The following is a 54,776-nucleotide window of genomic DNA, read 5'->3' as shown; positions in this document are numbered from 1 at the left end:
GCCTGCCGGGCCAGCCGTTGTTGCTCCTGCGCCAGCCACTCAAGGTGGCGGGAGAGCGCCGCGACGGGGTCGGCCTGGCGCTGGAAGACTTCGGCGATGGCCTGCAGCCCCAGGCCCAGCTCCCGCAGCAAAAGGATCCGCTGCAGCTGAAGGAGGGCGGCACCGTCGTAATAGCGGTAGCCGTTCCCGCCCACCCGGCTGGGCTTCAAGAGCCCGATGTCGTCGTAATGCCTGAGCGTGCGGCTGGTCGTGCCGGCCATCCTGGCCACATCCTGGATGGGCCAATCCCTCAAGCCGTTGCCACGGATTTCTTCCATGCCCTTGAGCCTAGGGGTTGACGCTGCGTCAAGGTCAAGGGTGCTTGTCGGCTTACTTGGCCTGACCGTTTCGCGGTGTCCGGTGCCGCGCCTGGGCGACGAGCCGCGTGAAGGCAAAGACAAAGATGGACTCGAACATCAGCATGAGCCCCACCAGCAGCCACTGCTGCCGGGCGATGAACACGATGCAACCCGTCAGGGCCAGGATGGTGCCCAGGGCCAGGGCGTAGACGGCAAAGCCGACGGCGACCCGGGCGCTGCGTACGCCGGTGCGGAATCCGAAGCCGTGGGGTTCGCCGCCGGGCTGGCCCGGGACGCGGTCGGGTGCGGCTGGCCCGAGTGCGTCGAACTCGACCCACGGATCCTGGTCCTGGTCCTTTCCGGTCATGGCTCAATTATCCCCAACCCGCAATGCCGTGAAACACAGCGCCGGCGAAAACAAGCGCCGGTGAAAACAAAGGCCGGCGAAAACAAGCGCCGACGAAACAGCGCCGGCAAAAAACAGCGGCCCCTCCAACGTTCGTTGGAGGGGCCGCTGTACGGGGGGCCCGGCAGTTGCCGGAGCCGCCGAAGACTTAGAGCGGGCGGATGTTCTCTGCCTGCGGACCCTTGGGGCCCTGGGTCACATCGAATTCGACCTTCTGGTTTTCGTCCAGTGAGCGGTAGCCGCTGGTGGCGATTGCCGAGTAGTGGGCGAATACGTCAGCGGACCCGTCATCGGGGGCAATGAAGCCAAAACCCTTTTCGGCGTTGAACCATTTAACTGTGCCTGTTGCCATGGCTGCATTCCTTCATGTGACTCTGATTCTCTCCCCGGAACCGTCCCGGGGTGCGCGGGAGTTAGTCCCCCACAGTCCCCAACGTACGGGGCGCGGGCCCCGGGTGCAAGGGTAGCGGCCATAATGTGCGGTTAACGCATGCCTTCGCGGCGGATGGCGGTGGCAATAGCGGCCGCCCGGGTATCCACTCCGAGCTTGGCATAGATGTGTGCCAGGTGGGTTTTCACCGTGGCTTCGGAAATGAACAGCCGCCGGCCGAGCTCGCGGTTGCTGAGGCCCTCAGTGAGCAGGCTGAGCAGCTCCGCCTCGCGGGGAGTGAGGACCTCGTCGGGGTTGCGCATCTGCTGGAACAACCTGGAGGCCACCGGCGGGCTCATCACGCTCCTGCCCTGCACCGCGCCCCGGATGGCGGCGAAGATCTCCTCCGGTGCCGCATCTTTCAACAGGTAGCCCATGGCCCCGGAATCAACAGCGCGGACAATATCCGCGTCGGAGTCGTACGTGGTGAAAACCAGGACCGCTTGCCCGGTGCCGAGGTTTCGAATCTGCCTGATGGCTTCAATACCATCCATGCCCGGGCCCATGGCAAGGTCCATCACCACCACCGCCGGGGCGTGCGAACGGACCAGCTGCAACGCCTCTTCACCCGACGACGCCTCCGCGACGACATCCATATCAGGCTGGGTCGCAAGCAACGCACGCAGGCCGCTGCGAACCACCAGGTGGTCGTCCACCAGAAGGACCGTAATGCCGCCCATCTATGGCCCCTCCAAAGGAACTTGCGCGGCCACGATGGTGCCCTCGCCCGGGGTGCTTTGCACCGAGAAGCTCCCGCCCAGCTGCTCCACCCGTTGCCGCATTGCCCGCAGGCCGTACCCACCCGAGGCCGACGGCGGGGCTGCCGCCGCCGGGTCAAAGCCCGCACCGTCGTCGTAAATGTCCAAGGTGACGGTGTCCTGCAGGAAACCCAACGTCAGCGCGGCCATCGAAGCCGAAGCATGCAGCGCGATGTTGGAGGAGGCACTCTGCACAACCCGCAGCAGGGCGTGCCGCACCTCCGGGGGAACGGGGCCCGGTTCGCCCGTCACCGCCAGGGTGGCCGCCGGCATGTACCGCCGGGCGGCAAGCAGCAGCGAGTCCGGCAACGGCGTCGATTCCAACCCGGGGGAGGCGAGCTCGTGGACCAGGCTCCGGGTGTCCGCCAGGTTCGCGCGGAGCAGGTCGGTGGCCTGGCGCAGACCGTCCCGGGCTGTCGCATCCGGCCACCCGCGGCCCGCTGCTTCGAGCAGGAGCAGGCTGCTGGCGAGCCCTTGGGTGACGGTGTCGTGGATTTCCCGGGATACCCGGTCCCGTTCGGCGACGGTGCCGGCCCGGCGCTCACTGGCCGCGAGCTGCCCTTGGGCCAGGGAAACCTGCGCGTTCAGGCGGCGCTGCTCTGCGGCGTCGTTCTGGATCCTGTCATAGATGAGCGTCAGCATGGTCCCGACAGCCAGTGGACCCAGCAGCATGGCGATGTCGGTGCCGTTACCGAGCCGGAACAGGCCGGCGGCTGTTGCCAGGGTGATGACGGCCGCCAGGATGTAGGCGGCAGCGCCCCGCAAAGCACTCCTGCACAGGAAGAACAGGGCAAAGGAACACCACGCGAAGCTTGGCGCCGCCACCACAAGGACCGCCCACACGCCAACCAGCGCCACCACCCAGGCGACGCTGTGCCGGTCCCGAGCCGACAGCAGGGCTACGACGGCGTACAGCAGGCTGGCGGCGGCAGCGAGTCCCAGCACCAGCATGTTGTCGGCCGGTGAGTGCCGCAGAACGTACCGCACCACGGAGGCCACGAGGAGCACCGCGAAGCCAAGATGGACCGCGGCCTCGATCCCGCCGAGGCGGCCGTTCGCCGCCGGCGCAGGAAGCGACCGGCGGGCTTCGGGACCCTGGGCGGCGCCGGCCGCCGGACCTGTGGCTGGTAGGGCATCTCTGGTGGGCATGCGGGATCCGGTTCTGATGGGTGGCTCTGCACTCCATGCTAGGCGTCCCTGCCCTGGCTGCCCTCAGCCTTTTGGCTGATATGGCCGGCCTTTCGGGGTAGCCAGGAACAGCCCATCAACCGATGCCGCCCCAGGACGCGGCCGGAAGGATGGAACCCGGAAGCAGCACCCCAACCGAAGGAAGCATTATGAAGACGTCGCACAAAGCACTCACCGCCGCAGCAGCCGCAGCGATCCTGGCCACGGCCGGAGCGACGGTGGCCGCGAACGCCGGTACCGGCCGGGCGAACGGCGCGGAAGCTCCCGCCGTCGTACCGGCCGTTGATGTCCGGCCGGCTCCGGAAACAGTGGTGCAGCAGAACCGGATCACTGCCGGAGCGTCGGCCCAGGCCGTGACTGCGGCGCTCGCCAAATGCCAGGCAGACAAGCTGCCCTTCGTCACGGTGGCCGTCGTTGACCGCTTCGGCACGGTCCAGGCTGTGCTCCGGGGGGACAACGCCGCCGCCCACACCATTGAGGCCGCCAAGCAGAAGGCCTACACGGCCGCAGCCTTCGGTGCACCCACCAGCGAACTCGCCAAGCGCGTCAATGGCAATGGTCCCTCGATCGCCGACCTGCCGGGCACGCTGTTCCTGGCAGGCGGTGTCCCGTTGAAGGTCAATGGCGTTTCTGTTGCCGGCATCGGCGTGGGCGGGGCACCTGATGGCGCCCTGGATGAAGCTTGTGCCACCGCCGGCGCCGATGCTGTTGCGGGTGCCGCGAAGTAAGCAGGACGGGGCTGCCCCCGTGCGCTATGTCAGGTAGCCTCAAGGATGCTGACGTAGTTGGCGATGCCGACGCCGCCCATGTTCTGCACCGCAGCCCTGCGCGGGGCCGCCAGCTGCATATCGCCGGCGGTCCCGGTGAGCTGCATCGCAGCAAGCACATGCTGCGAGACTCCCGTGGCGCCCACCGGATGGCCCTTGGCCTTGAGTCCGCCGGAGACGTTGACCGGCAGCTTGCCGTCCTTGTACACCCAGCCTTCCTCAAGAGCCCGGGCGCCTTCGCCGGGGGCGGTCAGGCCCATGGCTTCGTACATGAGCAGTTCCGCGATGGTGAAGCAGTCATGGACTTCGGCCAGGTCCAGGTCTTCGAGCCCGACGCCGGCCATCGCCAGGGCGCGCTGCCAGGAGGCCCGGGTCGCCTCGAACGCCGTGGGGTCGCGGCGCTCGGTGGGGAAGAAGTCGTTGGCTTGGCCGAAGCCGGCAAGCCGTACCGGAGCCGTGGCACCGCCGGTGGGGGAGACAGACAGCACGACGGCGGCTGCACCGTCCGAGACGGGGGAGCAGTCGGTGCGGCGCAGCGGGTCGGCCACCATCGGGTTCTTGTCTGAGACGGTCCGGCAGAACTCCTCGCCAAGGTCCTTGCGGAGCTGGGCGTAGGGGTTGTCCACGCCGTTGCGGTGGTTCTTCGCTGCGATGCTGCCCAGTATGTCTCCCAGGCTGCCGGCGGCGTCGTAGCGCTTGGCGTAGTGTTTTGCCACCTCGGCGAAGAGCCCGGTGAAACCTGTGGTGGACTGTTTCCCGGCCATGTCGTAGTCCGCCCCGAGAAGCGCGGCGCCCACCACGTCTGCCCCGGCGTGGGTCATCTTTTCCGCGCCGATCACCAGGACCGTTTTTGCGGTACCGGCCAGCAGCGACTTGGTGCCCTGCTGGAAGGCGGCCGAGCCGGAAGCGCACGCGTTCTCCACACGGGTGGCCGGGACGTTGGCCAGGTCCGGGGAAACCTGCAGGGCCAGTGACGAGGGGAAGGCCAGCGGCATCATGCCGGCGTTGAACTGGCCCACGTAGACCTCGTCGATCTGCGACGGTTCGACGCCTGCGGTGCTGATGGCGTCCGTGGCCACCTGGACAATCAGCGATTCGAGGGTCTCGTCCGCCAGCTTGCCAAACCTGCTGTGCCCCCAGCCGGTGATCAGGACATCCTTGCCGAACTGGTCTTCCAGGCTCACGCTGCCACTTCCTCGTTCTCAAGCCGGACATCGAAGCCGGCGTCGGTCTTTTCCCGGATCTCCTCTTCGGTGACGCCTGGCGCCAGCCGGGTCAGCGTGAGCTGCCGTCCGCCGTCGCCCGTTTTGTAAAGGTCAAACACGGCGAGGTCGCTGATGATCCGGTCCACGCAGCTGAGCCCCGTCAGCGGGAGGGTGCATTGGCTGACGATCTTGGCGCTGCCGTCCTTGGCGTTGTGTTCGGTCAGGACCACCACGCGCGGTGTTCCGGCCACCAGGTCCATGGCGCCGCCCATGCCTTTGACCATCTTGCCCGGGATGGTCCAGTTGGCCAGGTCACCATCGCCGGAGACCTGCATGGCGCCCAGGATCGCCACCTTGACATGGCCCCCGCGGATCATGCCGAACGAAGTGGCGGAATCGAAGATGCTGCCGCCGGGCAACACCGTGACGGTCTGCTTGCCGGCGTTGATCAGGTCCGCGTCCTCTTCGCCCTCAAGCGGGAACGGCCCCATGCCCAGCAGCCCGTTCTCGCTCTGCAGCACCACCCGCACGCCCTCGGGCAGGTTGTTGGCCACCAGTGTGGGGATGCCGATCCCCAGGTTGACGTAGTCGCCGTCATTCAGTTCCCCGGCCGCAATCGCAGCCATCTCATCCCTGGTCCAGGCCATGGCGAAACTCCTTTTTCCTTCTCGCAGTATTCGGGTGTCTGTAGTCAGTTGGGTATTACCGGCGGCACGAATTCGAATGTCATTCCCAGCAGCCAGGCCAACAGCAGCACAACCGGCAGGTGGAACAGGAACTGCTGGAACGTGAAGCCCACCAGGTCCCGGGCGCGCAGGCCCAAGACGGCCAGCAGCGGCAGCATGAAGAACGGGTTGATGAGGTTGGGCAGGGCCTCGGCCATGTTGTAGATCTGCACGGTCCAGCCAAGGTTCATGTTTACGTCCGTCGCGGATTGCATGACGTAGGGTGCCTCGACCAGCCACTTGCCTCCGCCGGAAGGGACGAACATCCCCAGGAAGGCCGTGTAAAGGGCGATGATGACCGCGAACGCCCCGTTGCCGCCGATGCTGGTGAAGAAATGGGCCAGATGCTCGGACACCGAGAGGCCGCCCGCGCCCGTCGCCTTGGTGAGGATGGCCGCCATCGCCGCATAGAGCGGGAACTGGACCAAAATGCCTGCGGTTGCGGGCACGGCTTTGGTCACGGACTGGAGGAATTTGCGCGGGGTTCCGTGCAGCACAAGCCCCAGCATCAGGAAGACCAGCAGGTAGCCGTTCAGTGAACTGACCACGCTCAGGATGGGCAGGGTCAGGAGCTGGGACACCAGCCAGCCGAGGGTGAGCACCCCCGCCAGGATGGGCAGGACCCTGCTGTATTCGAGCCACTCGCCGGGGCGCGACTTTTCGGCCGGCGGTTCGGGCTGGTCATCAAGGTCGACGCCGAGGTCGGCCGCGGTTTTGACGGCGCCGCCCGTGGGGGCGGAGAAGTGGGCAATGACGGTGGTCAGCAGCATCAGGATGACCAGGGTCAGCAGGGACTGCCAGGTGAAGATGGTGGCGCCGAAGTCCAGGATGCCGGTGATCTTCAGGAGCGCTGGCGGAATGGAAGCCTTGGTTGCCTGGAGCTGGGCCGCGGAGGAGGACATCCCCAGCGCCCAGACTGCGCCCAGCCCCATGAACGCCGCCGCGCCGAGGGCCCGGTAGTCGACGTGCAGATCCCCCCGGCGGGCCACGGCACGCGCCAGGAGGCCGCCGAAGATCAGGCTCAAACCCCAGTTCACGAACGACACCGACATGGACATCACGGCAACAAAGCTGACGGCGGTCCGCGCGGAGCCGGGAACCTGGGCCAGGCGTTCAATCAGCCGGGCCACAGGGGGCGAGGTTGCCACGACGTAACCGGTCAGGACAACCATTGACATCTGGAGGGTGAAAGCGGTGAGGTCCCAGAATCCGTTGCCGAAGGAATCCACCACGGCTTTGGGCGAAGCGCCTGCCGCCAACGCTGCGACGGCGACGAGCAGCACCCCTGCCAAGGCGAAGATGTACGCGTCAGGGAACCATTTCTGTGTCCATCCGGCCAGCCTCTCCGCCATCCGGGCCAGGCCTTTCTGGCGGATATCGAGGTCATCGGGTTGCGTGGTGGTCATAAGGTGGTGCTCTCCCTTGAGTTCCCGGCCACGGCTCAGACGGCCAGCGTTTCGGCGCCGGCAGCCACAGTGCGCTGGCGTGCCGTCCGCTGCTCGATGTCCTTTACCCGGGCCGTGGCCTGGACCAACCGCTGGACAAAGACCCCGGGGGTGACGATGTGGTTCGGGTCCAGTTCGCCGGGGGAGACGATGACCTCCGCTTCGGCGATGGTGAGGACCGCTGCGGTGGCCACCACCGGGTTGAAGTTCCGGGCAGTGAAACGGTAGGTGAGGTTGCCGTCCGTGTCCGCGGTGTGCGCGTGGACCAGTGCGACGTCGGCCTTGATGGCGCGCTCCTGGACGAAAGTCTCGCCGTCGAACACCTCATGCGGCTTGCCCTCGGCCACCAGGGTGCCCACACCTGTTTTGGTGTAGAACGCCGGAATGCCGGCGCCGGCGGCGCGGAGGCGTTCCGCCAGTGTTCCCTGCGGGGTGAACTCAACCTCGAGTTTCCCTGCGAGGTACTGCTCCGCGAAGAGCTTGTTCTCGCCAACGTAGGAGGCGATGACCTTGCGGACCTGGCCGGCTTCGATCAGGATGCCCAGGCCCTTGCCGTCCACGCCCATGTTGTTCGAGACGACGGTGAGGTCCTTGACGCCGGAGCCGCGCACGGCTTCGATCAGGTCAGCGGGGATGCCGCTGAGGCCAAAGCCGCCCACGGCGAGGGTCATCCCGTCCCGCAGCGCGCCCGCCAGGGCTGCGATGGCAGAAGGCTGGAGTTTGTTCATGACGTCTCCTCGTTGAGAGCAGTAAACGTCCACTTAGTGGACGCAGGATCTGCTTCCGGAGACTACGGGCGGCTCATTGAACCTGTCAAGGAAACAATGCCAGGGAATTACAGTGTGGACGATATGCTCGAACGTATCCATATTGTGGACATTAGGAGGTTTGTGGCCATGACGCCGGTGCAGGGCGCCCAGGTGGTGACGCGGATTGCCGGGCTGCTGCGGCTGGTAGGTCGAAGCGCGGAGGGCATGCCGCTGGCCGGGCTGGTGCGCGAATCAGGACTCACCCGCCCCACGGTCCACCGACTCCTTTCCTCCCTTGCCGCTGAAGGCCTGCTGGACCACGATCCCACCACCGGCAACTGGGTGCTCGGCCCGGAGGTGCTGCTCATGGGGTCCGTGGCCGCGGCACGCTTTCCGATGGAAGACATTGCCCGCCCCAGCCTTCGACGTCTTGCCGAGGCCACGGGGGAGAGCGCCTTCTTTTCGATCCGGCGTGGCGCTGAGACGGTCTGCCTGCTGCGCGAGGAAGGAAGTTTCCCCGTGCGTTCCTTCGTCCTGCACGAGGGCGTGCGGTTCCCGCTGGGTGTTGCGTCGGCCGGCACGGCCATCCTGGCCTTCCTGCCGGAAAGCGAGCAGGAGGAACTGCTGGACCGGTGGACTGACCACGCGGGGGCATTCGCGGCAAACCACACCGCCGCCTTGGTCCGGAAAAACCTTGCCCGCACGCGGCTGGCCGGCTACTCGGTAAACCCCGGGCTGGTCCTGGAGGGAAGCTGGGGGATGGGTGCGGCGGTGTTCGACCGATCCGGCAAGCCGGCCTGGGCCTTGTCGTTGACCGGCATCGAGCCGCGCTTCAAACCCGAACGGCAGGAGGAACTTGGTGGCCTGCTGATGGCGGAGGCGCACCGGATTACGCAGCAGCTGGGCGGCGCGGACAGGCGGCGTACCCGCTAGAGTCCGGCGCGGGGCTCCTCCGGGCCCTGGTCCTTCCACCAGGTGTCAAAGATGGTCACCGGAACCGTGCGCTTGTGCCGGGTGCGGAGGAACTTCTGTTCGATCGATTCGGCCACTGTTTCCGGAACGTCGCGGCCTTCGAGGTAGTCGTCGATCTGGTCGTAGCTGATGCCGAGTTCGTCTTCGTCAGTACGGCCAGGACGGTCATCGAGGAGGTCGGCGGTGGGCACCTTCTCCCAGATGCGGGCCGGCGCTCCCAGCTCGGCCAGCAGGGCCCTGTTCTGCCGCTTGTTGAGGCCGAACAGGGGCAGGATGTCCGCGCCGCCGTCGCCGTACTTGGTGAAGAAGCCGGTCACGGATTCGGCGCCGTGGTCTGTGCCGATCACCAGGTAGTTGAATTCCCCAGCCAGTGCGTACTGGGCGATCATGCGGGTGCGGGCCTTCGTGTTGCCCTTGTGGAAATCGGAAATCTCCGAGCCCACCGTTTTTTCGAACTCGTCCTCGAAACCGTCAACCGCTGCGGAGATGTTGAAGGTCCACTCGGTCTTGGCCTTGATGAAGTCCAGGGCTGCCTGCGCGTCATCCTCATCATGCTGCACGCCGTACGGCAGCCGTACAGCCACGAAGTTCGCTTCCACGCCCTCGGCCTGGAGTTCCTCCACCGCCAGCTGCGCAAGGCGCCCGGCCAAGGAGGAATCCAGCCCGCCGGAAATGCCCAGGACGAAGCCCTTGGTATGCGTTGCCTTCAGGTATTCCTTCAGGAATGTGACGCGCTTGCGCACCTCCCCTGCGGGGTCGATCCGGGGCAGAACGCCCATTTCTTCAATGATCTTGGCCTGGAGTTCGCGCATGTGGTCCAGCCTAGCCAGCGCTGTCAACAACCCTCAACTGTTCCGGACGCGCGGCGCCCGGCGTAGCGTAACTGCATGGAACGGACGGGGTGTGCAGTGGTAGGCGGTGGCCCGGCGGGAATGATGCTCGGCCTGTTGCTGGCCAGGGCCGGGGTGGACGTGGTTGTCCTGGAAAAACACGGCGACTTCCTGCGGGATTTCCGCGGCGACACGGTGCATGCTTCCACGATCCGGCTGATGGACGAGCTGGGCCTTGGCCCCGGATTCCGTGCCCTGCCGCAGAGCCGCCTGCAAAATGTGGCATTCCCGGTGCCGGGCGCCGGCCTGGTTACCCTGGCTGACTTCGACTCCTTGAAACCCCCGTACAACTATGTGGCCATGATGCCGCAGTGGGACTTCCTGGATTTCCTTGCATCCGCCGCCAAGGCTGAACCGACATTCACGCTCCTGATGGAATGCGAAGCCACAGGATTGGAGTTCGACGACCGCGGACGCGTCACCGGGGTGCGCTACCGGTCCGCCGGCGATACCGCGGCCGGCGGGGAGCAGGTGCTTCACGCCGACGTGGTGGTGGCGGCTGATGGCCGGCAGTCGGTGCTGCGCCGGGCCGCGGGGTTGTCCCCGAAGGAGTATCCGGTGCCGTTTGATGTGTGGTGGTTCAAACTTCCGCGCCGGACGCCAGGAAGGACTGGGGCGGCCGGGGTGGTCCCGGCCATAGGTGACCGGGAAGCCATGATTGCACTGAACCGCACTGACTATTACCAGATGGGCTACCTCGCCCCGAAGGGCGCGGACGCCAGGATCCGGGCCGAAGGCGTGGAGCGGTTCCGCCGACGGGTGGCCGCACTCCGACCCGACCTGGCGGACACCGTCGGTTCGATCAGCGGTGTGGAAGACCTGCACTGGCTCGATGTCAGGCTGAACCGCCTGCGCCGGTGGTATGCCGGCGGTTTCCTCTGCATCGGGGATGCCGCGCATGCCATGTCCCCCGCCGGGGGCGTAGGAATCAACCTGGCCATCCAGGACGCGGTGGCAGCGGCGAAGCGGCTGGCGCCGGACCTGCGCCGCGGACAGGTGCGCACCGCCACCCTTGCTGCGGTCCAGCGCCGCCGCTGGATGCCCACCGTGGTGGTGCAAACCGTGCAGCGGATCATGCACCGGGCCGTGTTCGTTCCGTTGTTCGCCGGGAAATTTCCTTCAGCCGATGCAGCCGGAAACACGTCCAGGCTCCGCCAGGCGCTGCTGTTCGCTATCAGGCACAACCCGGTCTTGAGGCGGATCCTGCCCCGGGTCATCGCTTTCGGTCCGCTTCCGGAGCACGCGCCAGGCTTTGCCCGCCCGCTCACCCACTAAACTGGAGCCCATGACTTCGCCCACTCACGCTGCGCCTGACGCTGCCGCTGCCCGCGCCCGACTGCTCGAACTGATCAAGGAACTCGCCGTTGTCCGCGGCAAGGTGATCCTTTCCAGCGGGGCCGAGGCCGACTACTACATCGACCTGCGCAGGATCACCCTGCACCACGAAGCCTCCAAGCTGGTGGGCCAGGTGATGTTGGCCCTGGCTGACGACGCCGGGATCGACTTTGAGTGCGCAGGCGGGCTCACCATGGGCGCAGACCCGGTCGGTACCGCGGTGATGCACGCCGCGGTTGACGCAGGCCGGTCCGTCGACGCTTTCGTGGTCCGCAAAGCCCAGAAGTCTTACGGCATGGGCCGCCAGGTGGAGGGCCCGTCCGTCGAAGGTCGGAAGGTGCTGGTCCTGGAGGATACGTCCACCACCGGAGGGTCGGCGCTGACGGCAGTGGAAGGCGTGCGGAAGGCTAGGGGGAACGTTGTGGCCGTTGCCGTGATCGTTGACCGCGACACCGGCGCCAAGGAGAAGATCGAGGCTGAAACGGGTGTTCCCTACCTGTTCGCGTTTGGCAAGGACGAGCTTGGCCTTGCCTAGTACCCGGTAAGGGCGGCCGCAGGGCGCTGCCCTGGACGTCCGGCCGGCTCCGGCAGCCGCTGCTCCGCCCTGGTGTTGGATCCAAAGTGGTGGCCCTGCCCGAAATAGTGGCGGAACGTATAGAACAGCGGTTGCCATGCGCCGACGTCCACATGTCGTGCGTCGAGGGCAAGGTCCTCCCTGACGTGGACTTTGCGCACCCGGACGTGCACGGCCTCCATATCCGTGTCCAGGGCCAGACTGTTTTCCAGCGTTGCCTCAATGTGGACGGGGCATTCGGCGATCCGGAGCGGCGAAACTTCCATGCTCGGAAGGCTCGTCCAGCCGGTAAGGGCCCATTTGTCGGGTACGTACCGGTACAGCCGCTTCTTCTGGGGCGGTACCGGGTCCATTCCAGTAGTCATGGCAATCTTCTCTATTTTCCCGGCCAGACGCGCCTCCGGAAGGTTGAGTACAACTTCGCGGCTCCGCATCAAATTCGCGTGGCCCTGGTTGGCGGTGCCGAGCCCCAGGACGTAGTGGTCCCCCAGGGACCATGCAGAGGATATGGGTGTGATGTTCGTGCTGCCATCGGGGTTCGCGGTGGTCAAAAGGACAACGAGGGAGCCAAAGTAGTGGGCGCCCGGGGTGATGGCGGTGAACATGCCCCAATAGTCGCCCCTCAACAGTTTGGTGCCGGTCAAACCATCTCCGTGGAAGTATTGGAGCATGGCACCACTCTGGGCAGATGACTTGGCTTTGACGGCACGGGCCATGGCTGAGGAGTCGAGGGCCAGGATGCTGATCTCCCTCATGGACGCGCGGGCATGGACCGCGGCGGAACTGGCGGAGAGCGCTGGCATCACCCGCGGGACCGCCACGGTGCACCTTAACAAACTCACTGACGCGGGGTTAGTCGAGGACGTCCGCCAGGGGCGGCACAGGTATGTGAGGCTGAAAAACCGGAACGTGGCCGACGCGGTGGAGGCGCTGGTCCGGCTGAGCCCGCATGCAGAACCCGTGGTGCCCCGGTCCTTCCGGGCTCAGAAACATAACCATGAACTGCAACAGGGCCGGACCTGTTACCGCCACCTGGCCGGGGCCCTCGGAGTTGCAGTGACCCGGACTTGGCTGGACAAAGGGCTCCTCTCATCCGACTGGACGGTTACTGGCAACGGCCGGGCCTGGGCCCGGGACGTTGGGATGCCGTTACCGGAGAACCCCACCCGTGCGCTGGCACGGCCATGCCTGGACTGGACCGAACGGGTAGACCACGCGGCCGGACTTTTTGCCGAACTGTTCGCAGCAGGCGCGCTGGACCGGGGCTGGTTGATCCGTGGCTCGCACCCGCGGTCCGTCCGACTGACCGCCTTCGGCTCCGAAGAATTGCGTCGGTTCGGACTGGGGTCCGCACTTGGTCAGGGCCAGCGGGTGACCTAATATTTGCCTTATCACCCTTCAGTTGCTTGGAGACCATACACTTGCCCACCCAAGAACAACCTTTGAGCGCTACCGACAAGGTCCAGAACCTGATTCTGGACAGCGCTGACTTTGAGGACTTCCTCAACGAGCTTGCGCGGTTTTCCGCGCACCAGATGGCAGGCGACGGCGACGACGCCCTGTGCGGAATCACACTGCTCCGTGACCGGAAGGCAGCCACGATCGGCTGGAGCAGTGACTCGGCCCGGGAAGTGGATGAAATCCAGTACTCCCTGTCCCAAGGGCCGTGCCTTACCGCGGCAAAGGACGAACGTGAGGTCTATGTTCCGGACCTTTTCGAGGAGGACCGGTGGGGGCCGGACTACGCCAACGCTGTTGCGTCCCACGGGCTGCGTTCGGTGCTTTCCCTGCCCTTCAACCTGCAGGGCGAGGCCAAGGCTGCCTTGAACCTCTATTCCGACGTCCCGCACAAGTTCGATGGCGGGGCGGCTGCCCGTGCGCGGGACTTCACCAGGGAGATTTCGCAGGCACTGCGCCTCGCGGTCAGGTTCTCACTGCATGCGGACAGCGCCTCAAATCTCCGCGCCACCCTGGAATCGCGGACCATCATCGACATCGCCATTGGCATTGTCATGGCGCAAAACCGCTGCAGCCAGGCGGCCGCCGTCGAAATCCTCACGGAGGCGTCCAGCAACAGCAACACCAAGTTGCGCGACATCGCCAGGTCGCTGGTGGATTCCGTCGGCGGGGCAGGCGCGCACACCCACTACCAGGAGCCGGGAAGCGTCAGGCCGGGCCAGAGCGCCTGAGGGACGGCTTGTGCGGGGCTCCCGCTGGAGGTTACGCTTGCGGAGGTTGAGCCGTCGGCCATAGAACCTCTTTTGGAGTACCTATGGACCGCGCGCTTGACGCACTAGTTGACCTCGATGTCTCAGCTGACATCGTCCGGATTGAAGTCCGGGGAACCCTTCGCCACGACACCCGTGCGGAACTCGTCCACATCATTCGACGCGTCCGGCGGATGGGCCTGCGTTGCCGCATTTGTGTTGATCTTTCGCAGGCTGCCCTCATCGAATCATCGGCGCTCGCCGGGTTGCGCGCCGACCTGAACGCCATGGACACCAACTCCCTGCCGGGCCTTCCCTCCGCCGGGGTGACCCTCCAGCTTGTCACCGCCAGTTACGACCGCAATGCCGACGGCCCGTCGACCACCCAACCGCTCCTCATGGACGACGATGTCACGGAGTTGTTCACCGGCGGCGGTGATTTTGCCGAGGGACTCCCTCAGTTGCCGGTGATTTTCTTCGAAGTACTCTACGGCCGCCCGCTGACGGAGTACTCGGACGAAGAACTGCTCCACGCCAGCGATTCCGTCTTCGCCCTGCTGGATAACCCGCAGGCGTTCGACGGCGCGGACCTGCTGGGCCGCTACAACGACATCGGCCTGGAAATCGCCCGCCGGCAGCAAAAACCCCAGGCTCCGTTCCCCGCCACGGAGGGCCAGGCGGCCAGCTGACCGCCGCGTCGCGGAATGGTTACATACCGGTCCTTGCGGCGTTTACTTCAGGTGTGCTTACGGTAGGGGTGTGCCGTATGAGGGGGAGACAGGTCCGCAACACCGGCGCGGGGTCCCCCAGGCCCGGCTGCTGGCGGAGGCGGCTGCCCTTAAGCGCTTTTCCCGCCGGACGTTCCTCGCCGGTGCCGGGGCCTCCGGGTTGCTCGCTGCGGACATGCTGCTGACCCGTGAAGTGCAATCGCAGCGCCAAACCACAAAGATCCTGCCTGTTGCGGATGATTTCGCCGATGCCTACTACCCGGACGCCTGCTGGTTCCTCTTCCCCGGGTACAAAACCAGCTGGGAAGAGGCCCAGTGGATCCTCAACACCCTCCGCGGCTCGCTGAACAAGCGCGCCCGGCTCGCCGCCGTCGGGTATTCCAACCTGGGCCTGGATGTCACTGACGTGGTCCGCGCGATCTCCGAGTACGTCGCGGTGGAGAAAATCACCAAACTGTTCTTCTACGGGCACAGCTTCGGCGGCATGCTGGCCACCCAGGTGGCCGCCCGGCTCCTTGCCGTGGCAGGCATCCAGGTGCAGTTCATCCTGCTGGACTCAAGCCCCTACAGTGCGCATGATGTCCTGGACCAGAGCTGGTTCGACGGCGTGGTGTTCCTGTACGAGCGCGGCTTCAGGTTCCCGTCCACCCTCCGCGGCGGCTACGAACTTGGAGAGCGGATCATCCACAAGGACGAACGGAGCTGGCGCCAGATCCTGGACCAGACGCTCGAACAACTTTCGCCGATCGCCCCCTCCAGTGTGCTCATCCAGACCGAGTCGGCGTACATCTACCACTTCGAGGGCAGCCAGTTCGCGGGCCAGCTTGGAACGGCCAAGATGGCCTATGTCGGCAACCCGAAGGACCAGACCGTCGACTACGAAACGGCCTCGGAGACCTGGGCCGTGGCGTTCAAGGACAACATGGTCTCCAGCGGCCTGCAAACCATCGGGGCCGCGCCGGCCCACGCCAGCCCCGGCTGGAACCCGCAAATCTACCGGCCCCTCCTGACGGAGCTGCTGGATGAATACTTCCCCTTGCCCCGGGGCGGCTCCCGGGTGAGTATCTTCTAGATCTGGTTCTTCAGGTCCGCCACGGAGTTCAGCACCTGGTTGGGCCGGAACGGGTAGGCCGCAATATCGTCCTTGTGCGTGATGCCGCTGAGCACCAGCACCGTGTGCAGGCCCGCCTCCATGCCGGCGATGATGTCCGTGTCCATCCGGTCACCGATCATGGCGGTGGTTTCGGAGTGCGCGTCGATCTGGTTCATGGCAGAACGGAACATCATGGGGTTCGGCTTGCCCACAATGTACGGCTCGCGGCCGGTGGCCTTGGTGATCAGGGCGGCAATGGCGCCGGTAGCGGGCATGGGGCCGTCCTTGGACGGGCCGGTGGCATCCGGGTTGGTGGCGATGAACCGCGCCCCGCCCAGGATCAGCCGGATGGCCATGGTGATGGCCTCGAAGGAGTACGTCCGCGTCTCGCCGAGCACTACGAAGTCCGGATCCTGGTCGGTGAGGATGAAGCCCGCCTCGTGCAGCGCCGTCGTCAGACCCGCCTCGCCGATGGTGTAGGCGCGGTTTCCGGATTCCGAGCCGCGCACCTGGTCCTTCAGGAACTGGGCCGTGGCCAGCGCCGAGGTCCAGATGTTTTCCTCCGGGATCTCCAAACCGGAGGAGCGCAGGCGGGCAGCGAGGTCGCGCGGGGTGAAGATCGAATTGTTGGTCAGCACCAGGAACCGCTTGGACGTATCCACCCAGCGCTGGATCAGCTCGGCAGCGCCCGGAATCGGCTGGTTCTCGTGGACCAGGACGCCGTCCATGTCCGTCAGCCAGCATTCAATTTCCTGGCCGCTGCGGTAAACCGCGGGGTTTCCTGCTGCCTGGACTTCTTCTGCCACGTCTACCTCCACCGGTGATGAATGCTCCAGTGGTCCAGTCTAGTGTTGAAGGGTGAATCAAACGCCCGGGATGACCGACGAACCCAACCACGAGCCCGGGGACGCCGAACCCGCCAAGGCCGAGGTCGGCGTCGGGCCCTGGGAAGGCGAATGGCCGGAAGGCGACCACTGGGACCCTGACCTCCTGGCGGACGGGGACCGGCGCAACGTGCTGGACAAGTACCGCTACTGGAAACACGAGGCGATTGTTGCGGAGCTGGACTCGCGGCGGCATAACTTCCACGTGGCCATCGAAAACTGGCAGCACGACCTCAACATCGGCACGGTGGTGCGCACCGCCAACGCCTTCCTCGCCAAAGAGGTCCACATCATCGGCCGACGGCGGTGGAACCGGCGCGGTGCCATGGTCACCGACCGCTACCAGCACGTACGCCACCACCCCACCGTGGCGGATTTCGTCCAGTGGGCGAACGGGGAGGGGCTCGCCATCATCGGGATCGACATCTTCCCGGACTCCGTCCCGCTGGAGACCTACGAGCTGCCCCGGGACTGCGTGCTGGTGTTCGGACAGGAAGGCCCGGGCTTGACGCCGGAGGTCCACGAGGCAGCCGTCGCCACCCTGTCCATCGAGCAGTTTGGCTCCACCCGGTCCATTAACGCCGCCTCCGCAGCCGCCATCGCCATGCACGCCTGGGTCCGCAGGCACGTCTTCGGCCAGCAGGTCTGAGTATTACCAACCCGTGACCCGAAACACCCGGCCTGCCCGGGAATGGCTAGGATGGTGCCTAGCCGTAAGCGGTCTACTTGAGGGTCATCCACCCACAGACGAAACTCAGCAGAGGAGCCAGCATGCCCATTGCAACCCCAGAGATCTACGCCGAGATGATCGACCGCGCGAAGGCGGGCGGATTCGCCTTCCCCGCCGTCAACGTCACGTCCTCGCAGACGCTGAACGCGGCACTGCGAGGCTTCGCGGAGGCGGAGTCCGACGGCATCGTGCAGGTCTCCACCGGCGGCGCCGCCTACTGGTCCGGCGCGTCCACCAAGGACATGGTTGCCGGCTCCCTGGGTTTCGCAGCCTTCGCCCGCGAAGTTGCCAAGAACTACAACGTCAACATCGCCCTGCACACGGACCACTGCCCCAAGGACAAGCTGGACGGCTTTGTCCTGCCGCTGCTTGAGGCTTCCGAGGCCGAGGTCAAGGCCGGCCGCAACCCGCTCTTCAACTCCCACATGTGGGACGGCTCCGCCGAAACCCTGCAGGAGAACCTGCGCATTGCCCGCGACCTGCTCCAGCGCACGGCTGCCGCCAAGATGATCCTCGAGGTGGAGATCGGCACGGTCGGCGGCGAGGAAGACGGCGTCGAAAACGCCATCAATGACAAGCTTTACACCACGGTCGAGGACGCCCTGGCCACCATCGACGCCCTGGGCGCCGGCGAAAACGGCCGCTACATCACCGCACTGACCTTCGGCAACGTCCACGGCGTGTACAAGCCCGGCGGCGTCAAGCTGCGCCCGGAGATCCTCAAGGACATCCAGGCCCAGGTGGGCGCGAAGATCGGCAAGGACAACCCGTTCGACCTCGTGTTCCACGGCGGCTCCGGATCCTCTGACCAGGAAATCGCCGACGCCGTCTCCTACGGGGTTATCAAGATGAACATCGACACCGACACCCAGTACGCCTACACCCGCCCGGTGGCCGACCACATGTTCAAGAACTACGACGGCGTCCTGAAGGTTGATGGCGAAGTGGGCAACAAGAAGACCTACGACCCCCGCGTCTGGGGCGCTTCCGCCGAAGCCGGCCTGGCGGCCCGCGTGGTGGAAGCCACCAAGCAGCTCGGTTCGGCCGGAAAGACGTTCTAGATGTCGGATGAGTTCCGCAAGAACCTGATGGGACCTGAGCCCACGCTCCTGCCTGCCGAGACCGAGGTCAATGCGCAGCTGGAAGCCGGGCACGAGGCCCTGGACCTGGTGGAAAAGCACCCCACGTCCTCACTGTTGTGGGCGATCCTGGCTGAGGAAGCGTGGACCGAGGGCCGGACCATCGACTCCTACGCGTACGCCCGAGTGGGCTACCACCGCGGACTGGACGCGCTGCGCCGCAACGGTTGGCGCGGCGTCGGGCCCATCCCGTGGGAGCACGAGCCGAACCGCGGGTTCCTCCGTGCGCTTTACTCGCTGGGCAGGGCTTCGTCGGCTATTGGGGAAGCGGACGAGCCGGAGCGGATCGAGAAGTTCCTGAACGACTCCGATCCCGCGGCGAAGGCAGCCATCGAGGGCTAGATACGACTAATTACGACGACGGCAGGTCACCTTCCCAGCGAAGGTGACCTGCCGTCGTCGGTGGTTGAGCCGCGTCGAAACCCTAGGCCTGGTGGGCGATGCCGGTGCGTGCCATGGCATCGGCGTACGCCGTGTGCATGTCCGCGAGGAACTCCTCCTGGCGGGCCGGTGAACCGGCGAAGGCGCGGCCACTCAGGGAGCGGACCTTGTAGGTCTTGAGGCCGCGGCGCCACAGCAGCGGGACTTCGGTCTTCAGCAGCAGGTTGGCCAGGCGGTTTGCCTCCGTGCCGTGCGCCACGATCACGGAGGCGCGGGGGACCAGGGCGAGGAACTTCAGCAGCGGCTTCAAACCTGCCTGCACCTGGTCCGGGGTGAATTTTCCGTTGGCCTCCCCCGGGACGTGCCACGGGTGGACGTTCCAGGGCATCACGAATTCCGGGCGCAGGCCCAGCTTCCACTGGATGCCCAGCATGCGGGTCGCGGCGTCCTGGTCACCGGCAGTGATGAAACCGGACTGGTCCATCTCGCCAATATTGGAGTACAGGCTGATGATGCGGCATTCCTCAACATCGTGCATGGGGTCCACGTAGGGCACCACGGTTCCGGGCTTCGCTTCCTGCAGGGAATCGCACAGCTCGTTGACAGCGGCAACGCTGGGCTCGTAACGGCGGCTCATGAGCTGTTCGTGGAATGTTTCGGGGGCCAGTGCGGTCATGAAGGGCTGGTTCTCCTGCGGGGATTGATGTTGCGTCCACCGCCGAAAATGGGCGCACGGTGGCGCAGCTCATCAACGGTGGTTAGTTGGGGTGGGCCGATTCCGGGTCGGCCTTTGCCAGTTTACCAAGCCCGGAGAAACGAAACGCCGGTCCAGCGCACCTCATTCATGGCGCAGTGGACCGGCGGTCATTCCCGGAAGGGGCGGATAACTACCAGAGGCGCACGGTGGCGCGGCGGGCGCCCTCGCCAAGAGCCTCCAGCTTGGCGAATGCGATCTGCGGATGCACCCGGCCGCCCAGGCCGCAGTCGGTGGATGCGATGACGTTCTCGCGTCCCACCAGCTTGGCGAAGCGGACAATCCGGTCCGCCACCAGGTCCGGGTGCTCCACCACATTGGTGGCGTGGGAGACGACGCCGGGAATGATCACTTTGCCCTCAGGAAGGGTGGTGTCCTCCCAGACACGCCATTCGTGCTCGTGGCGGACATTGGCCGCCTCGAAGGAGTACGCGCCGGCGTTGACCTGCAGCACTGAGCCGATGATGTCGGCGAATGGGATGTCCGTAGTGTGCGGACCATGCCAGGAGCCCCAGCAAACGTGCAGCCGGACCTGTTCCTGCGGAAGGTCCCGCAAGGCCCAGTTGGTGGCCTCGACGCGCAGCTGGATGAACTTCAGGTAGTCCTCCAGGGACGGCTCCGGGTTGATCTGGTCCCAGCTCTCGGCCAGGGACGGATCGTCGAGCTGGACCGTCAGGCCGGCGTCGATGATGGCTTTGTATTCCTCGCGCATCGCATCGGCGCAGGCGTAGACGAGCTCCTCATCGTTCTTGTAGTACTCATTGGCGACGCGGGCGCAGGAACCGGGGGAGAGGGACGCCACGAATCCTTCGCTGAGGCCTGCCGCGGCGAGCCCGGTCTTCAGGTTCTTGATGTCCGAAGCCACCAGGTCATGGCCGGTATATGTCAGGGGCCCGGCGATCTTGGGTTGGGACACGCTCTTCCGGTGCGCCAAGATCCCGGAGGAGGGATCGCTGTACGCCTCATTGAACGCCTGCCGGTCCCGCCGGTCGGGGAAGGACGTCAGGACAACGTTTCCGGGGGACGACCGCCGGACTTCGGCTTCAGCCCACCGGTCCACGGTGGTCGGCTCCAGGCCGCCGAGCCGGGCGAAGGAGTAGTTCCACCAGGCCCCGTAGTCCACGGAGTTGGACATCGTATGCCCGTACTCGCCGTCGTTGGGGATATCGATGCCCAGGTCCTTCTGGCGCTGGACCACGCCCACAACGGAGTCTTCCAGGAGCTCCAGGAACGCCGGGGTGATCCCGTCGGATTCCTTTGCGGTGTTGGCTGCGATGAGTTCATCGGTGCGAGGCAGGGACCCGGCGTGGGTGGCGCGAATATGGTCGGTGTTGAGGGGCATGCTGGAATCTTCCTTCCATCGGTCCTGGCAGTAGCACCTTCGGCCGGCAGCTTTCCTGCCGGACCGTGGTTGCTGCGGCGTCATTGAGCCAGGTCTCTCAGCCGCTCCGGATGGTCCACTCTTACCTAAATCCATGAACCGCCCGTGGGCAAATGCGGTTCAGAATACGGCGGATCAGTGTTGGGCGGTGGCGCTCCCCGGCAATAGCCCAACCCGTTCCCAGGTTTTGTCCAGTCTATTGACAGCTTTCGTCAAGCTTGGTTGGCTGTCTGTCACGGGCCGTAATGGGGAACATGGCGGCTGAACGCACCCGATGCACTCGAAAGAGGTAACGCACTGTGACGAAATCTTTGAGGACCCTTGCCGTATCCGGCGCGCTGGCGCTGGCCGTCTTCGCCGGGTCCGCCCCGATGGCCCACGCAGTTGGCGAAGGCCCGAACTACGGCGGCAACGGCCAGATCACCACCAGCAAGCTGGCTACGTACAGTCAGATGGTCTCCTTCCTGAAGGACCAGGACGCCAAGCAACCGGCCATGGAGCTGGAAGTGATCGGCCAGACGGTCAAGGGCCGCGATATCCACCTGGTCAAATACATCTCTGACCCGGCCAAGCCCACCATCCTCTACCTGACCCAGCAGCATGGCAACGAACAGCTCACCACCGAGGGCGCCATGGAATTCGTCAAGCACCTGGGCACGGGCAAGTCGTCCGGCATCCTGGACGGCGTCAATATCCTGATCGTGCCCATGCTCAATGCCGACGGCGCCATGGGGGACGTGAATTTTTCCTTGGACGACTACCTCGCCAAAGGCGACCGCCACCTGACGCGTTACAACGCAGAGGGCGTGGACCTGAACCGGGACCACGTGGCCAAGGTCCAGCCGGAGACCCAGGCGCTGCACAGCAACGTGATGCGCAAGTACCGCGTCGATTACATGATCGACCTGCACCACCAGGGCACCCGCGCTGAACGCGACGGCAAGCTGGTGTCCGGGTCAATCCTGTACCCCACCACCCCGAACGCCGATCCCGCCGTTGTCGAGAAATCCAAGCGGCTTGGTGCCGTGGTTTTCAACAACGTGGACTCCACCGGCTGGGGCCACCTGGGCAAGTACCAGGGCGGCAGTGCGGAGACCATCAGCCGCAACGGCATCTCCGTGGAATACGGCATTGCCACCCTGCTTTTCGAGATGCGCGGCATGTCGGACCACTACTTGGACGGCTACGCGCTGGGGCAGCGGAGCAACGGCTACCTGATCAAGCAGACGGTCACCACCCTGACCTCCACCGCCGCGGCGATCGCGGACGGTTCCATTGCCGACGCCGACACCTCCTTCTGGGACACTCTCGCCGAACAGACGTCCCGGCCGGCCGGGGAAGCCGAGGACGAGTAAGGGACCAGGCCCGCCGCAGTCCCTTGCGGGGCCGCGGCGGGCCCATCGAGTGGACAAAGTGCCTGATCCGCTAAACTTGGGTGGTAAGAGCCCCGGAACTCTTGCATCGCTGAGCCGCCCCGCGGTCCGGCGATGGCCGGTCTGTTCGGGGCATTCTCATGAACGGCGCTGCGCAGGTCCGCTCCCCGCGGCCGGACCCGGGCAGCCCGAACGAATGGGGGAGGATCCCATGCCAGCAATTGTGATCGTAGGAGCCCAGTGGGGCGACGAAGGAAAAGGCAAGGCCACCGACCTTCTGGGCGGCCGTGTTGACTACGTCGTCAAGCCCAACGGCGGGAACAACGCCGGGCACACCGTCGTCGTAGGCGGTGAAAAGTACGAACTCAAACTGCTGCCCGCAGGCATTCTCAGCCCCAACGCGGTGCCCATCATCGGCAATGGCTGTGTGGTGAACCTCGAAGCCCTTTTCCAGGAGATCGACGGACTCCAGGCCCGCGGCGCCGATACCTCGCGGCTCCGCGTGTCCGCCAACGCCCACCTGGTGGCCCCCTACCACCAGGTGCTGGACAAGGTGACCGAACGTTTCCTCGGCAGCCGCGCCATCGGAACCACCGGCCGCGGCATTGGCCCCGCCTACATGGACAAGGTGGCCAGGCTGGGCATCCGTGTCCAGGACGTCTTCGACGAATCCATCCTCCGCCAGAAGGTGGAAGGCTCGCTGCGCCAGAAGAACGAGCTCCTGGTCAAGGTCTACAACCGCCGCAGCGTTGTGGTGGACGAGATCGTTGATTACTTCCTGTCCTTCGCCGACCGCCTCCGCCCGCTGGTCATCGACAGCACCCTGGTCCTTAACACCGCCCTGGACGAGGGTAAGGTGGTCCTGATGGAAGGCGGCCAGGCCACGTTCCTGGACGTGGACCACGGCACCTACCCATTCGTGACCTCCTCCAACCCCACCGCCGGCGGCGCGTCCGTGGGCTCGGGCATCGGCCCTACCCGGATCTCCCGCTCGATCGGCATCATCAAGGCCTACACCACCCGCGTTGGGGCCGGACCGTTCCCCACCGAGCTCTTCGACGAGATGGGGATGTACCTGCAGAAGACCGGCGGTGAGTTCGGCGTCAATACCGGCCGCCCGCGCCGCTGCGGCTGGTACGACGCCGTCCTGGCCCGCCACGCCTCCCGCGTGAACGGCTTCACGGACTACTTCGTCACCAAGCTGGACGTGCTCACCGGCATCGAGCAGATCCCTGTGTGCGTGGCCTACGACGTGGACGGCGTCCGCCACGATGAGATGCCCATGACGCAGACCGAGTTCCACCACGCCAAGCCCATCTTCGAATACTTCGAGGGCTGGACCGAGGACATCACCGGCGCCCGCACCCTCGCGGACCTCCCGGAAAACGCCAGGAACTACGTGCTGGCGCTGGAGAAGCTGTCCGGCACCCGGTTCTCCGCTATTGGCGTTGGCCCGGACCGGGACCAGACCATCGTGGTGAACGACCTCATCAACGACTGACACGTCCCTCCGGAATAGGGTAGACGACGGCGGCGGGCCACCCATTGCGGGTGGGCCGCCGCCGGCGTTTGGGGGCGTGGGCAGTAATTTACACAGGCTTAACGCAGCTGGTCTTGTACCCCTGCAGCCGCGGCGGCCAGACTCGTTAACACCATTTGAACTGATCAGCGGACGGTCCCACTATGCGTTTGGCGGTGCAGGGATGCACCCAGCGAAGAGCCGTCGCCGGTCGAAAACACCAGACCGGAAGGACATGCCGTGGCAGGAAACATTGAAGTCTTTCTTGATCCGGAGCTGCTCTACAGGTTCCGGCTGCTGGGGCCCGATGGGTCGGTCATGGCCGTCTCGCAAGGATTCGAGGACAAGGCGGCGGTAGCTGCCGGTATCGCGGCCGTTCGTGAATGTGCGGGGACGGGCCTGGTCACCGATCTCAGCCCCGCCGGGGCAGTCTCCCGTCCCGCCGCTGTACCCGCAGCCGCCGGCGTCGCCGCTCCTGGCGACCTGCCCGTCGTCGTACCGGCGTGTGATGACCGGCGGCTGCCGGTGAGGCTGCACGCCTATGCATTGGCGAAAACAACGCGCAGGCAGGCCGCGCCGCGTTGGGCCAGCGCAGCCACCCGTTGAGGACGGGATGAATAAAATCAAAAAAACTTTCACAAGGGCGTAACCCTTCGGAAGTCCGCAGCGATTACCCCTGTGAAGTGCCGGTCTGGAACCTGTCCCCCATCACGTTCCAGGCCGGCTCTTTTGATCTCTTGGCAAGGCCGCACGCGGGCGGAGTTCCGTGGCGCTCACCGGTCGGGAAGGTTACTGAAGGGTAAAGTAGGACCAGCGTTCCGGATTCCCGTGAGACGCTTCCCTTGCCGACGCCCTTTTGATTGAAAGCTCCACGTCAGTGACCGATGCACAGACAGATGCGGCCCCGGACCACGCCGTCCCCGGGCCTGCTGCCTTCAGCCTCGTCTACAAAACGTACGCATCACAAGTCCTGGGCTATCTTGCCGCCCGGGGAGTCGACGATCCGGAGGCGGCCATGCAGGAAGTGTTCCTTTCCGTCCTGCCCCGCCTCGACACCGTGCGGGGAGGCGAAGCGGGGCTGCGGACCTTCATCTTCAGCGTTGCCCATGCCCGGATGGTGGACGATCGCCGGCGCCAAAGCCGTCACCCGGTAAAGCTGCCGTTCGAGCCCGAGCTCGACCAGCGCGAAGACACCTCCGCCGAAAAGGAAGCCCTGCGCAACATCTCGCCCGGCGAAGTCCTGGAACTCTTGTCCGGGCTGCCCCAAGACCAGCGCGAAGCGCTCTCACTTCGCCTCGTGGCCGGCCTGACCGTGGAACAGGCGGCGGAGGCCATGGACAAGAGCCCCGGGTCCGTGAAGCAGCTCCAGCGCCGTGCGCTGCTGAAACTCCGGGAGCTGGCGTCAGTGAAGGAGTACCTCGCGCCATGACACCACCATCAGGCAACCTCGTGTCCCTTGTCGACGACATGCTCCGGGACGCCGGCTGCGGCGATGACCCGGAACTTCGCGACGTCCTGCTTTCGCTCGGTTCGCTGGCTTCGCTGCCCGCTCCGGCACCCAGTGCGGAGCTTGCCGCCTTGCTGGCACCAGCCGCCGGCACGCCGGTGGCGGGAGGCGCCTTGGAAGACCCTCCTGCCGGGGAGCAGCCCGCCAATGACCTCGCGCGCCGTCGGCGGCGCCACCGCCCGACCGCCCTGGGCCTGGTCCTGGTGGCCGGAATGGGATTGGGGGTTGGCGGGGTTGCCGCCAGCTCCTCCGCACCCGGAAGTGAAACAGTGCAGCACGTGCTGGCTGACTGGACTCCACCGTGGGGCGCGCCGTCCACCACCAATGCTTCGGCCGCAGGAGGCGGCTACCGGTCCCCGGTCCCCGCCGCCGATGGGGAAGTCCCGGGCACGGTTTCGTCACCTTCACCCGCCGCGGCCGCACCCGGCAGAAGCCACGCGACCCGCCTTTTGGAGGACGCTGCCGGAGCGACGGGCCCTGGGGCCGTGCGAAGCTGCGGCGGAGCTTCCATGCACGACGACGGCGGCAGGCCGGTAGCCTGCGTGCCGGACAGGCTGGGGGCTGCTTTTCCCGCCGCGCCGGGAGGCGGGACGGACGGGAACGGCCGCGGCCGGGACGACGGCGGCGCACCACCGGCGGCAGGCGCCACGCCTCCGGGGACGCCGGCAGCAGGCAAGCCGGAGGCGCCCGCGGCGAAGGCTCCGGCAGTGGGCCAGGACGGCCCCGGTGCAGCCACGCCCAAGGCGGCTGATGCGCCGGGACCAGTGGGCCAGTCGCCGGGCCAGGGCAGCGGCAGGAAGGCTGAATCCCCGGCGAAGTAGTCAGCGGGCGCAGCCGGTGCCTGGCATCAACGGCTCCGGAGAGTGCGGCGTAGGCTGATCGCATGGGCCACACCAACGATCCCGCAGTCATTGAACGCCTCATGCGCACCAAAGGGCGGTGGGCCATCGTGGGCCTGACCACCAATGAGTGGCGGGCCGCCTACGATACGTCGCTGTTCATCCGGGACAAGCTCGGCATGGAAATCATCCCCGTCAACCTGCCCGGCGAACCTGTCCATGGCGAGACCGGGTACCGCACCCTCGCTGACATTCCGGCGGAAAAGCGGCCTATCGACGTCGTGGACTGCTTCGTGAACTCGCAGCGGGTGGGTGACGTGGTGGACCAAGCCATCGCCACCGGCGCCAAAGCCGTATGGCTGCAGCTGGGGGTGATCGACGAAGCCGCCGCGGAACGCGCCAAGGCGGCGGGCCTGGACGTGGTGATGAACGCCTGCCCGGCCCAATTGGCCTGGAAGTACAACCTCTAGCGCTTCATCAGCTCCGGATAGTGCCGCTCGGTGACGTCCGGATGGGCGCGCATGCGTCCTTTGAGCATGTTCATGCCAAAGGACGCCAACAGGGGGTTGGCGGGATCATCAGTGATGCCCCGTGCCGCGGCCTTCAGCTCCGGAGCCAGGGGGACCGGCTGGATCACTGCGTCCAGCCGGGGCGACCAGAAGAACGGTACCGAGTAGCGGTCGACGCCAGGAGGCGGCGCCTGGACCCGGTGGATGGTGGCCGCAAGGTACCCCTCGGTGGCTACCTCCAGCATCTCGCCCAGGTTCACCACCAGGGCCCCCGGCAGCGGTTCCACCGGCAGCCAGCGGCTGGTACCAGGGGGCAGCACTTCAAGGCCGCCCACATTGTCCTGCAGCAACAGGGTTACGAAGCCGTAGTCGGCATGCGAGCCCACGCCCTGGTCGCCGGCGGCTTCCACCACACCGCCCACGTAGTGCACCAGCTTGCCCATCCAGGCGGGGGCATCGCGGAATGGTTCGTCGAAGTAGTCTTCGGGAAGTTGCAGCGAAACGGCAATGGCCCTGAGCAGTTCCATGCCCACACCGGACATCAGCGCGGCCCACTCCATGGCGGCCGGCCGGAGTTCGGGGAACGCCTCTCCGGGCCAGAGATTGGGGCCCTGTAAAAGCCAGTACGGCTGGTCTGCCGGAACCTCCGGAACCGGCTCGCGGTCCGGCGAATAATCGATCTGTTCCCGGGCGTCCGCGCGCCCCTGGGTGACTTCGGTACCCATCCGCGTGTAGCCGCGGAAGTGCGGTGACAAACGGTTGTCCAGCTTCATCCGTTCGTCCAGCGGCAGGTTGAAGAAACGCCGGATGATGTCCAGAAGCTGTTCGGCCTGCCCTGGCCTGCCCCCGTATCCCGTGATTTGGAAGAACCCGACATTGTGGGTGGCGTGCCGCAGTTGTTCGATGAATTCCGGGCTGAAAGAGCCGTCCGCCTGCCGTGCGGAATGCAGGTCCAGAACAGGTATGGGGCCCTGGTCGAGTGACATGCTCGCAGACTAGCACCGCGCAGTCCGGCTTTATAGGCTTCCTTCATGGACCCAACTGAGCTGAGGACGATCTGCCTTTCGTTCCCGGGAGTATATGAGGATTTTCCGTTCGGACCGGAAACCTCAGTCTTCAAGGTCCGTGCCCATATCGCCGGGGGCGCCCGGCACGAGGCCAAGTTGTTCGCCGTGTCCACCATGGACGAGCGCGACTTTTCGGTGAGCCTGAAGTGTGAACCGGCGCTGGCGGTACAGTTGCGCGCAGTGCACCCGGAGATTACCGGTGCGTGGCATATGAACAAGACCCATTGGAACGGGGTGCGCCTTGATGGCAACCTGCCGGCAGCGATGATCCGGGACATGGTGGAGGATTCCTATGACCTGGTGGTGGCCGGCCTGAGCCGGAAGCAGCAGGAGCAACTGGGGTGGGCGCGCCTCGAAAGGGCCGGAAGCGATGATTGAAGAGGGACACCCCGGGGGTGGCCTGAACTACCCCGGCGCAGGAAGCACTGAAGCCGGCACGGCTCCGGCCGGCTATGGCCGCGTCCTCAAGGAGGCTTACCTTGGCTCCGGGACCACAGTGTACCGGCACGTCGCGGACGGCATCCTGGGCTGGGAGCTGCAGCGGCGGGCCGGGCTGCGGGTCCGTGCGGGGTCACCGAGGGCGGCGCCCGGCGTTCGCGTGGTGAGCGGATTCGGCGTCGGGCCCTTCCGCCTGAATGCGCCGTGCCAGGTGGTGTGGGTCCACGAACCTTCGGACCTGGACGGGCCGCAATCGGCCGGCTTTGGCTACGGTACGCTTCCCGGCCATCCCGCCCGTGGCGAAGAGTCCTTCGAAGTGGAGCTTGATGGGGAGGGGAAGGTGTGGCTTCGGATCCGCGCCTTCAGCAAGCCCGCCAACTGGTTCTACGCCGCCGGCGGACCAGTCACCCGCGCCGCACAGCGGCACGTTACTTCCCGGTACATTGAAGGGGCACGCTCTCTCGCCGCGGAAGGAACATCCCAGTGATCTTTATCGTCGTCAAGTTCAAGGTCAAGCCCGAATGGTCTGAACGCTGGCCGGACCTCGTTGCGGACTTCACCCAGGCCACCCGGCAGGAACCGGGCAACCTGTGGTTCGACTGGTCCCGCAGCTTGGAGGACCCCAACGAATACGTCCTGGTGGAAGCCTTCAAGGACGACGCTGCCGGCGACCACGTCAACAGTGACCACTTCAAGAAGGCCATGGCGGACATGCCGCAAGCCCTTGTGGAAACACCGAAAATCGTCAGCCGCCAGTTCGACGGCGAAGGCTGGGACCTGATGGGTGAACTCACCATCTGACCCTCGATAGCATGAACCCATGTGGATCGGTTGGATCGAGTTCGACATACTGCTGGGGCCGGTCCACAGCCTCAAGGAGAAGCGCTCGGTTGTCAGGCCGCTGCTGGCGGAACTGAGGCGCCGGTTCGATGTCTCGGTGGCTGAGGTGGGGGACCACAGCCAGTACCGGCGCACACAGCTGGGCGTCGGCTTGGTTTCTGCTGACCGGGCGCACCTCGTGGAGGTGCTTGCCGCCGTCGAGCGCTTCGTGGCAGCCCTGCCGGAGATTGAGCTGCTCAGCGCCCGCCAGCGGGAGCTCCACAGCGAGGACTGAACCGGTCCTTAAATGCGGACGGACACCCAAAGCCCTCTCTATGGGCTTGAGTGTCCGTCCGCGTTCTGTGGGGCCTAGCCGAAGTACTTCGGCAGTGTCCCTTCGTGGGCTTCGCGGAGGGCGTCGAGGGACAGCCCCTCTACGCCGTTGATCTCCAGCTTGCCGCTGGCCGCATCCACCACGCCGATGCGGGTGTGGGCAAAGCCGCGGGCGGTGCACATGTCCGTGAAGCGGACCTCCTCGGAACGGGGAACGCCTACCACGGCACGGCCCTGCGACTCGGAGAAGAGCGCCGTGAACAGGTCCACGCCGTCGCGGTCCATGACGTCCTGCAGCGCGATCCTGGCGCCAACGCCGTAACGCAGCGAGGACTCCACCAGGGCAGCCGCGAGGCCTCCTTCGGAGAGGTCGTGCGCGGAGTCGACCATGCCGTCGCGGGACGCGTTGATCAGGATTTCACCCAGTGCGCGTTCGGCCTCGAGGTCCACCTTCGGCGGCTGGCCGCCCAGGTGGCCGCGCATGTTCGCCCACTCGGAACCATCCAGCTCGGCGCCCGTGGTGCCCAGCAGGTAGATGGCCTGGCCGTCCTCGCGCCAGCCCGACGGCGTGCGGCGGGCGACGTCGTCGAGCTTGCCCAGGACCGCCACCACGGGGGAGGGGTGGATGGGCGTGGTGCCCGTCTGGTTGTAGAGCGAGACGTTGCCGCCGGTGACCGGGATTCCCAGCACCATGCAGGCGTCGGACAGGCCGCGGATGGCCTCGGCGAGCTGCCACATGACGTCCGGGTCCTCGGGGGAGCCGAAGTTCAGGCAGTCGCTGACGGCCATGGGGATGGCGCCGGCAGTGGCCACGTTGCGGTAGGCCTCCGCCAGGGCCAGCTGCGCGCCGTGGTACGGATCGAGGTAGGTGTAGCGGCCGTTGGCGTCGGTGGCCAGGGCAACGCCCAGGCCGGTTTCCTCGTCCACCCGGACCACGCCGGCGTCATCGGGGAATGCCATGGCGGTGTTGCCGCCTACGTAGCGGTCGTACTGGTTGGTGATCCAGGACTTGGAGCACATGTTCGGGGACGCCACCAGTTCGGTGACGGCCGCGGCCAGCTCAGCGGGGGCAGCGGGCCGGCCGGCGTCCTGCACGGAACCGGTGAAGGTGTCCGCCTGGACGGCGTCCTGCCACTCGGGACGGGCGAACGGGCGGTCGTAGACCGGGCCGTCATGCGCCACGGTGCGGGGATCGACGTCGACAATCACCTCGCCTTCCCAGGTGATGATCAGGCGGCCGGTATCGGTCACCTCGCCCAGCCAGGAATACTCAACAGCCCACTTGTCCATCACGGCCTCGAACGCTTCCACGTTTTCGGGGGTGACCACGGCCATCATGCGTTCCTGCGATTCGGACATCAGGATCTCGCCAGGGGTCAGCGTGGGGTCGCGGAGCAGGACGGAGGTCAGCTCAACCTGCATGCCGCCGTCACCGTTGGAGGCGAGCTCCGACGTGGCGCAGGAGATGCCTGCGGCGCCGAGGTCCTGGATGCCTTCCACCAGGGAACCCTTGAAGAGCTCCAGGCAGCACTCGATGAGCACCTTCTCCGCGAAGGGGTCGCCCACCTGCACGGCGGGGCGCTTGGAGGGCTTGGTGTCATCAAAGGACTCGGAGGCCAGCACGGAGGCGCCGCCGATGCCGTCGCCGCCGGTGCGGGCACCGAAAAGGACCACCTTGTTGCCTTTGCCGGAGGCGTTGGCCAGCCGGATGTCTTCGTGCCGCATGACGCCGACGGCCAGGGCGTTGACCAGCGGGTTGCCCTGGTAGACGGAGTCGAACACCATTTCGCCGCCGATGTTGGGCAGGCCCAGGGAGTTGCCGTAGCCGCCGATGCCGGCCACTGCGCCGTGCATGACGCGGGCGGTGTCCGGGTGGTCGATGGCGCCGAAGCGCAGCGGGTCCATTACGGCAACCGGGCGGGCGCCCATGGAAATGATGTCGCGGACAATGCCGCCGATGCCGGTCGCGGCGCCTTGGTAGGGCTCAACGAACGACGGCGAGTTGTGCGATTCGATCTTGAAGGTCACGGCCCAGCCGTCCCCCAGGTTGGTCACGCCGGCGTTTTCGCCGATGCCCACCAGCATGTCCTTCTTCATTTCCTCGGTGACCTTCTGGCCGAACTGGCGCAGGTGGTTCTTGGAGGACTTGTAGGAGCAGTGCTCGCTCCACATGACGGAGTACATGGCCAGTTCGGCGCCGGTGGGGCGGCGGCCCAGGACCTTGACGATCTCGTCGAATTCGTTCCGCTTCAGGCCAAGTTCAGCCCAGGGCAGCTCGGTATCCGGGGTCTTGGCTGCGTTCTCGACGGTGTCGATGTTGAACTTCTTGGTGGTTTCGGTGGTCACTTGTCGCCTCCCACAATCTTGTTCAGTACGGAGGTGAAGAAGCCGAGGCCGTCGGTGTCGGAACCGCCGGCACCCGTCTCACGGGAGAACGCCGCCTCGGGGCCGAAGCCCGGCTCAACGGCGTGCTCCGGGTGCGGCATGAGGCCCACCACGTTGCCTGCGGCGTTGGAGATGCCGGCGATGTCGCGGCGGGAGCCGTTCGGGTTGAAGCCGACGTAGCGGAACACCACGCGGCCCTCGGCCTCAAGGGCGTCCAGGGTCTTCTCGTCCGCGATGTACTGGCCGTCCTGGTTCTTCAGCGGGATGGTGATCTCCTGGCCCGCCTGGTAGTCCAGCGTCCACGCGGTGTTGGCGTTCTCGACGCGCAGCACCTGGTCGCGGCAGAGGAACTTCAGGTGGTCGTTCTTGATCATGGAACCGGGCAGCAGGTGCGACTCGGTGAGAATTTGGAAGCCGTTGCAGATGCCCAGCACGGGGAGCTTGGCATCGCTGTTCGCGGCGTCGATGATCTTTGACATCAGCGGGGCGAAACGGGCGATCGCGCCGGCGCGCAGGTAATCGCCGTAGGAGAATCCGCCGGGGATGACCACGGCGTCCACGTCGCCAAGTTCCGTGTCGCCGTGCCAGAGTTCGACGGCGGTGGCACCGGCCAGGCGGACGGCGCGGGCGGCGTCGCGGTCGTCAAGGGTCCCGGGGAAAGTCACGACGCCGATCCGGGCGCCGGCGAGGCGCGGCTCTGCGGCGACGGCCACGGCCTCGCCGATCAGGGGAAGTTCAGTCATTTCAGGCCTCGACGACCTCGACGTTGACGACGTCCTCGATCACGGGGTTGGACAGGAGGGTCTCGGCGGCATCGCGGGCCTGGGCCAGGATTTCTTCCGTCACCTCGCCGTCGACCGTCAGTTCGAAGCGCTTGCCCTGGCGGACAGAGCTGAAGCTGGTGAAGCCCAGCCGGGGGAGAGCGCCAACGATCGCCTTCCCCTGCGGGTCCAGAATCTCGGGCTTGGGCATGACGTCAACAACGATCCGGGGCATCCGGCAACTCCTGTGCGTGAGCTTGGTTAAGGGCGCAGCGGAGTGGTGCCGTCTCACGCCGTACCGGGGTGTCGGGGACATGGTGGACGGGCGCTCCGCGAGCTTGCCCTATCATTCTACCGGCCCGGGCCCATGCCGCCGCATTCCGCATGTTCATGGAGTAGACCCCGATCCGGGAGGACCGGGGTGGAGGCCCGAAGGATGTGCTTCTGGAGTTGCCGGAGGGCGTTCACTAGGATTGGTTGATGGCGCAAAATTCCAAGTCCGTGCTGTTGCCGATGGTTGCCGCTGCCGTTTTTGCCGGCCTGGGCAGGATGGTGCTGCAGAAGGTGAAGGCGGACCGCATGGCCCGCGAAACCCGGGTCGCCGGCCCGTTGGACGAGAAGACCCGGCAGTGGATCAGCGACGTGGTGCGGACCCCACGCCACTAGCCGCGCGGAATTCTTTCCCCAGCAACTCCGGGGCGCCCTTCGGGGCGCCCTTTTTGTATGCCCGAATGTTCCGGCGGGACGGATATGACAAGCGAAAATTTCCAAAATGTGCTCTATGTCATATCTCGCTCTCAGTCTGTACCCTGTGAACAGTCTGGTCTCAGCTAATTACAAGATCTGTAATTACTTCTGCAGTTCCAGTCGTCTGGGGCGCCCACCAAGTCTGGGCGGTACATCGTGAAAGGGTTGCGCGTGAAATCAACTGGAAAGAGCCCCTTGCGGGCTGGGGGACTTCGGAAGGCAGCCGCCCTGGCTGTCGGGTTGCCCCTCCTCATAAGCTCGCTGGCAGTAACGCCGGCCACGGCGGCGCCGGGGAGCCAAAGCCTCGAGAATGCCGCCGCCACCACGAAAGACAGCCAGTTCAAGGACGGCCGGTACATCGTGGTCTTGGCCGGCCCGGCTGCAGCAGCCTACGAGGGCGGAGCCGCCGGGCTTGGCGCAACCAAGCCGCAGCAAGGCCGCAAACTGGATGCCGGCAGCCCAAACTACAAAGCCTACGACGCGCACCTGCGCCAGCAGCAGCGTGACGTTGCGGGAGCCCAGGGAGTATCCCCGGCCAAGCAGTACACCGCTGCCCTCAACGGATTCACCGCGGAGCTGACCGCCCACCAGGCGGCCGAACTGTCCAAGGACAAGCGCGTGCTCGTGGTGGCGCCGGACGTCGAGAACAAGCCCGACTACACCACCACCGACTTCCTCAAACTCACCGGTCCGGACGGGACCTGGGCCAAGCAGTTCGGGGGTGAAGCCAACGCCGGCAAGGGCGTGGTGGTGGGCGTCATCGATTCCGGCTACGCCCCGGACAACCCCTTCCTCCAGGGCGAACCGCTGCAGCCCCTGCAGGGTACGCCGCAGGTGGGCGTCCCCTGCCGCACCGGCGACGGCAAGATTGCGATGCTCAAGGCGGACGGAACCACCTTTGAAGGCGAATGCCAAAAAGGCCAGGGAACCGGGGCCGGCTTCGACGGCTCGCTCTGCAACTCCAAGGTGATCGGCGCCCGCTACTTCGCCGACTCCTTCCTCCAGTACGTGACCCCGGGCAACCGGGCCCCCGAGGAGCAGATTTCCCCGGTGGACGTGGGCAGCCACGGCACCCATACGGCAACAACGGCAGCGGGCAATGCCAACGTCGAGCAGGTCATTGATGGGGCCAGCTTCGGAAAGAGCTCCGGCGTGGCTCCGGCAGCCAAGGTATCGGTCTACAAGGTCTGCTGGGAGGACACCAACCCGGACACCGGCGGTTGCTACTCGTCATCGTCGGTTGAGGCCGTCGACGCAGCCATCAAGGACGGCGTGGACGTCCTGAACTACTCAATTTCGGGCAACAACAACAGCACCACCGATCCCGTGGCACTCGCCTTCCTGAACGCAGCAGCCGCAGGCGTCTTCGTGTCGGCCTCTGCCGGAAACTCCGGCCCGACGGCCTCCACCGTGAACCATGCCTCACCGTGGCTGACCACCGTGGCCGCCTCCACCTTTCCCAGCGACCTGGTGGGAACGGTCAAGGTTTCCGATGGTTCGCTGTACCGCGGCGCTTCCATCATGAAATCAGAGGTTGCGGACAAGCCAGTCGTGGTGGCCGCTGCTGCCGCTGCTCCCGGGGCGGCCAACGCCGACCTGTGCGGGCCCGGAACCCTGGACCCCGCCAAGGTGGCCGGCAAAGTGGTGGTCTGTGACCGTGGAGTAGTGGACCGGACTGCCAAGAGCCAGGAAGTCCAGGACAAGGGCGGTGTCGGCATGATCCTGGTGAATCTCACCAGCAGCTCCGAGGACGCCGACAACCACGTCATTCCCACCGTCCACGTCAACGCGCCCAAGAGCCTGGAATTGAAGTCCAAGCTGCAGGCAAACACGGCACTGACGGTGAGCCTGGTCAAGGGTGACCTGACCGGACTTCCCCCGGCGCCGGCGCCCCAGATCGCGGGCTTCTCGTCCCGCGGGCCCACCCTCGCTTCAGGCGGCGACCTGCTCAAGCCTGATATTTCCGCCCCTGGCGTGAACGTCCTTGCCGGCGTCTCCACGATCGGCAACCATGGCGACCAGTTCGGCTTCATGTCCGGTACGTCCATGGCCGCACCGCACATTGCCGGCTTCGGCGCCCTCGTGCTTGGCAAGCAACCGAAGTGGTCACCCGCCATGGTGAAGTCGGCCATGATGACCACCGCCTACCCGCTGGTCAACGCGGACGGGTCGCCCAACACGGATCCGTTCCAGGGCGGCGCCGGCCACATCGACTCCACCCGGGTGCTCGATCCCGGCCTCGTTTACGACTCCGGCATCCAGGATTGGCTTGGTTTCCTGAACGGACAAGGCGTTGATACCGGGGCCCCGCAGGCGGGCTCCATCGCCGCCCGCGACCTCAACCTCCCGTCGGTCGCCTTGGGCAGCCTGGTGGGTGAGGTCCAGGTCAAGCGCAAGCTGACGGCCCTGGTGCCGGGCATGTACCGGCCCGAGGTGAACATGCCGGGCTTCAACGTCAATGTCGAACCCAAGGCGCTGAACTTCGCCAAGGCCGGACAAACGCGTGAAGTAACACTGACCATCCGGAACGTCAGCGCACCGGTCGGCAAATTCAGCACCGGAAGCCTCACGTGGAAGGGCCCGCGGACCGTCACATCGCCGATTGCCATCCGCCCGGTCGACGCCCAGATCGCTCCGTCGTTCTCGTTCAGCTCGGCCACGGGCACGGGCAGCGGCTCCATGGAGCTGGTGTCGGGCTCGGACAGCCCGATCGCCGTCGGCGTGGAAGGCCTGGCGCCACTGAACCAGACCGCGATCACCAAGACCCCGGGCGCGTACGCACCCACGAATGATGCCCACAACGCCCTGGTCCAGGTGCAGGTTCCCGCCGGCTCCACCTTCGCGCGGCTGGGCATCCAGGCGCAGTCGAACGACGTCGACTGGGACATGGTGGTGTACGCACCCAACGGTTCGGGCGGCTTGACGGCAACCCAGGTGGCAACGGCCTCGGCGAGCGAATTCCTTGACCTGGAATCGCCCCGGCCGGGCACCTATTACGTGGTGGCCAACCTGTACGCCACCCCGGACAATGGGCCTGCCACTGCCTCGGTCCAGGCGGTGAGCTTTGCGGGCGACGCCGGCAACCTCACCGTCAACCCCAACCCGATCGTGGCACCCAACGGGACGGCCACCTCGGCCACCCTGAACTGGGCCGGCCTGGGTGATGGGCAATACCTTTCGCGGCTGAGCCTGGGCAGCAACGGCATCAAGACCTGGGTAAACGTGCAGGTGGGTTCCGGCTCTGCCCAGGCCCCGGCCGGCGCGCCCCAGATGGCCATTGCGCAGGCAGTACCCGGAGCATGACCATCACCTGAGCATGGGGGGAGGGTCCCGGACGATTTTCGTCCGGGACCCTTTTTCGTGCCCGGCGTCCGGCGGTCAGGTGGCGTTACCGCCCAGCAGGGGAGCCATGGCCTTCCACCGGGCGATCTCGCAGCCGTCCGTCCGGGTGAAGACCGAATGGACCGGGCGCCCATGGAACGTGCCGGAAACGACGGCAACCTGGGGTCCCCCGTACTGTTGGGTGCACAGCCTCGGTGGCCCGGGCCGGGGAAAGAAGATGTCCTCCCCGAATTCCTCCACGGCCGCCAGGGCGGCCTCGGGTGCCGGCAGGGTGGTTTCGGCCGCCAAAGTTCCGTCCTCCGCCACCAGCCGGAAAACGTACTCGGGGGCATCCGGGGCATCGCGGACGCTGATGGACAGGTCGATCACCTCGGCGCTCCCGCTGCGAGGGCGTCCAGGTCCAGGGCAAGCCTCTCCCGCAAGGCGGCAGCCTCGGCGGCAAAATTGCGCTGGTGCTCAACGTAGGAAGCCTTACCCTGCGGAGTTTCGATGGGAATGGCGGGATAGCCCCACTCGGCGAGGTCGTACGGGGAAGCCTGCATGTCCATGGCCCGGATGCGCCAGGAGAGTTCGAAGCAGTCCATGACCAGTTCGCTCGAAAGGGCCGGCAGCAGCTTGTACGCCCACTTGTAGAGGTCCATGTTGGCGTGCAGGCAGCCCGGCTGCTCCAGGTGGCGCTGCGATTCACGGCTGGGTGAAAACTCGTTGAGCGGAATGGCATCCGGGGTGTAGAACCGGAACGCGTCAAAGTGGGTGCACCGGATCTTGTTGTCCTCCACCACCTTGTCCGTACCTGCTGATCCCAGCCGCAGGTGCAGGTATTCGTGGCGGAGATCGAACTTGTCCTGCCGGTAGACCATGGCCCATTCATGCAGGCCGAAGCAGCCGAACTGTGCAGGCCGTGCCGCCGTGCCGCGAAGGATCACCCCCGCGAACGCCACTGCCTCCTTGCGGTCGGCAAGGAAGGCGGCCCGGTCAAAGGTGACTGCCATGCTCCCCGCAGCCAGCCCCAGCGAGGCAAGCTCGCCGTCGTCGAGCGCCCGGTAGTGCTTCCAGCCTTGCCGGGCGGCTGCCTGCCTGCCGGTGAGGACCGTCCCGGCCCCCGGGTGCCAGCGCTTCAGCTGGCCCGGCTTCTGGGTGTAATAGGTGAAAAGGAAATCTTCCACCGGATGCTTCTGCCCGGCCGACCGGCGGGCAAGATAAGGATCGGCGTAGCGGCTGACGCGCTGCAGGTGGGCTTCCTCCCGTGCCTGGGCGCTGTCCTCCGCCAGCAGGCTAAGAGGCTCCACCGGCGGCACCGAGCACATCCTTGGCAGCGTCCCACGCACTGATTTCACATCCGTTGGTCCGGGCGAAGGAGGATTCGACGGCGACGCCATCCACGGCCCCGGTCACAGTCGCTTTCTGCGGGCCGCCATACTGCTGGGTGCAGGTCCGGTTGCTTCCCGGCGCGGCCTGGGCCACGATGGCGGGGTTCGCTTTGAGGGCTGCGCAGGCAGCAGCAGGATCCGGGTGGCGGCTTTCCGCGGCGGGGGTTCCGGAGGAGCAGACCAAAATGTAGTCGAGCGCGGGTGCGCCCTCGGACGGCATCACGGTAATGGCGAGCTTGGCGTTGCCCTGCCCCGGCCCATTGCCGGGACGTGACGTTGCGGGCGCGGGGGCCGCGGCCGAAGTTTCAGTATCGGGAGAGGGCCCTGCGGGTGAACTGCCGGACGCGGAGGGCCCGTCGTTGGACGAACCGCCGCAACCGGAGAGCAGCCCGGCACCCATGGCCAGGACCGCTGCGGCCAATCGTAGGTTACGCATCAGGCCACCTCCCCTTCGTCATGCCATTCTAGTCGTCGGTTTTGCCGGAAAACCCCGGGCCGGCGGCCGGGCCGCTTGATGGATGGCCGGTCAGCGCGTGCCCTCCGACGTGGCGGCGATGAGTCCCATCATGGAGGCGTGCAGTTCGGTCACCTGTTCCCGGGTGAGGCCCAGCCGTTCCATCATGGTTCCCGGAACCTGAAGTGCTTGTTCCCGGAGCGCTCTTCCTTCTCGCGTCAGGGCCACCGCCAGGGCGCGTTCGTTGCCCTCAGCGCGTGCCCGGGTAATCAACCCTGCCGCCTCGAGCCTGCGCAGGAGTGGAGAGATGGTTGCCGGTTCCTGGGCCAAAGCCGCACTGATGTTCCTTAAAGTACGCGGGCTGGTCTCCCACAGGCACAGCATCACCAGGTACTGCGGGTGTGTGAGGTTGAGTTTTTCCAACACCGGCTTGTAGGCGCCCACGACGCTTCGGGCAGCCACCGTCAGCGCAAAGCACAGCTGGTGTTCCAGCAAGAGGTCTTCATCCGCGGCATCGACGGGAGATGTGGGGGTCATGGCTTCCTTACATTGTTAGTGCACGAATTATTAGTGTACATTGACGGTAAGCAAGCAGTGAGTGGAAGGAACGCGTTCATGGCCAGGGACAGGTCCGGGGACAAAGGCAACGCCTCCCAGCGCTTTATGCGCGCCACGGGAAAACTCAGGGCTGTCTTCGGCCCGGCCAACCGCTCTGCGCTGGCCCACGATATGACCGAGGAAAACCGCCGGCTGCTGGTCCAGCGCCAGGCGGAAACCCAGCAGTGGGAGACCATTACCAGGCCGGATGGCAGCACCTATGTTGTGCCCAGGAACCCTGAGGACCGTTCCTTGCGGTAGCCCTTTCGCGCCGCCGTCACAGGCGCCTTTTTCCGGCCCCGGGACTAGAATAAGGGCACTGTTTCCGCTAGGAGGCAGCGGCACTTTCGCCCGAGGTTCGGGAAGGGGGTGGAAAACAGTGGCACATGTCCTCAGCGGTTTCATGGGCCTGACCGAGAGGCTCCGCTTCTTCTTCGGCCCTGCCACCCGGCTGGATCCCGACACGCCCGTGGTGCACAAACACGACGAATTTGAGCAGGCCTCCGAAGAGGATCTTTCGCACTTCGTGGTGGAAACCGATTCAACAGGCCACCACTACGCCGTGCGCCGGGAAGACCTGGACCGATAGACCGGATACCGGAAAAGCCGGGCAGCCGTCACCAAAGTAACGGCTGCCCGGCTTTTCCGTGCATGCTCAGCGGCCGGTGCCGCCGTAAACCGTCGCTTCGCTTTCGCTGTCCAGGCCGAACGCCTGGTGGATCACGCGCACGGCCTCGTCCAGCAGGTCAGCGTGGGTTACCACCGAGATGCGGATTTCAGAGGTGGAGATCATGTTGATGTTGATGCCGGCATCGGACAGGGCCTTAAAGAACGTGGCCGAAACGCCGGGGTGTGACCGCATGCCGGCGCCGATCAGGGAGAGCTTGCCGATCTGCTCGTTGTATTCAATGGCCTCGAAGCCGATCTGGTCCTGCGCTGCGTGGAGGGCGGCCAGGGCATCGGCGCCCTCGACGATCGGCAGGGTGAAGGAGATGTCCGTCTTGCCCGTGCCGTGGGTGGAAACGTTCTGGACGATCATGTCGATGTTCGAGTGGGCGTCGGCGATGACCTGGAAGATCGCAGCGGCCTTGCCCGGAATGTCGGGAACGCCGACCACGGTGACCTTCGCTTCGGAACGGTCGTGCGCAACGCCGGAGATGATTGGCTGCTCCAAGGCAACTCCCTCTTGAGTGGTGATCTTGTCGTCGGCGCCGGGAATGACCCAGGTGCCTTCATGCTGGCTGAATGAGGAACGGACGTGCAGCGGCACACCGAACCGGCGGGCATATTCCACGCAGCGAAGGTGCAGGATTTTCGCGCCCGAGGCGGCGAGTTCCAGCATCTCCTCGCTGGATATGGTGTCGATCTTCTGGGCTGAGGGGACAACGCGCGGATCGGCCGTGTAGATGCCGTCGACGTCGGTGTAGATTTCGCACACATCCGCTTCGAGCGCCGCGGCAAGTGCCACAGCCGTTGTGTCCGAGCCGCCACGGCCCAAGGTGGTGATTTCGTTGGTGGCCCGGCTCATGCCCTGGAAACCGGCAACGATGGCGATGTTGCCCTTGTCCAGCGCAGTCCGGATGCGGTGCGGGTCGACGTCGATAATCCGGGCTTTGCCGTGAATGCCATCGGTAATCATGCCGGCCTGGGACCCGGTGAAGGACTGTGCGGACGCGCCGAGCTTGTTGATGGCCATGGCCAGCAGCGCCATGGAAATGCGCTCGCCGGCGGACAGGAGCATGTCCATTTCGCGGGCGGGAGCGGAATCTGTCACCTGCGCGGCGAGGTCCAGGAGTTCGTCCGTCGTGTCGCCCATTGCCGAGACGACAACCACCACCTCGTTGCCGGCATCCTGGGCATCGACCACGCGCTTGGCCACGCGCTTGATACCCTCGGCGTCCGCCACGGAGGAGCCGCCGAATTTCTGCACGATGAGCTGTTTGGTCACCGCGCCGGCGGCGGGCGCCACCTGCGGCTGGGTTGCGTTGTGCAGTTCGGTAGTGGGCGTACTCATGCGCGTACCTTCATCGGATCAGTTGGAGTTTTGGAGGCCATGAAGCCTGGCGGCGCGACTTCCTCCGACAGTTTATCGCCGTGCCCGGAGGGACGTTGAATTATGACCACATACCGGCCCACGACGGGACTGGCGTGCAGGCGGCAGCCCGGCCGGACAACGCCTGGACAGGCTGGCTGTCGTCCGACTGCAGGAAAATCCGGCCGGGCCCGGTATTGCGGCCGGCGGGCAGCCCCTCAGGCCAGGGCGTTTCGACGGCCTTCGAAGGCGCGGCCCAAAGTGACTTCGTCCGCGTATTCGAGATCGCCTCCCACCGGCAGGCCGGACGCCAGCCGGGTGACCGTGATACCGATCGTCTTAAGCATGCGGGCAAGGTAGGTCGCCGTCGCCTCGCCCTCCAGGTTGGGGTCTGTGGCGATGATGACTTCCTGGATGGCGCCGTCGTTCAGCCGCGTGAGCAGTTCGCGGATGCGAAGTTGCTCCGGCCCGACGCCGGCAATGGGATTGATCGCACCGCCAAGTACGTGGTACCTGCCACGGAAGGACCGGGTACGTTCCACGGCAAGGACGTCCTTGGACTCCTCCACCACGCAGATCACGGCCGGGTCCCTGCGCGGATCCCTGCAAATATTGCAGAGTTCCTGTTCGGTGACGTTGCCGCAGACAGTGCAGAACTTGACCTTGTCCTTGACCGTGGTGATGGCCTCGACCAGCCGTTTCATGTCCTGGGGATCGGCTTCGAGGATGTGGAACGCCAGCCGTTGCGCCGACTTGGGTCCCACCCCTGGAAGGCGTCCGAGCTCGTCAATCAGCTCCTGGACAGCACCTTCGTACACAATTCCCTCTTTAGTTCGATGTGGATGGGGGGCAGGTCACCAGGTGCGGACCAACGGTTTGTGGCGTTGTGGCCGGTCAGTACCGGGGCGCTAGGGGACTGCCGTCGTTGGACCGTTCCTCGATCAGCTTTCCGCCCAGAATACGCTCCACCGCCGCGCGTCCGAAGACGCCGGACTCCTCGATGGTTTCGTCGTCGGCGCTCGGGATGTCCTGGACGTACGCGCTGGGGGCCGTTGCGGCCCTGGCGGGCGCTTTGGCACGGCCGGCCTCGGCTTCCGGGCTGTTGGACAGCCGCTGGTAGAGGCTTTGCCGCGTTTCAGGCCGTCCTGCGGAGGGCGCTGCCGCCGGAGCCTGTGGCCGCGACGGGGCAGACGTGGCGGGCCCGGCTGATGCCATGGCAAGTTCAGGTTCCGGAGCAGGCATGGCCTGGGCCGGCTTGTACGTTTCCCGGACGGAGTCCGCACGGTTGTTGTCGTTCACCGCTCCCACACCCCGGTCGGCCTCGGCCGTGGCCCTGGTTGCGGAGGCCGGGATAGCGGGCGGCACCTGTGCGGTGGCCGGTTCGTAATGCGGGGTCGGGGCAGCGGCCGGGGGCGCCGGTTCGTCCACGGAAGCACTGACAGGCGGCGCGCCCACGTTGCTCTTGTCCCCAACCACCCAGACACCGGGGGCCTGTTCGACGGCCCGGGCCCATGGGTCGTGGGCGGCTACCGCAGGCGCGGCCTCTCCGTTACTGGTATTGGCGGAAGGGGCGGTAGCGGGTCCCGCCTTAGGCGCGGCTTCTGTGCGGTTGCTGCCGCCGGGCCGGTCAGTGCCGGCGGTGGAGGCAGGCGTTGCGGTGGTGCCGGAAGCAGGGGCCGAAGGTTCCCAGTCCATGGGGGGCTCTTCATCCAGCGGCGGAGCGTCCTCGTCCCGGGGCGGGCCCCAGTCGTCGTCCGAATAGGAGTAGTCTCCGGCGGCGGAGGGGTAGGGGGACTGCGACACTGCGGGGCCGGACGCCTTGCCCGGGCCTCCGGTGCCTTCAGATGCCGGCTGGGCAGGCTCCCGGCGCTGGTTGTCCCCAGCGGACGGAGCGGCTGCGGCGGATGCCGGCGACGACGCAGCCTGCGCTGGCTCGGAGGCAGGTGCAGTCACAGGGGTTACGGCCGGTGCCGGCGATGCGGCAGGTGCAGGTACTGGTGCAGCAGCCGATGTGGCTGCGGCAGCATTGTCCGCCGTGGCAGCCGATGATGTGGCGGGGGCCGGAGCAAGTCCCCAGGCAACGTCAGCTGACGTGGCCGGAACCACCGGGCTGGCCGGAACTTTTGGGTTTGGCTCAGAGCTCGCCTGGCTGGCGCCGCCGGCAACCGCGTTGATCTGCAGGTCCATGCCAACCGTCTTGTGGATGGCCTGGCGCAAATTGTCGGAGTGGTCCGCCCGGCCGAAGGCTCCGGCGAGTCCGGGCGTGGTGAAGGAGAGGGTCAGGACGCTTCCGTCGAAGGCGCTGACCTGTGCATTCGGTTCCACCAGGGCCCAGGTGCTGCGCTTAATCTTCGAAAGGGTCTGCAGGACATCAGGCCAGGCCCTGCGGAGGACTTCAACGTCACCCATTGCCGGGGGAGCTGCCGGGGTGGACCGTGCAGGTTGCTCCTGTGGCGCCGGAGGCGTTGCCTCGGGGGCTGCTGCCGCAGCGGGCGCCTGGGGTTGGCGGCCGCGGGCCGGCTCCTCCACAGGCCAGTCGCTGGTGCTTACGCGTGGGGGAGTGAGGGGGTTGCGGGCATCCTGAGCGGGCGCGCCATGGCTGGTCCCGGAAGCGGGACCTGCAGGGGATGCCGGTCCCGCGGAAGGAGCAGGCGCCGCAGGGGTGGCCGATGCGGCCTGGGCGGGAGCGGCCTGTTCGGTTTCCTGTGGGCGGACGGCGGGCGCCGGCGAAGCATTCGATGGCTGGTCCGCCGCATCCCGGCCGGGGTGGGGAACGGGCCGGGCAGCTTCTTCGGCAGGGTGTTGGCTGGGTGACGCCGGGCCGGCGGGCACCTGCGGCTGGGCTGGGGTGGCTGGTGCCGGAACGGGTGCCGCTGGTGCCGGGACGGAGGCAGCCGGTGCGGGCGCTGAAGGCGCCGGCGCGGCTGTTGGCGGGGCCGTTGCGGCAGCGCCGACGTCGTTCCCGGCGTAGTTGAGCCGCCGCTCCACCCGGTCGATCCGTGCGGCCATGCCGCGTTCGTTCTGCTCGGAGCTGGGCAGGAGGATCCGGGCGCACAGGAGTTCAAGGTGCAGCCGCGGCGACGTGGCTCCTGTCATCTCGGTCAGGGCCGTGTTGGTAACGTCCGCAGCCCGCGACAGCTCTGCGGCGCCAAGGTTGTGCGCCTGGTTCTGAAGCCGTGCGATCTGGTCCGCCGGCATGCCCCGCAGGATGGCGTGCGCGCTTTCCGGCATGGCCTGGACGATGATGAGGTCGCGGAAGCGTTCCAGCAGGTCTTCCACGAACCGCCGGGGATCGTGGCCCGTTTGGATGACCCGGTCTACGGCCCGGAAGACCGTTGCGGCGTCAGATGCGGCCACGGCCTCCACGACGTCGTCCAGCAGTGAGGCGTGGGTGTAGCCGAGGAGTGCGACGGCGAGCTCGTAGTCCAGCCCGTTGGGTCCGGCGCCTGCCATGAGCTGGTCCAGGACGGACAGGGAGTCGCGGACGGATCCGCCGCCGGCCCGGATGACCAGGGACAGCACGCCGGGAGCCACCGGAACATTCTCCTGGCGGCACAGCAGCTCAAGGTAGGCCATCAGCGGCTCGGGCGGTACCAGCCGGAACGGGTAGTGGTGGGTTCGGGAGCGGATGGTGCCGATGACCTTGTCCGGCTCCGTGGTGGCAAAGATGAACTTGATGTGTTCCGGCGGCTCTTCGACGATCTTCAGGAGGGCGTTGAACCCGGCCGAGGTGACCATGTGGGCTTCGTCGATGATGAAGATCTTGTAGCGGTCCCGGACCGGGGCGTAGGTGGCGCGCTCACGGAGGTCCCGGGCATCGTCCACGCCGCCATGGCTCGCGGCGTCGATCTCGATGACGTCGAGGGAACCCGAGCCGCCACGGGCCAGTTCCACACAGCTGGGGCAGGTTCCGCACGGGGTGTCAGTGGGGCCTTGGGCACAGTTGAGGCAGCGCGCCAGGATGCGGGCGGAGGTGGTTTTGCCGCAGCCCCTGGGACCGGAGAAAAGGTAGGCGTGGTTGACACGGTTCTTGCGCAAAGCCGTCATCAACGGTTCGGTGACATGCTCCTGCCCGATAACGTCAGCGAACGAGTCGGGACGGTATCTGCGGTACAGGGCGGTGGTAACTGTCACAGAGAAAACCCTACCAATCCGGGCTGACATCCTGCCGCCCTGTGGGGGAATAGTAAAGACCCCCCATGCACCCGCCAGAGCCCATTTACCCTTGCTACCTTCCGGTCCTGGGGGAGTTCAACAGGATGACGCCACATGAGGGGCCGTCAAACACTTTACCTGAACATGGGGCGCGACTCGAATCGGCCGGCTGCCGCGGTGACGGAGGTGGCGCGAGGCAGGAAACGCCGGTCACGTCGCGGATTTCCATTGCTTATCCCCGGGGCAGCCACGATCATTTGTATATACACCGATTGGGGCAATCTCAAGATTGTGAGCTGCGTGGCCTGGTTGAACGAACCGGACCCGGCAGCTCAACGGTGAAGCAACAGGGAATGGGCGCATTGGGGGCGTCCATTGCCGGGTCAGGGACGGAGCCTGGCGGGACCTGAAGGTCTTGCCGGGCGCGTTCGAAAACGGGCCCTGCGCGGGCCAATTGGGCGATGCGGAAAAGTTCAGGTAATCTGGTACCTGCTTTTGATTCAGAAGCAGTTGGAGAATTCGCCTAGCGGCCTATGGCGCACGCCTGGAACGCGTGTTGGGTTAACGCCCTCGGGGGTTCAAATCCCCCATTCTCCGCCGGTTGGAACCCGGCCCCGGCAGCTGCCGGGGCCGGGTTCTTTCGTTTAACCATCCAGGCCTTCCCAACGGGACGGCGGGCAGTTTCTCAGGCCAGGTCAGCGGCGGGTTCGCCCAGGCGCCGCAGCCGTTCCCGGGCTGCTGCTTCGCTGGGACCCTTGCGCCTGCGGATGCCGCCCAGGGCGAGATGTACGACGCCGAGCACCAGCTTTGTGGCCAGCCGCACCGGAAGCGGGAAGGGGCCCAGCCGTGGGACGGAGAGGCCCAGCATCTGGCGGTACCGGGGTTCCAGGCTGTAAACGGCGGCCGCGAACAATATGCGGTAACCCGGCCTCAGCAGTGGATGCAGGGGTGCGTTGCGGATGAACTCCACCGTTTCCCTGACCCTGCCGTCAGCCCGCAGTTCGCCCTGCTCGTACCAGGCGTCCAGCTGGCTCCGCATCTGTGCCCGGGTGACTGGCGGGTCCTCCACGCCCATGAGCCGCCCGGCCTGGGCCCACTCGCGGACATAGGCATCTTCTCCGCCGGGGATCGGTCCGCCCCAGATCCGGTGGGCGGCCAGGAATCCGTCCGTGAAGGCGATGTGGATCCAGGCCGCCAGCCCGGGATCGTTGGCGCTGTAGGCGCGTTCGGTGCCGGCATTGTCCTGGTAGCTGCCTTGCACCGGTTCATGGAGCCGGCGCACGCGCCGTGAGGCCTCCTCCGCGGCGGCAGTGGAACCGTAGGTCACCGTGAAAATCCAGCGGATGGTATTGGCCAGCCGTCGGAGGGGATCCTCGCGGAAATTGGAGTGTTCATGCACGCCCGCCAGGGCACCGGGATGCAGCGACTGCATCAGCAGTGTCCGGATTCCGCCCACGATCGGGGACATGGAGCCGTGGACCGCCCACACCGCCGATCCTGGCAGGTGGTAGCCGGCATCGTCGCCCTCCGCGAGCCGCAGCGACCACTCCGGTGGTGCATCGGCGTTCCCGGAGAAAGTCTTCTTGATTTCGTCCCGCCAGGTACGAACGAAATTGCGCATGAGCCATTCTTGCCCATTTCGGCCCGTGCGTCAGTCGGCGGCTTGGCCGGCTGGCGCGTCCCTGCACCCAACGCCCACAAAAAACCCGCATTGTGCTGCTCCAGGGTTCCCCGGCGGGCGGACCTGTGGTCCCATGGGACGTACCGTCGAGACAACGCGCGGCAACCCCCGTCCTGGAGTCAATCAATGGGCAATTATTGGGTGCCCGGTAACGGCAAACCGGCCCAGCGGACATTTCCCCACCTGGTCCGTGCCGTGGCCGCCGCCGGTATGGTCGCGGCTGCCGCTTGTGCAGTCAATCTTTCCGGCGGCCCCGCAGGACCCGTCCGGTTGGCAGGGGCGCTCGACCGGGCCCGGACTGCCGGTGACGTGGCGTCGGCCGGGGCGGTCGCGGGTACGGACACCCGGGGGGTGGATGGCAATACCGGGCCGCCGGCCTCGGACCAGGTTGGTGCCGGTTCCCTTCCGCCGGCCGTCGCCTCGGATCCCAATGTCACTTTGGCTTTCCCGCATGCAGCGCTGGGCGGTTTCCAGGATCCGTCGGCGGGACTGATGGTCGGCCCGGCCGGTGCGGGCCGGCCGCCGGCAGGCTTCCTCATGGCGCCGCTCCAGTCGCTCGACCCGAGCTCGCCCTTCGGTTTCCGGGTGAGTCCCCTCAGCGGGACATCAGGAGACTTCCACCTTGGCCAGGACTACGCGGCCGCTTGCGGCACCAGCGTCTATGCGGCCGACACCGGGGTGGTCCGGGCGGCCGGATGGCATCCTTGGGGCGGAGGCAACCGGGTGGAGATCGACCACGGTGACGGCCTTATCACCACGTACAACCACCTTGAGTCGATTGGCGTCCATACCGGCGACCGGGTCCAGGTGGGCCAGGTTATCGCCCGGGTGGGAACCACGGGCTGGTCAACGGGCTGCCATCTGCACTTTGAGACCATCCAGAACGGCCGCTACACCAATCCCTTGAATTGGAGCTTCCTCCAGCTGCGCGCCGTGGGCCAATCACTCCCGGCCGGCATGGTTTCCTACGGCCCCGGGCCTGGCTTGTCCGACGGGAGGGTCAGCTGGACCATCCCGCTCCACGTGGACCGGGGATCGTCCCCGTCCGCCGGGCTGGAGGCATCGCCTGGTCCGGCGCCGCTGCTGCCTGGCCCGGCGCCGTCCGGTACCTTCTTTCCAATGTCCAACGGGCAGTTGACGACGCCGGCCCCAACGGCGTCTGCCCAGCCTTCGCCCAGTGCCCCGCCGCCGCCGTCGTCCGATCCGACAGCCGGCAACCCGACGGCGTCGCCGTCCCCGTCTCCCAGTGAGCCGACACCAACGCCGACGCCGACGCCCACGCCCACGGATCCGAGCCCGACGCTGACGCCCACGCCCACGGATCCGAGCCCGACGCCGACACCCGCGCCTCCGGGCCCGAGCCCGACGCCGAGTGAACCGACGCCGACGCCGATGCCGAGTGAGCCGACCCCGACGCCGACGGCCACGGAGCCGACGCCTGCACCCGCACCCGCACCGGTGGAGCCGGCTCCTGCCCCGACGGCGCCTGAGACGACGGTGGCGCCCGCACCTGTCCCGACGGCGCCTGAGACGACGGTGGCGCCGGCACCCGCCCCGACAACGCTCGAGCCCACACCCGGTCCAACAACGCTGGAGCCCACGCCGGTCCCGACGACGTCCTAGACGGGAAAATTCTTCAACGCCGGACCCGTACACGGAGCCGACGGCAACGAATTGCCCTTATGAGCTTCCTTTCGCAAACACAGCGCCCGGCGCCCCTGTACCCGATCCCGTTGCTCCTCAACGATGGCACCAGGACGAACTTCGGCCAGTTCAAGGGAAAAGTGGTGCTGGTGGTCAATGTCGCCTCCAACTGCGGCTTCACGCCCCAGTACGCCGGCCTCGAGGCACTCTACGGGAAATTCCGCGACCGCGGCTTCGAGATCCTCGGTGTCCCGTGCAACCAGTTCGCCGGCCAGGAGCCCGGCACCGACAGCGAAATCGCGGAATTCTGCGAGCGCAACTTCGGCGTGACGTTCCCGCTGACAGCCAAGGCGGACGTCCGGGGCCGGAACCAGCACCTGCTGTATTCCGAGCTGACCAAGTTCCGCACCGGTTTGCTGCCGGGAGCGGTGAAGTGGAATTTCGAAAAATTCCTGGTGGGCCGTGACGGGACAGTGGCGGCCAGGTTCGGCCCCACCGTGGAGCCGGACGCGCCCAAGGTCATCGAAGCGATCGAGGAAGCGCTGGGCTGATCCGCCGGGCAGGCCGAATTAAGTCTGCAGAAGCGCAGTTCTTTTGATTTTTTCCACATCAGCTACGGCGATTCACCCCAAGTTTGCCAAATGTCTGATTGGATAAATATTACTGAAGGGTACAAGGGAAGAACGGCTTCCCACCGACCATAGAGGTAGCAATGGAGCACATCGAGGCCGAACATCCCCGGCCACGCCACTTCCTACTCCACTTGAGCGATCCCCACCTGTTGGGAGGTCCAGAACCCCTCTACGGAACCGTCGACAGCGAAGCACGCCTCATCCAGCTTTTCGAGGAAGTCAAGGCGTCCGGTGCACGGCCGGAGGCTGTGATTTTCACGGGCGACCTCGCAGACAAGGGTGATCCCGAAGCCTATGTGAAACTGCGGGCCATCGTTGACCCTGCATGCGAGGAACTTGGCGCCAAGGTGATCTGGGCAATGGGTAACCATGACGACCGTGCGAACTTCCGCCGGGGCCTGCTGGACCAGCCAGGCACCGATGAGCCGGTGGACCACAGCTACTTCATCAATGGGTTGAGAGTCATTACCTTGGACACCACCGTCCCTGGATTCCACCACGGGGAGCTGAGCGCAGCACAGCTGGAGTGGCTGGCGCAGCAACTCGAAACGCCGGCCCCGGACGGCACCATCCTTGCACTCCACCACCCGCCGGTCCCGTCGGTACTCGATCTTTCGGTGCTGGTGGAGCTGCGCGACCAAGCCTCCCTGGCGGCGGTGGTCCGCAACTCTGACGTCCGCACCATCCTGGCCGGCCACCTGCACTACTCCACCACGGCCAGCTTCGCCGGTGTTCCGGTCTCGGTCGCGTCAGCATCCTGCTATACGCAGGACCTCAACGTTCCGGTGGGAGGCACCCGCGGGCAGGACGGCGGACAGGCATTCAACCTGGTGCACGTATACGAGCACACAATCGTGCACTCGGTGGTGCCGATGGGCCGCGCGGCCACCGTGGGTGAATACGTCTCGCCCGAGGAAACCGCCCGGCGCCTGGCAGCTGCCGGAGTCCGGATTCCGGAAACCGCCAAGCAGCGCCGCAGCACCAAACAGGGCGTGGCCAGCAGCAAGTAGGCGCGCCGGGTTCCGGAGCCGGCCGCCGGTAAGTCCGGGCACCCGTGCCCGGACTTCACTTTTCCCAGGGAGCCTTGATGGGGAAGTACTTTTCCAGGAAGTCGGTCACGGCTTCTGCGCGTTCGTCGGCACTGACTTCGGGGAAACTGCCGTCGTTCAGGCAGAAGAAGTCCATGTTCCGCTTGGCGAGCAGCTTGGGCAGGTAGTTGATCCCGGCCCGCATGGTGGTGTCCACGTAGCGCACCTTCGCGGCCGTCTGCGTGACCGCTCGGCCTGTCAGCAGGGCGTAGTAGTGGTAGAACGAGTTCGTGACGGAGATGTTGTCCGCTGCCCGGAACCTGCTGGCCGCCGTCTTCCGGAATTCTTCCGGGAATTCTTCCTCCATCTGGGCCACGAGGCTGCGCCGCAGCGGAGCTGCAGTGTGTTCCAGGTGCCGGGTGGTGATCCGCCCGAACCGGTTCCAGAGAAGCTTGCGGTTGACCCGGGCGGCGTTCTCAAAGCCGCTGCGCTCGGCAGCGTTCTCGCCCAGGCCGATCCTGGTTTCTGCCTCAATGAACTTGGTGATGCCGCCGGGTGTGAAGAACATGTCCGGGCCTACGGGCCGGCCAAAGAACATGTCGTCATTGGAGTAGAGGAAGTGTTCGGACAACCCTTCGATGTGGTGCAGTTGGCACTCGACCGCCTGGGAATTGTGCGTGGGCAGCACCGAGGGATCTGCAAAGAACTCTTCGCTGCGGACGATCGTGACGGACGGGTGCTCTGCCAGCCAGGCCGGAGCGGGGGAGTCCGTGGCGATGAAGATGCGGCGGATCCATGGGGCGAACATGTACACGGAGCGCAGCGCGTACTTGAGCTCGTTGATCTGCCGGAACCGGGCCTCATGGTCGTCGCCCTCGCCCAGGACCACGCCCTGCTGCTGCGCGCGGCGGGCCGCGATGTATTCCGGAGAGCTTCCGTCCACCCAGGAAAAGACCAGGTCGATGTCGAAGCTGATGTCGCTGGCGTGGTCGGCGAACATGTTCTCGATGGTGGGCCAGGTGTGGCCGTAGCGTTCCACCGTGCCGCGGACGGCGTCCTGCCGCAGCATGGTCCTGCGGGTCAGGGAGTTCTCGATGGGGAGGATCAGTTCTTCGCCTTCGAAGGACCACAGCTCGATCTGGACGCCGGCGGAGGCGCCGAACTCGAATCCGCCCACCGGCTCCACCCGCGGCCGGTACAGGCGGAAGATCCGTGCCTGCCGGTTGGAGGACAGTTCGCCGTCCGCCACCAGGACGGAGGTCTTCTTCTTGGCGTCCACGGTCATGGAGTAGAAGGGCTCGTCCCTGCACGCCTCCACCAGGGCGGCGCGGAGTTTCTTCCGGCTCTTCCAGTCCAGCGCCACCACGGGGCGGTCGTTGTTGCCGCGGACCAGGAGGTAGGCCAGGCCCGCGTTTGCCAGGACGTTCCGCAGGAACAGCAAATCTTCCACCATGGCCTGGTAGGGGGTCCTGGTGTCGTTGATCAGGGCGTAGCGGCCCTTGTGCCGGATGACATCGGGGCGGTGCCTGAGCCGTTGTTCCGCCGCCGCCGACGTGATCTCCGCGTGAAATTGTTCCTCCACGGACGCCTGGCCGCCGTAGTAGACCTCGTCCTGGACCGGTGCTTCTGTAATGGTTGTCTCCGTGGTGGTCGAAGTAAGCTTTCTTACCTGCATGATAGTCCTGCCGTGGTAACAGCAGGTTTCGGGCCGCGGCGGCAGGGGCTCAGGCGCCCAGCGCCTCCCGCCAGGCGCGCAGGAAAGCGCCGCCGGCGTCGTCGTGGATCACCGTGCTGTCCAGTCCCAGGTCCGCTGCCGTGAGGACCGGATACGGTTTGCCGGGCACGCCGTCCGCGGGCCGGACGTCAACGTGCTTGACCGGGTGATCGTTGTGGTGCAGCCAGTCGGCCATCGCGTAGTCGGTCCGGGAATCGCCCACCGTCCGCCAAGCCCGGGGCGTGATGCCCTGGGCAGCCAGCAGTTCCACCGCGCGGCTGGCGCCGAGGTCCTTGCCCAGCCGCACGGACTCGATATCGGTGGAGATGATGGTGGGATCCACCCGGTAATCCACTGCGTCGTCGGAATTGGGCGCATGGTGGTCCAGCCGCACAACGCCCAGGCCGTGCCTGCCCATGAGCTCCATGGCGTCAGCGTCGAACAGCTTTTGCTCGGCCAGGTACTCGGCGCTGGGCACGTCGATGTGCTGCTCCACCGAGACCATGGCGCGTTTGGTTTCGTCAAAGAACATGTGGGCGGCGTAATCCTCCGCCACCAGGCGCCGGATGTCGTCGCCGTACGCTGCCGGCACGGCCAGTTCCCGGTCCACGTGGATGGCGCCCGGCCCGGCGGAGGTATAGCTGAACCAGACGGCGCCCTTCTCGCACACGGCGTGGATGACTGTTCCCGCCGGGATCCCGGCGGCGATCATGGGTTCCATGACCTGTTCGCGGATGAACGCGTCCGAGCGGCCGGTGTTGAAGATGACGGGGATTCCGGCTGCCGCGAGTGCCACCAGGTCAAGGATGATGTCCGGCTTCACGTCGCGGGTCACCGGGCTTGCCACGGGTCCGTCCACATCCAGCAGCAGCGCCAGCGGGGGCGTGGATGGCAGGCGGGTTCCTGGCTCGGGCATGGCGGGGGAGTCGGATGCGGTCATGGCTCCATTCTGTCAGCAGGAACCGGCCCGTTGCCGTGGAACGGGGCGATGTGACGGATGGTCACTGTTTGGCTACAACCTGGCGCCGGTCCGCCCTGATGCTTTCGCTGGGGCGGCGCGGTGCCTACTGTTGCATGGTGATATTCAAAGCTGTGGGCGAGGGCCGCCCTTACCCCGACCATGGTTACAGCACCCCGAAGCAGTGGGCGTCGCTGCCGCCGCGGCCGGTCCGGCTGGACGAACTGGTGACCACCAAGCGCACGCTGGACCTGGAGGCCTTGCTGGCCGAAGATTCCACATTCTTCGGTGACTTGTTCCCGCACGTGGTGCAATACCAGGGAACCCTTTACCTGGAGGACGGCCTGCACCGCGCGGTCCGTACGGCACTGCACCAGCGCACGGCGATCCACGCCCGGGTCCTGGTGCTCGATGGCTAGCCGCCGGCCGAAGGACCCCAGCGTCCTGCACGGCCACCGTGTGGTGTCCGGCGCTGAGCTGCGGGCAGCGATGGAAGCGGCCAAGGACGCCGACGAAACGGCCCGGGTCCGTCGCCGCGTGCTCCACGGCGTGGTCCTGGTCCTGCTGGTTGGGATGATCGCCGCGGCCATCATCGTTGCCCTCGCCATCATTAACGGGCGGCTGAAGGTTCCCACGGCCGAGCCCAGCCAGAAGCCGGTGTCTTCATGCCCCACTGCGGTGTTCGACTACACGCCCAACGACAAGGTCAGCCTGAACGTCTATAACTCCACCACCCGGGCCGGCCTGGCCCGCTCCGTGGCGGATGAATTCCTGGCGCGGAAGTTCGCGGTGGGCAATGTGTCGAACGTCAATGCCGGCTACCGGGGCGTTGCTGCAGTGGTCTCAGGCGCGGCCGGGCAGGCTGCCGCCTTCACGGTGCAGCGCAATGTACCGGGGTCCGACTACTTCCAGGACAGCAGGACCGACGCCAGCGTGGACGTCATCCTGGCCCATGATTTCGCAGCGCTCGTCCCGGCGGATGTGGTGGACCAAACCCCTGGGACCCTGGGCTGCCCCAGGGAAAGCCGCCGCATTGCCGATGCCAACAAGCTTCCGGTAACCCCGGCCGCCGTGCCGGCGCGCTGACCACGGCCGCGCTGACCACGGCTCAGCCGGCCGCCGCCGGAAGGCCGGCCACGCGCAGGGGCCGCCCTTCGTCGTCGAACCTTGCTCCCGCCCCCAGCTGGATGAACCGCACCGTCCGGGCCACGCGCGCTTCCAGTTCGGCAGGCTCGTCGCTGCCCCTGGCGGCGCTGGAGGACAGCGTGCCCAGGATCAGCTGGGACTGTTGCCCCACGTCCGCCACCGGCAGGTAGCCCTGCTCCATGCCGTCACGCAGGATGCCCTGCAGCAGGGTGCTGAGCTCGCTGACATGGTCGGAGAGTTTCGCGAAGGACGACGGCGACAGCACAGCCCCCATGGCCGGTCCGGGCGGGAGGTGGCGGCGGCTGAGGTCAACCACCTGGGCGCGGACGTAGAGGGCCAGCCGCTCCACCGGGTTCTCCAGGCGGCCCAGTGAATCGCGCAGGTCCGAGAGGAACTTTTCCGTCTCCTCCAGCGCGTAGGAAATCAACAGTTCCTCGATGTCCGCGTAGTAGTTGTAGACGGCGGTCCGGCCCACGCCTGCGTGCCGGGCCACGTCCGTCATGGTCAACCCGGGAAGGCCGTGGGTGAAAAGGAGTTCGCCGAAGGCTGTGAGGATACGGCGCTGCGTATCAGCGCGTTGTTCGGCGTTGCTGGCCGCTGAAATCCTGGGCATACAGACACTTTACCGCGATGTGTCAGTAAACGGC

Annotated in this window: 59 protein-coding genes, 1 tRNA gene, 1 other RNA gene, 1 pseudogene and 1 riboswitch (1 of these 63 cut by a window edge); of the genes and pseudogenes, 31 read left to right on the top strand and 31 right to left on the bottom strand. The window is 66.2% G+C overall.

The genetic code is table 11. The annotated features are described in order from the left end of the window. The 5 genes from QRM96_RS17670 to QRM96_RS17650 form a co-directional block, all read right to left on the bottom strand. A protein-coding gene (locus tag QRM96_RS17670) for a MerR family transcriptional regulator (RefSeq protein WP_109045847.1) crosses the window boundary here: on the bottom strand, positions 1-317 show its beginning. Its footprint begins 469 nt before the window's first position; the window shows 317 of its 786 coding nt (coding positions 1-317); the start codon lies at positions 315-317; its stop codon lies beyond the left edge, outside the window. Between the two features lie 52 nt (positions 318-369). Further along, positions 370-705 carry a hypothetical protein gene (locus tag QRM96_RS17665; protein ID WP_285320452.1) on the bottom strand — a complete coding sequence of 112 codons (336 nt, stop codon included), beginning with the start codon at positions 703-705 and terminating at the stop codon, positions 370-372. A gap of 187 nt (positions 706-892) precedes the next feature. Beyond that, on the bottom strand, positions 893-1,096 hold the full coding sequence (locus QRM96_RS17660; protein ID WP_009357211.1) for a cold-shock protein: 204 nt from the start codon (positions 1,094-1,096) through the stop codon (positions 893-895). A 131-nt stretch (positions 1,097-1,227) separates the two neighbouring features. Continuing rightward, positions 1,228-1,854 carry a response regulator gene (locus QRM96_RS17655; RefSeq protein WP_285320451.1) on the bottom strand — a complete coding sequence of 209 codons (627 nt, stop codon included), beginning with the start codon at positions 1,852-1,854 and terminating at the stop codon, positions 1,228-1,230. Next, positions 1,855-3,081, bottom strand: coding sequence for a sensor histidine kinase (locus tag QRM96_RS17650; RefSeq protein WP_285320450.1), 1,227 nt, complete (start codon positions 3,079-3,081; stop codon positions 1,855-1,857). Positions 3,082-3,269: 188 nt separating this feature from the next. Here QRM96_RS17650 and QRM96_RS17645 point away from each other — a divergent pair, with 188 nt between their 5' ends. Beyond that, positions 3,270-3,848 carry a GlcG/HbpS family heme-binding protein gene (locus QRM96_RS17645; RefSeq protein ID WP_285320449.1) on the top strand — a complete coding sequence of 193 codons (579 nt, stop codon included), beginning with the start codon at positions 3,270-3,272 and terminating at the stop codon, positions 3,846-3,848. Positions 3,849-3,877: 29 nt separating this feature from the next. Here the strand turns inward: QRM96_RS17645 and QRM96_RS17640 are convergent, their stop codons facing one another. Genes QRM96_RS17640 through QRM96_RS17625 form a run of 4 tightly spaced genes read right to left on the bottom strand, consistent with a single transcriptional unit; the run spans position 3,878 to position 7,990 of the window. Next, the gene (locus tag QRM96_RS17640) at positions 3,878-5,071 is read right to left on the bottom strand and encodes an acetyl-CoA acetyltransferase (protein ID WP_285320448.1); all 1,194 of its coding nucleotides are present in this window, start codon (positions 5,069-5,071) and stop codon (positions 3,878-3,880) included. Continuing rightward, positions 5,068-5,739 carry a 3-oxoacid CoA-transferase subunit B gene (locus QRM96_RS17635; protein WP_285320447.1) on the bottom strand — a complete coding sequence of 224 codons (672 nt, stop codon included), beginning with the start codon at positions 5,737-5,739 and terminating at the stop codon, positions 5,068-5,070. The genes QRM96_RS17640 and QRM96_RS17635 overlap by 4 nt, the downstream gene beginning before the upstream one ends. Before the next feature lie 44 nt (positions 5,740-5,783). Further along, entirely contained in the window at positions 5,784-7,223 is a 1,440-nt protein-coding gene (locus QRM96_RS17630; protein WP_285320446.1) for a short-chain fatty acid transporter, read from the bottom strand. A gap of 35 nt (positions 7,224-7,258) precedes the next feature. Beyond that, the gene (locus QRM96_RS17625) at positions 7,259-7,990 is read right to left on the bottom strand and encodes a CoA transferase subunit A (RefSeq protein ID WP_285320445.1); all 732 of its coding nucleotides are present in this window, start codon (positions 7,988-7,990) and stop codon (positions 7,259-7,261) included. A 168-nt stretch (positions 7,991-8,158) separates the two neighbouring features. Between QRM96_RS17625 and QRM96_RS17620 the strand changes: the two genes are divergently transcribed. Beyond that, positions 8,159-8,944, top strand: a complete 786-nt coding sequence (locus tag QRM96_RS17620; RefSeq protein WP_043424350.1) for an IclR family transcriptional regulator — start codon at positions 8,159-8,161, stop codon at positions 8,942-8,944. On the opposite strand, the gene nadE is transcribed toward QRM96_RS17620, so the two are convergent. Further along, complete coding sequence (nadE, locus tag QRM96_RS17615; protein WP_018763118.1) at positions 8,941-9,795, bottom strand: NAD(+) synthase; 855 nt, start codon at positions 9,793-9,795, stop codon at positions 8,941-8,943. The two genes, QRM96_RS17620 and nadE, sit on opposite strands and share 4 nt — an antisense overlap. A gap of 75 nt (positions 9,796-9,870) precedes the next feature. On the opposite strand from nadE, the gene QRM96_RS17610 reads away from it, so the two are divergent. Beyond that, positions 9,871-11,148 (top strand): FAD-dependent oxidoreductase, encoded by a 1,278-nt coding sequence (locus QRM96_RS17610; RefSeq protein WP_285320444.1) that lies wholly within the window; start codon positions 9,871-9,873, stop codon positions 11,146-11,148. A 10-nt stretch (positions 11,149-11,158) separates the two neighbouring features. Further along, complete coding sequence (gene pyrE, locus QRM96_RS17605; protein ID WP_285320443.1) at positions 11,159-11,743, top strand: orotate phosphoribosyltransferase; 585 nt, start codon at positions 11,159-11,161, stop codon at positions 11,741-11,743. Here the strand turns inward: pyrE and QRM96_RS17600 are convergent. Then, entirely contained in the window at positions 11,740-12,453 is a 714-nt protein-coding gene (locus tag QRM96_RS17600; RefSeq protein ID WP_285320442.1) for a flavin reductase family protein, read from the bottom strand. The two genes, pyrE and QRM96_RS17600, sit on opposite strands and share 4 nt — an antisense overlap. On the opposite strand from QRM96_RS17600, the gene QRM96_RS17595 reads away from it, so the two are divergent. From QRM96_RS17595 to QRM96_RS17580, 4 genes are all read left to right on the top strand, one after another. Further along, positions 12,452-13,162, top strand: coding sequence for an ArsR/SmtB family transcription factor (locus QRM96_RS17595; RefSeq protein ID WP_026264971.1), 711 nt, complete (start codon positions 12,452-12,454; stop codon positions 13,160-13,162). The genes QRM96_RS17600 and QRM96_RS17595 overlap by 2 nt on opposite strands. Positions 13,163-13,224: 62 nt before the next feature. Next, positions 13,225-13,971 carry a GAF and ANTAR domain-containing protein gene (locus QRM96_RS17590; RefSeq protein WP_018763123.1) on the top strand — a complete coding sequence of 249 codons (747 nt, stop codon included), beginning with the start codon at positions 13,225-13,227 and terminating at the stop codon, positions 13,969-13,971. Between the two features lie 83 nt (positions 13,972-14,054). After that, on the top strand, positions 14,055-14,678 hold the full coding sequence (locus QRM96_RS17585) for a hypothetical protein (RefSeq protein WP_018763124.1): 624 nt from the start codon (positions 14,055-14,057) through the stop codon (positions 14,676-14,678). Positions 14,679-14,748: 70 nt separating this feature from the next. Further along, positions 14,749-15,789 carry an alpha/beta fold hydrolase gene (locus QRM96_RS17580; RefSeq protein WP_109045856.1) on the top strand — a complete coding sequence of 347 codons (1,041 nt, stop codon included), beginning with the start codon at positions 14,749-14,751 and terminating at the stop codon, positions 15,787-15,789. On the opposite strand, the gene QRM96_RS17575 is transcribed toward QRM96_RS17580, so the two are convergent. Further along, positions 15,786-16,628: an HAD-IIA family hydrolase gene (locus QRM96_RS17575; protein ID WP_018763126.1), complete on the bottom strand. Its 843-nt coding sequence runs from the start codon at positions 16,626-16,628 to the stop codon at positions 15,786-15,788. The two genes, QRM96_RS17580 and QRM96_RS17575, sit on opposite strands and share 4 nt — an antisense overlap. Positions 16,629-16,686: 58 nt before the next feature. On the opposite strand from QRM96_RS17575, the gene QRM96_RS17570 reads away from it, so the two are divergent. The 3 genes from QRM96_RS17570 (at position 16,687) to QRM96_RS17560 (ending at position 18,905) form a co-directional block, all read left to right on the top strand. Beyond that, the gene (locus tag QRM96_RS17570; protein WP_018763127.1) at positions 16,687-17,343 is read left to right on the top strand and encodes a TrmH family RNA methyltransferase; all 657 of its coding nucleotides are present in this window, start codon (positions 16,687-16,689) and stop codon (positions 17,341-17,343) included. Between the two features lie 122 nt (positions 17,344-17,465). Then, on the top strand, positions 17,466-18,485 hold the full coding sequence (fbaA, locus tag QRM96_RS17565; RefSeq protein WP_109045859.1) for a class II fructose-bisphosphate aldolase: 1,020 nt from the start codon (positions 17,466-17,468) through the stop codon (positions 18,483-18,485). Continuing rightward, on the top strand, positions 18,486-18,905 hold the full coding sequence (locus QRM96_RS17560; RefSeq protein WP_018763129.1) for a DUF3151 domain-containing protein: 420 nt from the start codon (positions 18,486-18,488) through the stop codon (positions 18,903-18,905). A gap of 82 nt (positions 18,906-18,987) precedes the next feature. Here QRM96_RS17560 and QRM96_RS17555 read toward each other — a convergent pair whose 3' ends face one another. Next, a complete protein-coding gene (locus QRM96_RS17555) occupies positions 18,988-19,620 on the bottom strand; it encodes a uracil-DNA glycosylase family protein (RefSeq protein ID WP_018763130.1) in 633 nt (210 codons plus the stop codon). Between the two features lie 211 nt (positions 19,621-19,831). Continuing rightward, positions 19,832-21,040 (bottom strand): cobalamin-independent methionine synthase II family protein, encoded by a 1,209-nt coding sequence (locus QRM96_RS17550; RefSeq protein ID WP_285320441.1) that lies wholly within the window; start codon positions 21,038-21,040, stop codon positions 19,832-19,834. 12 nt (positions 21,041-21,052) lie between these two features. Then, positions 21,053-21,157, bottom strand: a riboswitch (SAM riboswitch). Positions 21,158-21,378: 221 nt separating this feature from the next. Here QRM96_RS17550 and QRM96_RS17545 point away from each other — a divergent pair. The 6 genes from QRM96_RS17545 (at position 21,379) to QRM96_RS17520 (ending at position 26,787) form a co-directional block, all read left to right on the top strand. Then, the gene (locus tag QRM96_RS17545) at positions 21,379-22,434 is read left to right on the top strand and encodes a M14 family zinc carboxypeptidase (RefSeq protein ID WP_285320440.1); all 1,056 of its coding nucleotides are present in this window, start codon (positions 21,379-21,381) and stop codon (positions 22,432-22,434) included. Positions 22,435-22,663: 229 nt separating this feature from the next. Next, positions 22,664-23,953, top strand: a complete 1,290-nt coding sequence (locus tag QRM96_RS17540) for an adenylosuccinate synthase (RefSeq protein WP_018763137.1) — start codon at positions 22,664-22,666, stop codon at positions 23,951-23,953. 258 nt (positions 23,954-24,211) lie between these two features. Continuing rightward, entirely contained in the window at positions 24,212-24,577 is a 366-nt protein-coding gene (locus tag QRM96_RS17535) for a DUF1508 domain-containing protein (protein ID WP_018763138.1), read from the top strand. Positions 24,578-24,848: 271 nt separating this feature from the next. Then, complete coding sequence (locus QRM96_RS17530; protein ID WP_109045862.1) at positions 24,849-25,400, top strand: RNA polymerase sigma factor; 552 nt, start codon at positions 24,849-24,851, stop codon at positions 25,398-25,400. Further along, a complete protein-coding gene (locus QRM96_RS17525; RefSeq protein ID WP_285320439.1) occupies positions 25,397-26,299 on the top strand; it encodes a hypothetical protein in 903 nt (300 codons plus the stop codon). Before QRM96_RS17530 ends, QRM96_RS17525 begins: the two co-directional genes overlap by 4 nt. Before the next feature lie 62 nt (positions 26,300-26,361). Then, a complete protein-coding gene (locus QRM96_RS17520; protein WP_285247308.1) occupies positions 26,362-26,787 on the top strand; it encodes a CoA-binding protein in 426 nt (141 codons plus the stop codon). Here QRM96_RS17520 and QRM96_RS17515 read toward each other — a convergent pair. After that, positions 26,784-27,812, bottom strand: coding sequence for an isopenicillin N synthase family dioxygenase (locus QRM96_RS17515; protein WP_109045865.1), 1,029 nt, complete (start codon positions 27,810-27,812; stop codon positions 26,784-26,786). The genes QRM96_RS17520 and QRM96_RS17515 overlap by 4 nt on opposite strands. Positions 27,813-27,857: 45 nt before the next feature. Between QRM96_RS17515 and QRM96_RS17510 the strand changes: the two genes are divergently transcribed. Genes QRM96_RS17510 through QRM96_RS17495 form a run of 4 tightly spaced genes read left to right on the top strand, consistent with a single transcriptional unit; the run spans position 27,858 to position 29,445 of the window. Continuing rightward, a complete protein-coding gene (locus QRM96_RS17510) occupies positions 27,858-28,271 on the top strand; it encodes an MmcQ/YjbR family DNA-binding protein (protein ID WP_109045866.1) in 414 nt (137 codons plus the stop codon). Continuing rightward, positions 28,264-28,818 carry a DUF1990 domain-containing protein gene (locus QRM96_RS17505; RefSeq protein ID WP_285320438.1) on the top strand — a complete coding sequence of 185 codons (555 nt, stop codon included), beginning with the start codon at positions 28,264-28,266 and terminating at the stop codon, positions 28,816-28,818. Before QRM96_RS17510 ends, QRM96_RS17505 begins: the two co-directional genes overlap by 8 nt. Beyond that, positions 28,815-29,132: a putative quinol monooxygenase gene (locus QRM96_RS17500; protein ID WP_018763145.1), complete on the top strand. Its 318-nt coding sequence runs from the start codon at positions 28,815-28,817 to the stop codon at positions 29,130-29,132. The genes QRM96_RS17505 and QRM96_RS17500 overlap by 4 nt, the downstream gene beginning before the upstream one ends. Before the next feature lie 19 nt (positions 29,133-29,151). Next, complete coding sequence (locus QRM96_RS17495) at positions 29,152-29,445, top strand: DUF503 domain-containing protein (RefSeq protein WP_018763146.1); 294 nt, start codon at positions 29,152-29,154, stop codon at positions 29,443-29,445. Between the two features lie 74 nt (positions 29,446-29,519). Here QRM96_RS17495 and purL read toward each other — a convergent pair whose 3' ends face one another. The 3 genes from purL to purS are packed head-to-tail and all read right to left on the bottom strand — an operon-like array spanning position 29,520 to position 32,864. Next, on the bottom strand, positions 29,520-31,829 hold the full coding sequence (purL, locus tag QRM96_RS17490) for a phosphoribosylformylglycinamidine synthase subunit PurL (RefSeq protein ID WP_285320437.1): 2,310 nt from the start codon (positions 31,827-31,829) through the stop codon (positions 29,520-29,522). Further along, positions 31,826-32,611, bottom strand: coding sequence for a phosphoribosylformylglycinamidine synthase subunit PurQ (gene purQ / locus QRM96_RS17485; protein WP_018763148.1), 786 nt, complete (start codon positions 32,609-32,611; stop codon positions 31,826-31,828). Before purQ ends, purL begins: the two co-directional genes overlap by 4 nt. Position 32,612: 1 nt before the next feature. Next, positions 32,613-32,864 carry a phosphoribosylformylglycinamidine synthase subunit PurS gene (purS, locus tag QRM96_RS17480; RefSeq protein ID WP_015935902.1) on the bottom strand — a complete coding sequence of 84 codons (252 nt, stop codon included), beginning with the start codon at positions 32,862-32,864 and terminating at the stop codon, positions 32,613-32,615. Between the two features lie 245 nt (positions 32,865-33,109). Here purS and QRM96_RS17475 point away from each other — a divergent pair, with 245 nt between their 5' ends. Continuing rightward, positions 33,110-33,295 carry a hypothetical protein gene (locus tag QRM96_RS17475; protein WP_018763149.1) on the top strand — a complete coding sequence of 62 codons (186 nt, stop codon included), beginning with the start codon at positions 33,110-33,112 and terminating at the stop codon, positions 33,293-33,295. 276 nt (positions 33,296-33,571) lie between these two features. After that, positions 33,572-36,679, top strand: coding sequence for a S8 family serine peptidase (locus QRM96_RS17470; protein WP_502934906.1), 3,108 nt, complete (start codon positions 33,572-33,574; stop codon positions 36,677-36,679). Positions 36,680-36,754: 75 nt separating this feature from the next. Here QRM96_RS17470 and QRM96_RS17465 read toward each other — a convergent pair whose 3' ends face one another. From QRM96_RS17465 to QRM96_RS17450, 4 genes are all read right to left on the bottom strand, one after another. Continuing rightward, positions 36,755-37,087: a hypothetical protein gene (locus tag QRM96_RS17465; RefSeq protein WP_018763151.1), complete on the bottom strand. Its 333-nt coding sequence runs from the start codon at positions 37,085-37,087 to the stop codon at positions 36,755-36,757. Further along, positions 37,084-38,016 (bottom strand): 3-methyladenine DNA glycosylase, encoded by a 933-nt coding sequence (locus QRM96_RS17460; protein ID WP_285320435.1) that lies wholly within the window; start codon positions 38,014-38,016, stop codon positions 37,084-37,086. Before QRM96_RS17460 ends, QRM96_RS17465 begins: the two co-directional genes overlap by 4 nt. Next, positions 37,994-38,524, bottom strand: coding sequence for an SSI family serine proteinase inhibitor (locus QRM96_RS17455; RefSeq protein ID WP_026264981.1), 531 nt, complete (start codon positions 38,522-38,524; stop codon positions 37,994-37,996). Before QRM96_RS17455 ends, QRM96_RS17460 begins: the two co-directional genes overlap by 23 nt. A 90-nt stretch (positions 38,525-38,614) precedes the next feature. Further along, on the bottom strand, positions 38,615-39,079 hold the full coding sequence (locus QRM96_RS17450; protein ID WP_109045872.1) for a MarR family winged helix-turn-helix transcriptional regulator: 465 nt from the start codon (positions 39,077-39,079) through the stop codon (positions 38,615-38,617). Positions 39,080-39,157: 78 nt separating this feature from the next. Between QRM96_RS17450 and QRM96_RS17445 the strand changes: the two genes are divergently transcribed. Together QRM96_RS17445 and QRM96_RS17440 are read left to right on the top strand one after the other, a co-directional pair. Next, positions 39,158-39,400, top strand: coding sequence for a hypothetical protein (locus QRM96_RS17445; RefSeq protein WP_018763155.1), 243 nt, complete (start codon positions 39,158-39,160; stop codon positions 39,398-39,400). Positions 39,401-39,518: 118 nt separating this feature from the next. Beyond that, positions 39,519-39,728, top strand: coding sequence for a hypothetical protein (locus tag QRM96_RS17440; protein ID WP_109045873.1), 210 nt, complete (start codon positions 39,519-39,521; stop codon positions 39,726-39,728). A gap of 66 nt (positions 39,729-39,794) precedes the next feature. Here the strand turns inward: QRM96_RS17440 and QRM96_RS17435 are convergent, their stop codons facing one another. From QRM96_RS17435 to ffs, 4 genes are all read right to left on the bottom strand, one after another. Beyond that, positions 39,795-41,153 (bottom strand): aspartate kinase, encoded by a 1,359-nt coding sequence (locus QRM96_RS17435; protein WP_018763157.1) that lies wholly within the window; start codon positions 41,151-41,153, stop codon positions 39,795-39,797. Between the two features lie 236 nt (positions 41,154-41,389). Continuing rightward, positions 41,390-41,989 carry a recombination mediator RecR gene (gene recR, locus QRM96_RS17430; protein WP_018763158.1) on the bottom strand — a complete coding sequence of 200 codons (600 nt, stop codon included), beginning with the start codon at positions 41,987-41,989 and terminating at the stop codon, positions 41,390-41,392. Between the two features lie 76 nt (positions 41,990-42,065). Next, a complete protein-coding gene (locus tag QRM96_RS17425; RefSeq protein ID WP_502934902.1) occupies positions 42,066-45,335 on the bottom strand; it encodes a DNA polymerase III subunit gamma and tau in 3,270 nt (1,089 codons plus the stop codon). Between the two features lie 21 nt (positions 45,336-45,356). Next, positions 45,357-45,453: signal recognition particle sRNA small type (gene ffs / locus QRM96_RS17420), an RNA gene on the bottom strand. 385 nt (positions 45,454-45,838) lie between these two features. Here ffs and QRM96_RS17415 point away from each other — a divergent pair. Next, positions 45,839-45,923: transfer RNA gene (locus tag QRM96_RS17415), tRNA-Ser, on the top strand. A gap of 88 nt (positions 45,924-46,011) precedes the next feature. On the opposite strand, the gene QRM96_RS17410 is transcribed toward QRM96_RS17415, so the two are convergent. After that, the gene (locus tag QRM96_RS17410; RefSeq protein WP_285320433.1) at positions 46,012-46,947 is read right to left on the bottom strand and encodes an oxygenase MpaB family protein; all 936 of its coding nucleotides are present in this window, start codon (positions 46,945-46,947) and stop codon (positions 46,012-46,014) included. Positions 46,948-47,133: 186 nt separating this feature from the next. Between QRM96_RS17410 and QRM96_RS21045 the strand changes: the two are divergent. Further along, a pseudogene (locus tag QRM96_RS21045) lies at positions 47,134-47,898 on the top strand (M23 family metallopeptidase); the annotation flags it as partial. Positions 47,899-47,972: 74 nt separating this feature from the next. On the opposite strand, the gene QRM96_RS17400 reads toward QRM96_RS21045, so the two are convergent. Further along, positions 47,973-48,581 (bottom strand): hypothetical protein, encoded by a 609-nt coding sequence (locus QRM96_RS17400; protein ID WP_285320489.1) that lies wholly within the window; start codon positions 48,579-48,581, stop codon positions 47,973-47,975. 108 nt (positions 48,582-48,689) lie between these two features. Here QRM96_RS17400 and QRM96_RS17395 point away from each other — a divergent pair, with 108 nt between their 5' ends. Together QRM96_RS17395 and QRM96_RS17390 are read left to right on the top strand one after the other, a co-directional pair. After that, the gene (locus tag QRM96_RS17395) at positions 48,690-49,202 is read left to right on the top strand and encodes a glutathione peroxidase (RefSeq protein ID WP_109045877.1); all 513 of its coding nucleotides are present in this window, start codon (positions 48,690-48,692) and stop codon (positions 49,200-49,202) included. A 161-nt stretch (positions 49,203-49,363) separates the two neighbouring features. After that, on the top strand, positions 49,364-50,293 hold the full coding sequence (locus QRM96_RS17390; RefSeq protein ID WP_285320432.1) for a phosphodiesterase: 930 nt from the start codon (positions 49,364-49,366) through the stop codon (positions 50,291-50,293). Positions 50,294-50,348: 55 nt separating this feature from the next. Here QRM96_RS17390 and QRM96_RS17385 read toward each other — a convergent pair whose 3' ends face one another. Further along, on the bottom strand, positions 50,349-51,986 hold the full coding sequence (locus QRM96_RS17385; protein ID WP_018763164.1) for a stealth family protein: 1,638 nt from the start codon (positions 51,984-51,986) through the stop codon (positions 50,349-50,351). 49 nt (positions 51,987-52,035) lie between these two features. Next, on the bottom strand, positions 52,036-52,965 hold the full coding sequence (locus tag QRM96_RS17380; protein ID WP_285320431.1) for a Cof-type HAD-IIB family hydrolase: 930 nt from the start codon (positions 52,963-52,965) through the stop codon (positions 52,036-52,038). A 137-nt stretch (positions 52,966-53,102) separates the two neighbouring features. On the opposite strand from QRM96_RS17380, the gene QRM96_RS17375 reads away from it, so the two are divergent. Both QRM96_RS17375 and QRM96_RS17370 read left to right on the top strand, forming a co-directional pair. After that, complete coding sequence (locus tag QRM96_RS17375) at positions 53,103-53,402, top strand: type II toxin-antitoxin system VapB family antitoxin (RefSeq protein WP_026264985.1); 300 nt, start codon at positions 53,103-53,105, stop codon at positions 53,400-53,402. Next, a complete protein-coding gene (locus tag QRM96_RS17370) occupies positions 53,395-54,069 on the top strand; it encodes a LytR C-terminal domain-containing protein (protein ID WP_285320430.1) in 675 nt (224 codons plus the stop codon). Before QRM96_RS17375 ends, QRM96_RS17370 begins: the two co-directional genes overlap by 8 nt. Positions 54,070-54,091: 22 nt before the next feature. Here the strand turns inward: QRM96_RS17370 and QRM96_RS17365 are convergent, their stop codons facing one another. After that, positions 54,092-54,742: a TetR/AcrR family transcriptional regulator gene (locus QRM96_RS17365; RefSeq protein ID WP_133831112.1), complete on the bottom strand. Its 651-nt coding sequence runs from the start codon at positions 54,740-54,742 to the stop codon at positions 54,092-54,094. Positions 54,743-54,776: the final 34 nt, after the last annotated feature.

The organism is Pseudarthrobacter sp. lyk4-40-TYG-27, from assembly GCF_030209295.1.
GTDB lineage: Bacteria > Actinomycetota > Actinomycetes > Actinomycetales > Micrococcaceae > Arthrobacter.
Note: the sequence above shows the minus strand (reverse complement) of the source record. Positions and strands in the feature narration are given on the sequence as shown.

Bases quoted from the DNA above. Each gene is read 5' to 3' on its own strand.
- QRM96_RS17665 (WP_285320452.1), bottom strand. From the start codon at position 705: ATGACCGGAAAGGACCAGGACCAGGATCCGTGGGTCGAGTTCGACGCA.
- QRM96_RS17660 (WP_009357211.1), bottom strand. From the start codon at position 1,096: ATGGCAACAGGCACAGTTAAATGGTTCAACGCCGAAAAGGGTTTTGGC.
- QRM96_RS17655 (WP_285320451.1), bottom strand. From the start codon at position 1,854: ATGGGCGGCATTACGGTCCTTCTGGTGGACGACCACCTGGTGGTTCGC.
- QRM96_RS17650 (WP_285320450.1), bottom strand. From the start codon at position 3,081: ATGCCCACCAGAGATGCCCTACCAGCCACAGGTCCGGCGGCCGGCGCC.
- QRM96_RS17645 (WP_285320449.1), top strand. From the start codon at position 3,270: ATGAAGACGTCGCACAAAGCACTCACCGCCGCAGCAGCCGCAGCGATC.
- QRM96_RS17635 (WP_285320447.1), bottom strand. From the start codon at position 5,739: ATGGCCTGGACCAGGGATGAGATGGCTGCGATTGCGGCCGGGGAACTG.
- QRM96_RS17630 (WP_285320446.1), bottom strand. From the start codon at position 7,223: ATGACCACCACGCAACCCGATGACCTCGATATCCGCCAGAAAGGCCTG.
- QRM96_RS17625 (WP_285320445.1), bottom strand. From the start codon at position 7,990: ATGAACAAACTCCAGCCTTCTGCCATCGCAGCCCTGGCGGGCGCGCTG.
- QRM96_RS17620 (WP_043424350.1), top strand. From the start codon at position 8,159: ATGACGCCGGTGCAGGGCGCCCAGGTGGTGACGCGGATTGCCGGGCTG.
- nadE (WP_018763118.1), bottom strand. From the start codon at position 9,795: ATGCGCGAACTCCAGGCCAAGATCATTGAAGAAATGGGCGTTCTGCCC.
- QRM96_RS17610 (WP_285320444.1), top strand. From the start codon at position 9,871: ATGGAACGGACGGGGTGTGCAGTGGTAGGCGGTGGCCCGGCGGGAATG.
- pyrE (WP_285320443.1), top strand. From the start codon at position 11,159: ATGACTTCGCCCACTCACGCTGCGCCTGACGCTGCCGCTGCCCGCGCC.
- QRM96_RS17595 (WP_026264971.1), top strand. From the start codon at position 12,452: ATGGCACCACTCTGGGCAGATGACTTGGCTTTGACGGCACGGGCCATG.
- QRM96_RS17600 (WP_285320442.1), bottom strand. From the start codon at position 12,453: ATGCTCCAATACTTCCACGGAGATGGTTTGACCGGCACCAAACTGTTG.
- QRM96_RS17585 (WP_018763124.1), top strand. From the start codon at position 14,055: ATGGACCGCGCGCTTGACGCACTAGTTGACCTCGATGTCTCAGCTGAC.
- QRM96_RS17570 (WP_018763127.1), top strand. From the start codon at position 16,687: ATGACCGACGAACCCAACCACGAGCCCGGGGACGCCGAACCCGCCAAG.
- fbaA (WP_109045859.1), top strand. From the start codon at position 17,466: ATGCCCATTGCAACCCCAGAGATCTACGCCGAGATGATCGACCGCGCG.
- QRM96_RS17560 (WP_018763129.1), top strand. From the start codon at position 18,486: ATGTCGGATGAGTTCCGCAAGAACCTGATGGGACCTGAGCCCACGCTC.
- QRM96_RS17555 (WP_018763130.1), bottom strand. From the start codon at position 19,620: ATGACCGCACTGGCCCCCGAAACATTCCACGAACAGCTCATGAGCCGC.
- QRM96_RS17550 (WP_285320441.1), bottom strand. From the start codon at position 21,040: ATGCCCCTCAACACCGACCATATTCGCGCCACCCACGCCGGGTCCCTG.
- QRM96_RS17540 (WP_018763137.1), top strand. From the start codon at position 22,664: ATGCCAGCAATTGTGATCGTAGGAGCCCAGTGGGGCGACGAAGGAAAA.
- QRM96_RS17525 (WP_285320439.1), top strand. From the start codon at position 25,397: ATGACACCACCATCAGGCAACCTCGTGTCCCTTGTCGACGACATGCTC.
- QRM96_RS17520 (WP_285247308.1), top strand. From the start codon at position 26,362: ATGGGCCACACCAACGATCCCGCAGTCATTGAACGCCTCATGCGCACC.
- QRM96_RS17515 (WP_109045865.1), bottom strand. From the start codon at position 27,812: ATGTCACTCGACCAGGGCCCCATACCTGTTCTGGACCTGCATTCCGCA.
- QRM96_RS17510 (WP_109045866.1), top strand. From the start codon at position 27,858: ATGGACCCAACTGAGCTGAGGACGATCTGCCTTTCGTTCCCGGGAGTA.
- QRM96_RS17505 (WP_285320438.1), top strand. From the start codon at position 28,264: ATGATTGAAGAGGGACACCCCGGGGGTGGCCTGAACTACCCCGGCGCA.
- QRM96_RS17495 (WP_018763146.1), top strand. From the start codon at position 29,152: ATGTGGATCGGTTGGATCGAGTTCGACATACTGCTGGGGCCGGTCCAC.
- purQ (WP_018763148.1), bottom strand. From the start codon at position 32,611: ATGACTGAACTTCCCCTGATCGGCGAGGCCGTGGCCGTCGCCGCAGAG.
- purS (WP_015935902.1), bottom strand. From the start codon at position 32,864: ATGCCCCGGATCGTTGTTGACGTCATGCCCAAGCCCGAGATTCTGGAC.
- QRM96_RS17475 (WP_018763149.1), top strand. From the start codon at position 33,110: ATGGCGCAAAATTCCAAGTCCGTGCTGTTGCCGATGGTTGCCGCTGCC.
- QRM96_RS17455 (WP_026264981.1), bottom strand. From the start codon at position 38,524: ATGCGTAACCTACGATTGGCCGCAGCGGTCCTGGCCATGGGTGCCGGG.
- QRM96_RS17450 (WP_109045872.1), bottom strand. From the start codon at position 39,079: ATGACCCCCACATCTCCCGTCGATGCCGCGGATGAAGACCTCTTGCTG.
- QRM96_RS17445 (WP_018763155.1), top strand. From the start codon at position 39,158: ATGGCCAGGGACAGGTCCGGGGACAAAGGCAACGCCTCCCAGCGCTTT.
- QRM96_RS17435 (WP_018763157.1), bottom strand. From the start codon at position 41,153: ATGAGTACGCCCACTACCGAACTGCACAACGCAACCCAGCCGCAGGTG.
- QRM96_RS17425 (WP_502934902.1), bottom strand. From the start codon at position 45,335: ATGTCAGCCCGGATTGGTAGGGTTTTCTCTGTGACAGTTACCACCGCC.
- QRM96_RS17410 (WP_285320433.1), bottom strand. From the start codon at position 46,947: ATGCGCAATTTCGTTCGTACCTGGCGGGACGAAATCAAGAAGACTTTC.
- QRM96_RS17395 (WP_109045877.1), top strand. From the start codon at position 48,690: ATGAGCTTCCTTTCGCAAACACAGCGCCCGGCGCCCCTGTACCCGATC.
- QRM96_RS17390 (WP_285320432.1), top strand. From the start codon at position 49,364: ATGGAGCACATCGAGGCCGAACATCCCCGGCCACGCCACTTCCTACTC.
- QRM96_RS17385 (WP_018763164.1), bottom strand. From the start codon at position 51,986: ATGCAGGTAAGAAAGCTTACTTCGACCACCACGGAGACAACCATTACA.
- QRM96_RS17380 (WP_285320431.1), bottom strand. From the start codon at position 52,965: ATGACCGCATCCGACTCCCCCGCCATGCCCGAGCCAGGAACCCGCCTG.
- QRM96_RS17370 (WP_285320430.1), top strand. From the start codon at position 53,395: ATGGCTAGCCGCCGGCCGAAGGACCCCAGCGTCCTGCACGGCCACCGT.
- QRM96_RS17365 (WP_133831112.1), bottom strand. From the start codon at position 54,742: ATGCCCAGGATTTCAGCGGCCAGCAACGCCGAACAACGCGCTGATACG.